The organism is Pseudomonas sp. Pseusp11 (assembly GCF_047304405.1).
GTDB lineage: Bacteria > Pseudomonadota > Gammaproteobacteria > Pseudomonadales > Pseudomonadaceae > Aquipseudomonas.
Map to the genome: position 1 here is coordinate 114,864 of NZ_JBGLZF010000014.1, position 43,937 is coordinate 158,800.

General features: G+C 60.2%; 37 protein-coding genes (1 of these 37 only partly in view). 12 read left to right on the forward strand and 25 right to left on the reverse strand.

Going from position 1 to position 43,937, the window contains the following annotated elements:
• On the reverse strand, positions 1-339 hold the beginning of the coding sequence (locus ACCC96_RS13935; protein ID WP_413696120.1) for a LysR substrate-binding domain-containing protein. 546 nt of this gene lie to the left of the window's left edge; the window shows 339 of its 885 coding nt (coding positions 1-339); its start codon is at positions 337-339; the stop codon falls past the left edge of the window.
• Between the two features lie 104 nt (positions 340-443).
• Here ACCC96_RS13935 and ACCC96_RS13940 point away from each other — a divergent pair, with 104 nt between their 5' ends.
• The 9 genes from ACCC96_RS13940 (at position 444) to ACCC96_RS13980 (ending at position 10,478) form a co-directional block, all read left to right on the forward strand.
• Positions 444-1,688, forward strand: coding sequence for an MFS transporter (locus tag ACCC96_RS13940; protein WP_413696121.1), 1,245 nt, complete (start codon positions 444-446; stop codon positions 1,686-1,688).
• Positions 1,689-1,827: 139 nt separating this feature from the next.
• Positions 1,828-2,829, forward strand: a complete 1,002-nt coding sequence (locus tag ACCC96_RS13945; protein ID WP_413696122.1) for a taurine catabolism dioxygenase TauD — start codon at positions 1,828-1,830, stop codon at positions 2,827-2,829.
• A 69-nt stretch (positions 2,830-2,898) separates the two neighbouring features.
• Positions 2,899-4,074: a pyridoxal phosphate-dependent aminotransferase gene (locus tag ACCC96_RS13950; RefSeq protein ID WP_413696123.1), complete on the forward strand. Its 1,176-nt coding sequence runs from the start codon at positions 2,899-2,901 to the stop codon at positions 4,072-4,074.
• 47 nt (positions 4,075-4,121) lie between these two features.
• A complete protein-coding gene (locus ACCC96_RS13955) occupies positions 4,122-6,026 on the forward strand; it encodes an FAD/NAD(P)-binding protein (protein ID WP_413696124.1) in 1,905 nt (634 codons plus the stop codon).
• A gap of 27 nt (positions 6,027-6,053) precedes the next feature.
• Positions 6,054-6,644 (forward strand): cysteine hydrolase family protein, encoded by a 591-nt coding sequence (locus ACCC96_RS13960; RefSeq protein WP_413696125.1) that lies wholly within the window; start codon positions 6,054-6,056, stop codon positions 6,642-6,644.
• A gap of 11 nt (positions 6,645-6,655) precedes the next feature.
• Positions 6,656-7,081 (forward strand): cupin domain-containing protein, encoded by a 426-nt coding sequence (locus ACCC96_RS13965; RefSeq protein WP_413696126.1) that lies wholly within the window; start codon positions 6,656-6,658, stop codon positions 7,079-7,081.
• 28 nt (positions 7,082-7,109) lie between these two features.
• Entirely contained in the window at positions 7,110-9,092 is a 1,983-nt protein-coding gene (locus tag ACCC96_RS13970; RefSeq protein WP_413696127.1) for an aconitase family protein, read from the forward strand.
• 228 nt (positions 9,093-9,320) lie between these two features.
• The gene (locus ACCC96_RS13975) at positions 9,321-10,316 is read left to right on the forward strand and encodes a restriction endonuclease (RefSeq protein ID WP_413696128.1); all 996 of its coding nucleotides are present in this window, start codon (positions 9,321-9,323) and stop codon (positions 10,314-10,316) included.
• 36 nt (positions 10,317-10,352) lie between these two features.
• Positions 10,353-10,478 carry a DUF3077 domain-containing protein gene (locus tag ACCC96_RS13980; RefSeq protein WP_413696147.1) on the forward strand — a complete coding sequence of 42 codons (126 nt, stop codon included), beginning with the start codon at positions 10,353-10,355 and terminating at the stop codon, positions 10,476-10,478.
• A 64-nt stretch (positions 10,479-10,542) separates the two neighbouring features.
• On the opposite strand, the gene ACCC96_RS13985 is transcribed toward ACCC96_RS13980, so the two are convergent.
• The 6 genes from ACCC96_RS13985 to ACCC96_RS14010 all read right to left on the reverse strand — a co-directional run bounded on the left by ACCC96_RS13985 (position 10,543) and on the right by ACCC96_RS14010 (position 14,624).
• Positions 10,543-10,749 carry a hypothetical protein gene (locus tag ACCC96_RS13985; RefSeq protein WP_413696129.1) on the reverse strand — a complete coding sequence of 69 codons (207 nt, stop codon included), beginning with the start codon at positions 10,747-10,749 and terminating at the stop codon, positions 10,543-10,545.
• On the reverse strand, positions 10,746-11,015 hold the full coding sequence (locus ACCC96_RS13990; protein ID WP_413696130.1) for a hypothetical protein: 270 nt from the start codon (positions 11,013-11,015) through the stop codon (positions 10,746-10,748). Before ACCC96_RS13990 ends, ACCC96_RS13985 begins: the two co-directional genes overlap by 4 nt.
• Before the next feature lie 20 nt (positions 11,016-11,035).
• Positions 11,036-11,656 (reverse strand): hypothetical protein, encoded by a 621-nt coding sequence (locus ACCC96_RS13995; RefSeq protein ID WP_413696131.1) that lies wholly within the window; start codon positions 11,654-11,656, stop codon positions 11,036-11,038.
• Positions 11,653-12,234, reverse strand: coding sequence for an RNA polymerase sigma factor (locus ACCC96_RS14000; RefSeq protein WP_413696132.1), 582 nt, complete (start codon positions 12,232-12,234; stop codon positions 11,653-11,655). The genes ACCC96_RS13995 and ACCC96_RS14000 overlap by 4 nt, the downstream gene beginning before the upstream one ends.
• An 8-nt stretch (positions 12,235-12,242) precedes the next feature.
• Positions 12,243-13,976, reverse strand: a complete 1,734-nt coding sequence (locus tag ACCC96_RS14005) for a YfbK domain-containing protein (RefSeq protein ID WP_413696133.1) — start codon at positions 13,974-13,976, stop codon at positions 12,243-12,245.
• Between the two features lie 87 nt (positions 13,977-14,063).
• On the reverse strand, positions 14,064-14,624 hold the full coding sequence (locus tag ACCC96_RS14010; protein WP_413696134.1) for a YbhB/YbcL family Raf kinase inhibitor-like protein: 561 nt from the start codon (positions 14,622-14,624) through the stop codon (positions 14,064-14,066).
• A 140-nt stretch (positions 14,625-14,764) separates the two neighbouring features.
• On the opposite strand from ACCC96_RS14010, the gene ACCC96_RS14015 reads away from it, so the two are divergent.
• Positions 14,765-16,294 carry an FAD-dependent oxidoreductase gene (locus ACCC96_RS14015; protein WP_413696135.1) on the forward strand — a complete coding sequence of 510 codons (1,530 nt, stop codon included), beginning with the start codon at positions 14,765-14,767 and terminating at the stop codon, positions 16,292-16,294.
• A gap of 155 nt (positions 16,295-16,449) precedes the next feature.
• Here ACCC96_RS14015 and pgaD read toward each other — a convergent pair whose 3' ends face one another.
• The 13 genes from pgaD to ACCC96_RS14080 form a co-directional block, all read right to left on the reverse strand.
• Entirely contained in the window at positions 16,450-16,977 is a 528-nt protein-coding gene (gene pgaD / locus ACCC96_RS14020) for a poly-beta-1,6-N-acetyl-D-glucosamine biosynthesis protein PgaD (RefSeq protein ID WP_413696136.1), read from the reverse strand.
• Positions 16,974-18,329 carry a poly-beta-1,6-N-acetyl-D-glucosamine synthase gene (gene pgaC, locus ACCC96_RS14025; RefSeq protein ID WP_019651559.1) on the reverse strand — a complete coding sequence of 452 codons (1,356 nt, stop codon included), beginning with the start codon at positions 18,327-18,329 and terminating at the stop codon, positions 16,974-16,976. Before pgaC ends, pgaD begins: the two co-directional genes overlap by 4 nt.
• Position 18,330: 1 nt before the next feature.
• Positions 18,331-20,328: a poly-beta-1,6-N-acetyl-D-glucosamine N-deacetylase PgaB gene (gene pgaB, locus ACCC96_RS14030; protein ID WP_413696137.1), complete on the reverse strand. Its 1,998-nt coding sequence runs from the start codon at positions 20,326-20,328 to the stop codon at positions 18,331-18,333.
• 12 nt (positions 20,329-20,340) lie between these two features.
• Entirely contained in the window at positions 20,341-22,821 is a 2,481-nt protein-coding gene (pgaA, locus tag ACCC96_RS14035) for a poly-beta-1,6 N-acetyl-D-glucosamine export porin PgaA (protein WP_413696138.1), read from the reverse strand.
• A 366-nt stretch (positions 22,822-23,187) separates the two neighbouring features.
• Positions 23,188-24,699, reverse strand: coding sequence for a YdgA family protein (locus tag ACCC96_RS14040; protein WP_026331889.1), 1,512 nt, complete (start codon positions 24,697-24,699; stop codon positions 23,188-23,190).
• Between the two features lie 235 nt (positions 24,700-24,934).
• On the reverse strand, positions 24,935-25,570 hold the full coding sequence (locus ACCC96_RS14045; RefSeq protein ID WP_019651562.1) for a hypothetical protein: 636 nt from the start codon (positions 25,568-25,570) through the stop codon (positions 24,935-24,937).
• 81 nt (positions 25,571-25,651) lie between these two features.
• The gene (locus ACCC96_RS14050; protein WP_413696139.1) at positions 25,652-27,100 is read right to left on the reverse strand and encodes an efflux transporter outer membrane subunit; all 1,449 of its coding nucleotides are present in this window, start codon (positions 27,098-27,100) and stop codon (positions 25,652-25,654) included.
• A complete protein-coding gene (locus ACCC96_RS14055) occupies positions 27,097-27,984 on the reverse strand; it encodes an efflux RND transporter periplasmic adaptor subunit (RefSeq protein ID WP_413696140.1) in 888 nt (295 codons plus the stop codon). Before ACCC96_RS14055 ends, ACCC96_RS14050 begins: the two co-directional genes overlap by 4 nt.
• A complete protein-coding gene (locus ACCC96_RS14060; protein ID WP_018929385.1) occupies positions 27,981-28,190 on the reverse strand; it encodes a DUF1656 domain-containing protein in 210 nt (69 codons plus the stop codon). The genes ACCC96_RS14055 and ACCC96_RS14060 overlap by 4 nt, the downstream gene beginning before the upstream one ends.
• On the reverse strand, positions 28,187-30,259 hold the full coding sequence (locus ACCC96_RS14065) for an FUSC family protein (protein WP_413696141.1): 2,073 nt from the start codon (positions 30,257-30,259) through the stop codon (positions 28,187-28,189). Before ACCC96_RS14065 ends, ACCC96_RS14060 begins: the two co-directional genes overlap by 4 nt.
• On the reverse strand, positions 30,256-30,681 hold the full coding sequence (locus ACCC96_RS14070) for a MarR family winged helix-turn-helix transcriptional regulator (protein WP_258671877.1): 426 nt from the start codon (positions 30,679-30,681) through the stop codon (positions 30,256-30,258). The genes ACCC96_RS14065 and ACCC96_RS14070 overlap by 4 nt, the downstream gene beginning before the upstream one ends.
• Positions 30,682-30,896: 215 nt before the next feature.
• Positions 30,897-31,142 carry a DUF2789 domain-containing protein gene (locus ACCC96_RS14075; RefSeq protein ID WP_007940999.1) on the reverse strand — a complete coding sequence of 82 codons (246 nt, stop codon included), beginning with the start codon at positions 31,140-31,142 and terminating at the stop codon, positions 30,897-30,899.
• A 120-nt stretch (positions 31,143-31,262) separates the two neighbouring features.
• Positions 31,263-31,730 (reverse strand): aminoacyl-tRNA deacylase, encoded by a 468-nt coding sequence (locus ACCC96_RS14080; RefSeq protein ID WP_007940998.1) that lies wholly within the window; start codon positions 31,728-31,730, stop codon positions 31,263-31,265.
• Between the two features lie 214 nt (positions 31,731-31,944).
• Between ACCC96_RS14080 and ACCC96_RS14085 the strand changes: the two genes are divergently transcribed.
• Positions 31,945-32,478 (forward strand): NfeD family protein, encoded by a 534-nt coding sequence (locus ACCC96_RS14085; protein ID WP_413696142.1) that lies wholly within the window; start codon positions 31,945-31,947, stop codon positions 32,476-32,478.
• Positions 32,479-32,480: 2 nt separating this feature from the next.
• Complete coding sequence (locus ACCC96_RS14090; protein ID WP_019651568.1) at positions 32,481-33,239, forward strand: slipin family protein; 759 nt, start codon at positions 32,481-32,483, stop codon at positions 33,237-33,239.
• Positions 33,240-33,351: 112 nt separating this feature from the next.
• On the opposite strand, the gene ACCC96_RS14095 is transcribed toward ACCC96_RS14090, so the two are convergent.
• The 5 genes from ACCC96_RS14095 to ACCC96_RS14115 all read right to left on the reverse strand — a co-directional run.
• The gene (locus ACCC96_RS14095; protein WP_413696143.1) at positions 33,352-34,296 is read right to left on the reverse strand and encodes a sulfotransferase family protein; all 945 of its coding nucleotides are present in this window, start codon (positions 34,294-34,296) and stop codon (positions 33,352-33,354) included.
• Positions 34,284-35,069 (reverse strand): aspartyl/asparaginyl beta-hydroxylase domain-containing protein, encoded by a 786-nt coding sequence (locus tag ACCC96_RS14100; protein WP_413696144.1) that lies wholly within the window; start codon positions 35,067-35,069, stop codon positions 34,284-34,286. Before ACCC96_RS14100 ends, ACCC96_RS14095 begins: the two co-directional genes overlap by 13 nt.
• Positions 35,066-35,671 (reverse strand): adenylyl-sulfate kinase, encoded by a 606-nt coding sequence (gene cysC / locus ACCC96_RS14105; RefSeq protein ID WP_413696145.1) that lies wholly within the window; start codon positions 35,669-35,671, stop codon positions 35,066-35,068. The genes ACCC96_RS14100 and cysC overlap by 4 nt, the downstream gene beginning before the upstream one ends.
• Positions 35,655-37,172, reverse strand: a complete 1,518-nt coding sequence (locus tag ACCC96_RS14110) for a TolC family protein (RefSeq protein ID WP_028939527.1) — start codon at positions 37,170-37,172, stop codon at positions 35,655-35,657. Before ACCC96_RS14110 ends, cysC begins: the two co-directional genes overlap by 17 nt.
• A 41-nt stretch (positions 37,173-37,213) precedes the next feature.
• Positions 37,214-43,937 (reverse strand): Ig-like domain-containing protein (locus ACCC96_RS14115; RefSeq protein ID WP_413696146.1); only part of this gene is annotated, 6,724 nt, incomplete at its 5' end.

Sequence of the window (43,937 nt, forward strand, 5' to 3'; positions counted from 1 at the left end):
GCCGAGTACCGTTGGCAAGAAGCTACTCAGGTCCTCCTGCAGCCCGAGACGAATCCATCCCTTTAGCTTGAGCTCGGAAACGGCCGTGATCGTCTCATCGTTGAGGCTTAAAAGCCGTCGCGAATAATTGAGCAGCACCTCTCCGGTGTCCGTCAGAGCCAGTCTGCGACCTGCCTTTTTGAACAACGGCGAGCCCGCCTGGGCTTCCAGTTTCTTCAATTGGGCGCTGATGGCTGACGTCGAACGAGCGAGCTTTTGTGCCGCCTTGGCAAAGCTGCCCAGTTCGACCCCGGTGACGAAACTGCGCATGACATCTAAATCGAAGTTTACCGGCCTCATGACAATCCTGTTTTTCGGGACGAACACGCAAAATAATTTGATATTCGAGACGATACTCTCATGAGAGTCTTTTGACCCACAACTATTGAACTGGTGGGATTCTTATGCCTGTAGATAACGGTCACCGCTGGAAAGTGCTTGGCGTCGGCGTTGCGGCCAATGCAAGTTTTTCCAGTGTGGTGGGGGGACTACCCGCGACAGCTGTCTATATGAGAGCGACGTATCAACTCGATAACACCGAGTTGGGACTTGTATTGGGGGTTCTAGGCCTGGGCATCGCCGTCAGCGAGATCCCATGGGGGCTACTGACTGATCGTTGGGGGGATCGTCCTGTGTTGCTGACGGGGCTTCTCACCTCCGGGATCGCCTTGCTGGTACTGGCGATGCTTGCCTTGTCTGCACCCACGATGGTCTTGCTGGCGGTAGGCCTGTTCGTGGTGGGCTTGCTCGGAAGCAGTGTCAACGGCGCCAGTGGTCGAGCCATCATGGCCTGGTTCAAAGAGGGCGAGCGAGGGTTGGCCATGAGCATTCGGCAAACGGCTGTGCCGGGGGGGTATGCCTTGGGCGCGGTGGTGCTGCCTTATCTCGCTCATACGTACGGATTTGTCGAAGTATTCACAGCCTCAGCCCTGTTCTGCCTCGTCGCAGGCCTGTTTGCGTGGTTCTGGTTGTATGAGCCCGACTTCTCCAGCAATGCAGCGAAAAAGCAGAGCCTGGAGGCAAGTACCAGCCCGTTGAAAGACTCGAGAGTCTGGCGAATCGTTTTGGCCATTGGCCTGCTCTGCGCCCCGCAATTTGCCATTCTCACTTATGCCGCCGTATTTTTTCATGACTTCGGCAACATCAATATCACGCTGGTCTCCGCTACATTGGCGGTCATACAAATTGGCGCGATTGTCAGCAGAATCTGGAGCGGGCGCTGGACCGATAAAAACAAAAACCGGCGTAGTTACCTTAAAGCCTGTGCCTGGTTGAGTGCCCTGACCTTTCTGGTGCTGGGTGGGACGGTTTCGGCAGCCAGCTTCTACGGCATGAGCGAAACCCCGCTGGCCAGCGCCCTGATCATCGGTGTGATGGTCATCGCCGGGATCAGCGTGTCTGCCTGGCACGGCGTTGCCTACACAGAACTCGCCACACTGGCTGGGGCCAGCCGGGCAGGCACGGCCCTGGCCATGGGCAACACCTGCGTCTTTGTCGTGCTGTTCGCGACCCCCATCGCGGCGTCCGCCCTCATGACTCATTTCTCCTGGGGTGTGGTGTGGCTGGCCGCTGCCTTTTGTGCATTGCTGACCGTGCCGCTATTTCCTCGCGTTGAAAAAAACTATGCATTGGAACTTGGCTCGGCTTGAAATTGTTTATCACTAAAGCAAAACAACTACACCGCGTGCTGCACAGCTTTTAGTAGCACGCGTCGAGCGCTGACTCATACACGTTAACTACCTGAACTTTCGTTTAACTGGACTGAATTCTTTCCATTGGAGGAAACCCATGATCCCGCTATTTACCTTTGAAGCCGGTGAGAAGGCGCAATTGCTAAGTCTTCTTGAACAAACCCGTCTATCACCTTATAAAAATTACGCTGACTTCTCAGAAGAAATACGACAGTTACACCCCCTCGTTCCCTCTCGTTTTGTAAAGGTGTGCAAAGACATCAGTAATGAACGAGCCCGCCATCAACAAAAAATTCATGTCATCCGCAACTGCCCCATGGACAGTGCTATCCCCGAGCTGGATCCCGACGATCCAGTTCGCGATAAATACCTGAAAAAAACCAGATTTATCAGCGAAGGGTTTCTTGAGCTGTTTGCCCAACTTACCGGCACGCCGCTACTGTCCTATGAAACAAGAAACCAGGGTGATTTCTTTACTGATGTCATTGCGATAAAAAAATACAGTGGGCAACTGACGGGGTTCAGTGACAGTGAACTCGTCTTTCATAATGACCGGACGGCGCATAAAGTCAGGGCTGACTACATCACCTTGCTGGGTATGCGTTGCCCGGATGACGACCTGATCTATACCGGCTATATCGACGGCGCCGACATCGTAAAAAACCTTGAGCCGAAACACATCGCCTGGTTGCGTGAGCCCCACTTCTATACGATTTTTGATGTGTTCTCGCGCGACATGAACAAACAACTCAGCACCTCTGAGAAACACGCGATCCTGAGTAACGTTCATTCCATTCGCTTCCTTGACACAATGACCTGTGTCGCTGAAGAAGCTCCGATCGAAGCGCGAGATGCCTTCATTGCTTTCAAAAGTGCAATGACCCGATCCCAGTGCAAGCGTCACCGTATTCTTACCGGCGACTTGCTGACTTTCGCCAATCAGGACGGTCTGCATAATCGGGAAAAGATCGACATCCTGAATCCTGACAATGCCGCGTCCCGCTGGCTCTTGAAGACATACGCCTTTAAAGACACCAGCACAGCCAAAAGTTTCGAGTCTTATTGGGCCGATAACAGGGCCGGATGTGTGATCGACTGACTTCACCGTTCAAGCAACAACTTCAGTACCAGCATGACCATGTCAATACTTGATGTCAGGGTGATTCAAATGCGTCTACACGCACTCTCAAAACGGGTTGAAAACCTGGAACTTTCTGAAACTTACGCGATTCTGGATATGGTGCGTAGCCTGCGCGAGCAGGGGGAAGATGTCGTCGATCTCGGCGGCGGTGAACCTGACTTCAGGACACCCGATCATGTCGTACATGCTGCCGTCGAGGCTCTATCAGACGGCGATACACATTACACGCCCAGCCGAGGCACAAAGGCGTTGCTGGAAGCCGTCGCGCAAAAATATAAAAACGAACACGATCTCAACCTCGTCGCCGATAAAAACATCATCATCACGCCATCGGCAAAACATGCGTTGTTCATCACGCTGATGACATTGCTGGATGAGGGCGATGAAATCATCATCCCGACGCCAAGCTGGGTGAGTTACAAGGCAATGGCCGCCATGGCCGGCGCGACTGTCAAGGCTGTGCCGCTGGATGGCAAGAAAGGCTTCATTCTTGACCCTGGCGCCTTGGAACAAGCGATTACTGCGCGCACCAAAGCAATCCTGATCAACAACCCCAACAACCCTACCGGCCGCGTGCTGACACGCGAAGAAGTCACCGGGGTGGTTCAGGTTGCGTTGAAACACGGGCTGTACATTATTTCCGATGAAATCTATGAAAAGGTCATCTACGACCAAGCCCGCCATATCAGCATTGCCAGCATCGAAGGTGCCGAGAACATCACCGTTACCATCAGCGGCTTTTCCAAAGCCTACGCAATGACCGGTTGGCGCCTGGGTTATGTCGTCAGTGCCGAACGCATTTCGAATGAAATGCTTAAAGTGCATCAGCATACGGTTGGCTGTGCGGGCTCTTTTATTCAGCGTGGGGGCGTTGCCGCACTTAACGGTTGCCAACATCGAATAGCCGACATGGTGACGTCCTATAAAAAACGCCGCGACAAGCTGATTGATGGCCTTGAACAGATTGCCGGCATCAAGTGCATAGCCCCCGAGGGCGCGCTTTATATATTTGCCTCCATTGCTGACCTGGGTTTTGAAAACTCCCTGTCATTTACTCGCTGGCTGCTCAGTACCGCGAAAGTTGCCGTCACACCCGGCACCGCTTTTGGTGAAGGGGGCGAAGGTTATATCCGACTGTCTTTTGCCGGTAGTGATGAAGCCATAGACGAGGCTGTCAGGCGCTTTCATCAAGCCTTCAATTAATTGCCAGCGCTGTTCAATAGCGTCACCCCATACAAACAGGAGTTAGTATGCCCCTCCGACATGCCGCGCCTTCGTCGCCAGCACACCGTATCGCTATCATTGGCAGCGGCCCCCGTGGTCTGTCTGTGCTGGAGCGTCTCGCCGCACTCATGCTCATGGACGCTCCCGTCAGGCAAGTCACTGTTTATCTGATCGACAGCGCCCAAATGGGTACCGGCCGGGTATGGCGAACCGATCAGCCTCGCCACTATGTGATGAACACCGTCGCCGAGGAGGTCTCTTCCTTCTCCGGGCCACTGGATGACGGCCCTATCAGGCCTGGCGCCGGGCCTTCGCTGGCGCAGTGGTGGAGCGCCGTAGATCCGGCCTATCCCGGCCCGAATGCTTACGCACCTCGCGCAGTACATGGCGAGTACATGCAGTTCGTATTGTCGACCATTGAAGCCAGCTTCACGCCGAACATCTCGCTGCAGCGGGTATCTGCCGTGGTCGTCGACCTGGTCAACGATGAAAACATGCGCACGTTGAAGCTGGACAACGGGTCCCACCTGCACGTCGACAAAGTGGTCATTGCGACCGGGCATCCCACCCCCGAATTAATCGGCTGGGAAAGGGATCTCCAGCAGTTCGCCCAACAGACTCCAGGGCTGGAGTTCCTCCGTGGCGACTCCGCTGCGGACATGCCATTGTCCCTTATCAAGCCTCACCACTCTGTGGGTATCGTCGGGTTGGGGCTGGCGTTTCATGACATCGTCGCCGCGCTGACAGTTGGTCGCGGCGGCACCTTCAGCGTCGTGAATGGTGTCACCTCCTATACGCCGTCAAACCTTGAACCCAAGCTGTTCGCCGGCTCCCGCAGCGGCATGCTGATCCCCGCCAGGGGGCGAAACCAAAAAGGCCCGAACTTTCAATACCAACCAGTCTGCATCACCCGAGAAAAAATCGATGCGTTGCAAAAACGCGGTCATATCGAATTTGCCGCCGAAGTGCTCCCGCTGCTGCTGGTTGAGATCAACATCGTCTACTTCGCGACTGCCATACGGGCACATGCAGGTTCGGCGTCCGAGTTGCAGTTCAAGAGTCGCGTCGTTCAGCAGCAGCTGTTCTCTTTAGAAGCCCTGGTAGCCGAGGCCGCTGATTTCGGAGTGACCGATCTCCCCGTCCTGGACCTGGACCGCCTGGCCAGGCCCTTCCAGTCGAAAGCGTTCAGCAGCCCCACAGAGTTTGCCCAAACCCTCGACCGGGTCCTGGAAGAAGATTTGCGCAGCGCCCGCGAGGGCAACGTGGACAATCCGATGAAAGCTGCGCTGGATACGATTCGCGATACCCGTGCGTTGATCAGGAGTGTGGTGGATTTCGCAAGGCTGACACCCCGCTCTCATCAAGAGGATTTCTTGCGGTACTACGCCCCCACCAGCCTGTTCCTCACGGCCGGGCCTCCACTTTACCGGACCGAACAAATCCGGGCGCTGATCGCTGCGGGTGTACTGACCCTCGTCGGGCCTGAAACGGTCTATGGCATCGATATCGAGCAGAAGAAGTTCACCATCGAATCGCCCAGGGTAAGTCAGTCCCGGCAGCTGATTGATGTGGTCATCGATGGGCGAATCCCTTCGCCGGACTTGCTGAGGGATCCGTCGACGCTGACCAGAAACCTGGTGCGGCGCGGGTACTGGACCAACTACGTCAATCAGGGCAAGCACGACCGTTTTGTCACTGGCGGCGTTGCCGTTACTCCCGGGCCTTATCACCCGATCGACAACGCCGGTCAGCCCATCAAGGGGCTCTATGTACTTGGCCTTCCTTCCGAGCATACCCGCTGGTTCATGCAGGCCGGCAGCAGCCGACCAGGCTTTTGGACAGACTTTGCTCAGGATGCTCATTACGTGGCGTCTGATGCATTGAAACTGGCCTACGCCCACGCGCCTGTCGAAATCACTGAAGTTGCGTAACCGCACCCTCATTTAAAGGAATGAATGATGTCTGGAAAGAAAGCCCTGTTGGTGATGGACTTCATCAATGAAATTGTCCATCCCGAGGGCGTTTATGCTCGTGAAGGCTATTACCAACAGACTCAAGAACGCCGAGTCGTGGAAAAAGCCGCATCGGCCCTGAACTACGCACGCAATAATCACCTGCCGATTATCTTTATTGTTGTCGGCTTCAATACCCACTACGAAGGTTTTCCTCAGCACTCCAGAGTGTTTGCACCGGCGAAAGAGCATGGGGTTTTGAAACTGAACACCTGGTCCACCCAAGTGCATGAAGACCTGCGTCCACGCGAAGACGAAATCGTTATCGCCAAGAGCCGGGTCAGTCCGTTCTATCAAACCAACCTTGAATTGATACTCAGAACCCAAGGTATTGAAGAGTTGGTATTGACGGGAGTTTCGACCGAACACGTGATCCTCTCCACCACGCTCGACGGGCATGACCGGGACTTCAACATTACCGTGCTGGAAGATGCCTGCGCGGCGGTGACGCAAGCGCGGCACGTGGCGGCGATAGAAAGAATATCGCGCACGGCGAACATCAGTTCGACCCTTAACTTCATCACTTCTTCCCTATGAGGCGTGCCTCCATGAACCCGACAGTTTTCAATTTGCTGACCGTCTCCAGCGAGCCTGATTTGATCCAATGGTCGGCGCACCAGCAATTAGGTCGCAGTGGCGCGAGCATTCACACGCTTTTCGAGTGCAAGGAGAGCGCTCAGCGTATTGCGTTGATCCGTTGCGAAGCGGGTGCCAGTGCCCAATCTCATCATCACCTCGGTCATGAAACTTTTCTTATCCTTGATGGCGATTTTGAAGATGAAAACGGCATCTACCTCAAGGGCGATCTGGTGATTTATCCACCGGGCAGCACCCACGCCTGGAAGTCCTCCAACGGCGCGTTGATCTACGCAACATGGGGAGGTGCCGTGACGTCAGTAAAAGCGGCACCCGCCCTGGCAGCCAATAACGCTGCGTATGACAACAGCGTCTACGACGGTCGGCACTTGATCTGAAACCGTCGTCCATTTTTTGGGGTGAATCATGCGTTTCAAGCGTAACGGAAAACTGCTCTTTCTGAGCAGCGACCCTTTGAAGATGTCACAGCAGTTGGGTGGGCAAGCACTAACGCTCGATAAAGCGATGCCCCTGCGGGATGACATTTCAACGGACGAGATAACACCCATTCCGGTGTTGGCTTTTTTTGACGACCGACTGGGTTCATACCCTTACGTCGGTCTCAAAACGGGTCCGGTGCTGCCTATCGGCAAGGATGATGTGGCCTCCAGGGGTTTTGAAGTGACAGTGGCGGGCAAACGCTATGGGAAAGGTTCTTCCCGTGAGCACAGCCCGCTGGCCGAGAAAAAAGCGGGAATCCGCCTGGTCATTGCCGAAAGCTTCGAGCGCATCTACCGACAAAATGCCGATAACATCGGCCTGCTGACGTCTACCGACCTGTCATTGGTCCCGCGTTTGCTGGCGGGTGAGGACCTTTCGATGGAGGAACTGATTGGCAACAGGGACTCGCTATCAACGGCGATTCTAAACAGCGGCGGGCTGCTGAACTATGGTCGTGACCACTTGAGTCACGATCCTGTCCTGCCCGAGGATCAATCGCTCCTCCCGGCAACAGAACCACTGACGTTTGCCGAAAAGATCATTCATCGTCATTTGATCAAGGCCCCGGGGGCAGAGCGTGTCGACCACGGAGCAGGGATTTTATTGAAAGCAGACTGGCGCTTCATTCACGAATACTACACAGGGCTTTGCGCCCATTTGCTGCACGATGCGTTCGGCGAAACCTTCCATCTGTACCAACCGGAATCGATCCTGGCCTTTGAGGACCACCTGTCCTATAAACGCCGAAGCCCCGCGCACTTGCAACAAGGTCTTGTCGGCGAACTTGATGGCTTGTCACACGCCCATCGAGACTTCGTCGAGAAACATCAACTCCGCGCACACGGCTATCTGCCAACAGAAGGTAGCGAGGGTATCTCCCACGCCATGATGGCCGAGAAGTATGCCCTGCCCGGGCAAGTAGTCGTCGGCACTGATTCGCATACCCCCCACAGCGGTGCACTCGGTTGCCTGGCGTTTGGCGTTGGCACCACCGACATGGCCAATGCATTCATGACCGGTTCGGTAAGGGCGGTGTATCCACAGGTCCTGCGCATTTCGCTGGTCGGTCGATTATCGGCTGGCGTAACCGCCAAAGACCTGGTGCTCGCTCTTTTAGCCGATAGCCGTATCAAAGCGGGTCATGGCGTCGGCAAAATCTTCGAGTTCGGCGGCCCGGCCATGGCGTTTCTGTCGACCGATGAACGTACAACGCTCACCAATATGACTGCGGAACTGGGTGGTTTCACCGGTATCGTAGTGCCCGACCACGAGACCGTCCGCTTTCTCAAGGAGCGACGTAATATCGACTTCGTTCTTGAATCGTGGATGACCAGCGATCCGCAGGCGACCTACGCCGATACGATCGTGCTCGATTGCGATCAAATCCTTCCGATGATTGCCTCTCCGGGCGACCCTGGCAACGGACAGCGTCTCACCGACCTGACAGACAAAGTCAGTGTCGACATCGCCTATGGAGGCTCTTGCACCGCTGGCAAGAGGGATGACTTCGATCACTATTTCGAGGTGATCAACTGGGCGCTCGAAAACGGGCGGATGCTGCATCCTGAAGTGAAGCTCTACTTGCAGTTCGGTACAGCGGATGTCCGTGATTACTGTGAGCAGAAGGGCTACTTGCCCGTGTTCGAAACCTTTGGTGCAGAACTGCTTCAGCCGGCATGCGGAGCCTGTGCGAATTGCGGCCCCGGATCATCAACGAGCCAGGACCAGGTCACCGTCAGCGCAATCAACCGCAACTTCCCGGGACGCTCCGGTCCGGGTCAGGTTTGGCTGGCCAGTCCACCAACAGTGGTCGCCAGTGCCATTGCGGGCTACATCACCTCGTTCGCCGCATTGCAGGCCCAGCATTCCCCTCACTACCTCGGTGCTCCCGAAGCCTGCCAGGTTTGACGGTTCGCAAAGAAACCCCGTGTGCGCTCACTGAAGCAAAACGCCCGATGCGATGCATCGGGCGTTAGGGTGAGACAGGTGCAAATCTATTTCAGGACTGGATCCGGCAATTGCTGCCGGCGCCTGAAACACCTACCTTATCCTGCATTTTCCTCAATGCGCTCAATATGGCAATCAACGCCAGATAGCGTATGCACCCGTGCGACCTACAAAATCTAAGGAAGTGATATGGCCAAAATGTGGATGATCCGTGGCGAGTCTGGCCGGCTATACGACGATTTCCGTGAGCGCGGTGTCGCCGCAATTGGATGGTCAAAACTCGCGCCGCTGGCCAAACCTGGTATGACGCGCAAGGAAGTCACTCGCCTCTACCAAGACATTGAACCCAATATTAAACCCGGTACTGCAATTTCAGGCGCCTCGCAGGTCTGGCGCTTCATCAATGAAATTCAGCCCGGTGATTGGGTGGTGACCTACTCACCCGCTAACCGCACCTATTTGGTGGGCAAAATCACTGGCGACTTCAAACACAATCCTGATCTGGCCGACCTCGGAATGTCATTGACCCGCCCGGTTCAATGGCAAGCTCAGGAAGTCGACCGCGACAGTCTGAGTGCAGCGAGCAAGAACAGTCTCGGCTCCACACTCACGGTCTTTGTCGTACCGGACTTTGCGCTCCAAGAGCTGAAAGCCATGGCTGCCGGAGATAAGCCACCCGCGTTACCGCCGGTTGAGGAGGAATATCCCGACAGCGATCCTCTGGCGGGCATGGAGAGTTTGGCTCTCGAACGCATCAAGGACCTGATAAACGCCTTGCCTTGGGATGATATGCAGGATTTGGTCGCAGGCATCTTGCGTGCGATGGGCTACAAAACTCGGGTTTCCCCGGCCGGCCCTGATCGTGGGAAAGACATCATCGCGTCGCCGGATGGATTCGGTTTTGAGAATCCGCGGATCATCGTTGAGGTCAAACACCGCAAAGACCAGATGGGCAGTCAACAAATCCGTAGTTTTCTTGGAGGCCGGCATAAGGATGATCGGGGGCTCTATGTCAGCACGGGCGGATTCAGTAAGGATGCCTACTACGAAGCAGAACGGGCCAGTGTGCCGCTGACGCTTTGGACGCTGGACAACCTCGTGCGTGCATTGATTGAGCACTATGGTCAGACAGATTCAGAGACCAAGAGATTGATTCCACTGAAGCTGACTTACTTGCCACTCTAGTCGAGAGGGCCCATGACAGCGGAATGAGCTGATGTCATTCCCTCTGATCCTGACTGGCGGGCCGCGCACTATTTGACGGCAATGGGTAAGGCAGTGATTGATGATGTGGTGAAAGTTCTGACGCAACCACCGCAGACGGCGACGCAACAACCCGCTGAATAGCGGGCAACTCACCCTTGAAATGCGCCCCGATTTTTCGGGGCCTGCAATTTTTGGGTGAGTGTTTTCATCGGCGGTTACGCTCCGCTTCAACCTCATCAATGAGCGCATCAAGTTCGGCAAAAACTATTTCGGCAGGAATAGCCGGACGTGGGTCATTACGGCTAACGCCAATAGACTCACGTATTTGCTGATAGGCGGTGCCCGGCAAAGAGTGAGCTGCTGGATGGTTATGGTTGAGAACGGCAACGGGCCGCCAAAGCGGTTTTTTCATTCTGTCGTCCAATCAAACTCGTCGTACTCATCATCGTCTTCTTCGTCCTCGATCAACTCATCATCAAGAACGTCTTCCTCAAGTTCATCTTCTGCCTGCTTTGCCAGAAGAAACTCCTTACGACTCTCAGTCACCGCTCGCCGCAGTTCCTCACCCTTCACCGGGCAGTTGAGCATTTGGGCGATGCGGTCGATTTTTTGGGCCACGGCATCCTCCAACGCATCGGCTATAGGCTGATAGTGCGCGCTTTCGGGGGTTGTTGCCAAATCGTCGACCGCTGTTCAGCTCATTTTTTCTGCAAATTCTTGAGTTTGGCCGCAAGGTTTTCCTTGGGAAAGCGCTTGTGCAATGTCGTCATCAGCGCCTCGGCGGCTTGGGTTTGTCCGGCGTCTTGCAGGCGTATCACTTCACGTAATTGATCATCCAGTGACTTGACCGGCGCGGCGGCGCGTTTGCTGAGTTTTGCTTCGTCGGCCATTTCGCTGTTGATCGATTCGCGCTGCATCGGTGCAGAAAACTCCGCCATCGGCGCAGCCGGTGCGGGAGCGGACAAAGCCTCGGCCGGTGCGGCCTGGGAGCGCGCTGCGGCTTCCGGTTTGGCGAGCGGTGCGGAGGCTTTGGGCGCAGGTGCGAAGTCGTAACTCGGCAGTTGCTCAGGCGTGCGTTGCACCAGTGCCAGCATCAGCGCGACGCCGACGAGGCTGGCGAATGCCACTTGCCAGCGGGGTTGTTGGCAGGCGCTGAGCCAGCGTTGCCACAGGTTTGGCTTCGGCGCGGGGGCTTCGCGGTGGGCGGTGGCGAGGATGAAGGCGTCGAGATGCGCCGGTGGTTCGCCGCTGCTGTGATCGCGAAAATGCTTGAGCATTTCATCGTCGGGCGATGACGGTGTTTGTTTGGCGTCAGTCATGTCAGTACCTCCTCGGCCAGCAGCCGACGCAGTTTTTGCTGGGCGTAGCGTAAGCGGCTTTTAACGGTTTCCAGCGGTGTTTCGGTGAGGGTAGCGATCTGTGGCAGGTCGAGGTCGCCGTGGGCGCGCAGCAGGAACACTTCGCGCTGGTCGGCGGGCAGGGTTTGCAGGGCGGTTTCGAGGCGTTGGCTGTCGCGGCTCAGGCTCAGCAGTTGTTCGGGGTCGGCGGCGTTATCGATCAGGGCGTGAGCCTGTTCGTCGTAGCTGTCGTGCAAGGGGTTGTGGATGCCATGTTTGCGCCAGTGATCGATCAGTCGGTTGCGGGCAATCTGGTAGAGCCAGGTACGAAAGTTCGCCCGGCCTTGTGGCTGACTGGTGCTGCGGATCAGGCTCAGCCAGGTTTCCTGGTACACCTCTTCGGCCAGTTCGGGTTTACCGCTGAGGCCGAGAAGGAATCGATACAGGCCCTGGCGGTGGCGGGCGTACAAAACTTCGAACGCCGGCCCGTCGCCAGAGCGGTAGCGCGCCAGCAGCGATTCATCGCTGCTGGCGGTTGAGCTGATTTCAGGATCGGACATGTCAGCCTTCACTCTATCCGGTTGTCGTTGGGCGGTTGATTGGAGGCGGTCGAGGTTCGCAGGCTCTGCGCCAACTCCACCAATTGCACGAACTCACCACGCAGGCCAAACGGGTCATCACCCCGTGCGCCACGGGCCAGGGCTTCGGTGTCTTTCAGGCTGAAATTACCGGTGTAACGCCCGTCCTTGAGCTGCTGGGAAAAAGCAGCGACGGCAGCGGCAAAGCGCAGGTCATCGCTGGCGGCCGAGAGTTTGCCGGCCTCACCCTTCAGTATTGGCCGTTCGATCAAGCGACTATTCCCACCTTCCGGCAACTGATATCGCACCCGCAGCATTGCCAATTCCCCGTTTTTTGGCGAAACATCGGCCGCTTGATTGCCATAGCGCAACGGTTCCAGCCAGCCCTTCTCGCCCTTTGGCACAATTTCGTACAGCGCCGTCACCGTGTGCCCTGCGCCGATTTCTCCGGCGTCGACTTTGTCGTTGCTGAAATCCTCACGCTTCAGGGCACGGTTCTCATAGCCCAACAGCCGATATTCGCTGACCTGAGCCGGGTTGAACTCCACCTGCAGCTTCACGTTTTTCGCCACCACCGCCAGGGTTGAGCCGAGTTGATCCACCAGCACTTTGCGCGCTTCGCGCAGGTTGTCGATGTAGGCGTAGTTACCGTCGCCGGCGTCGGCCAGTTGTTCCATCAGGTGTTCATTGTAGTTATCCACACCAAAACCCAGGGTGGTCAGGGAGACGCCAGTCTTGCGTTTATCCACAGCCATTTGCTTGAGGCTGTCGAAGTCGCTGATGCCGACGTTGAAGTCACCGTCAGTGGCCAGCAGGATGCGGTTGATGCCTTTGGGGATAAACGCCTGTTGCGCCATTTGGTAAGCCAGTTCGATACCCGACGCGCCGGCGGTCGAGCCGCCCGCCGTCAATTGATCGATGGCGGTACGAATTTTCGCTTTTTCCCGTCCGGAAGTCGGCTCCAGCACCACACGGGATTCTCCGGCATATACCACCAGCGAAACCCGGTCTTGCTCACGCAATTGATCGACCAGCAATTTCAGGGTGCTTTTGACCAGAGGCAGGCCTTCGCGACGGTCCATGGAGCCGGACACGTCCACCAGAAACACCAGGTTCGCCGGGGCCAGTTCCGCCACCGCGCGATCAGACGCCTTGATGCCGATGCGCAGCAATCGGGTATGCGGGTTCCAGGGCGACGGCGCCAGCTCGGTGGTCACGCCGAATGGCGAGCCGTCGGTGGGCAAGGCGTAATCGTAGGGGAAGTAATTGACCATCTCTTCCAGCCGCACCGCCCCTTCCGGAGGCAAACGCCCCTGATTGAGCAAGCGCCGGACATTGGCGTACGCGCCGGTATCGACGTCGGCGCTGAAAGTCGAGACCGGCGCTTCGGCCACGCTGTGAATCGGGTTATCGGCCAGCGCCTGATATTGCTCGCGCTGCTCATCCCGATAGCCCTGTGGATAAGTTTCACCAGCGGGCACTGGCGCGAAAGCGACCAACGGGCCAGGTCGTGCGCTGCGCTTGGCCATCGCGGAGTCCGCCATGGCCGCTTCGCGCACCAATGCTTCGGTTTTCGGCGCATTTTGAGCCGGGGGCGCAACCGCTGCCGGGTTGCCCGTCTCAGAGGCTGGTGTGGATGAACCGCCGCAACCGGCAACGGCCAGCAGTAACCCGGCGGCGAAACCCTGGGCGGCCGGGCGGAGGACATGCAGAGGAAGTGACATGGGGGCTGACCTCAGGAGGAAATTGACTCATTCATCCTCTGAGACGGACAGCCCGCCGGGTTCGGGTTAAGCCGAAGTGAAAAATCTTCAGCGGTGATAACGCCGCACCACGCTGCTGTTTTTCAGCACATGGCCTTTGATCTGATCCAGCAACTGCGCGCGGGTCAGGCCGGCGGGCAAGGCTTCTGGCGCCAGGTCCAGGGCGTAGATCTGGATGATGTAGTGATGGATGCTGTCACCGATGGGCGGGCACGGGCCAACATAGTTAGTGGTGCCTTTGATGTTGGTGCCACCCACACCTTCAAGGGTAGCTTTGGCGCCGACGCCGGCCGGGATCTGCCGCGTCGTGGCCTTGATGCCGTAACGAATCCAGTGATCGACGCCCAGGCCTTTCTGGCCGTCCGGGTCGTGCATGACGATGGCATAGCTGAGGGTGCCCTGGGGGCCGGCGTTCCAGCTCAGGGCCGGGGACTGATTCTTGCCGCCGCAACCGCTGGCATCGCTGGCTTCCGCCGACGTGAACAGCCGATTGTCCGAAACACCGGGGATGCTGAGGGTGAAACGCTCCTGGGCCTGCGCCGGCAACTGCACGCAAAGGGCGACTGCAACGGCCGCCAGCCAAGGGTTCAAAGAGGTCAATCGGGTCATACCGGAGCACCTTGTGCGGGGTGGGGCCGTCGTCGGCACGCAAACTATAGCCGGACCGTTCGTGCGGTGGCAGTGGGAATTGGCTGAACCTGGGAATAAGCGCCAAACTCCTAAGTGAAACACCTGCCTGGAGATCGATCATGGCACTGCACCGCGTCGCCCGTTTCGCCGATGTGCCCCTCGACCGTGGCCTTGAAGTCCGGATCGACAAGATGAAAATCGTCTTGCTGCGGGTCGGCGATCAATTGCGCGCCTATCAGGGCAGATGCCCCCACGCCGGGGCTCCCTTGGCCAAAGGTGCGCTGTGTGAGGGCCGGCTGATCTGCCCGTGGCACAAGGCGGCTTATCGGCTCGAAGACGGCGCGTTGTGCGAGCCACCTTCCCTGGACAGTCTGCGGCGCTATCCGCTGGAGTTGCGCGACGATGAGGTCTGGGTCGACGACCAGCCGATGCCCGGCCCCAGCACACCGCCGGAGGATGATAAGCGGACCTTTGCGATCATCGGCGCCGGTGCAGCGGGGACGGCCTGCGCAGCGGCGTTGCGGGAGAAGGGCTTCGGCGGTCGAGTGCTACTGATCGACCGTGAGCCCGAAGCCGGATACGACCGTACGGCATTGAGCAAATTCGTGATTGCCGGGGAAATGCCACCGGACGAAGTTCCGCCGCTGCGCGATGAAGACTTTTATCGTGAACAGCGCATTGAACGGATAAACAGCGATGTGATGGGCCTGGATGCACCGAACCGGACCCTGCGCCTGGCCGATGGCCAATCGTTGAGCTATGACGCTGCGGTGATTGCCACCGGTGGCATACCAAAATCCCTGTCGCTGCCAGGCGCCGATCTGCCGCAGGTGTTCGTGTTGCGCTCGAAGGCGCAGGCGCAGCAGATTCTGACCACCGCAAAACCGGGTCAAAGGGCAGTGATTGTCGGCGGCAGCTTCATTGGTCTGGAATCCGCTTCATCCCTGCGTCAGTACGGCCTGGATGTCACCGTCCTGACCCGCCATGCCATCCCTTTCGAGGCGCAATTCGGCGAGGCCGTCGGCAAAGCGATTCGTGCCCTGCACGAGGCCAATGGTGTGGTGTTTCATACCGATGGCGAAGCGGCGAAGATCGAAGGCACAGGCAAAGTCGAAGCGGTGCTGCTGGACAACGGCCAGCGCTTGCCGGCGGATCTGGTGCTGGTCGGCATTGGCGTCACCCCGGCGACCACCCCGTTTACCGATCTGCCGAAGGAAAAAGATCAGTCATTGAAGGTCGACGGCGGCATGCGCGTGACCGACGGGCTCTGGGCCGTCGGCGATATCGCGACCTTCCCGCTCAATGGCCAGCCCCAACGGATCGAACACTGGCGCCTGGCCCAGCAACAGGCGCGGATTGCAGCGGCGAATATGCTCGGCGGTGACGAACGCTACCTCGACGTGCCGTATTTCTGGACCTGGCACTTCGGTAAAAACTACGACTACCTCGGACACGCCGAGGCCTGGGACGAGGTTGAATTCAAAGGCGACCCAGAGCATCCACCGTTTATTGGCCTGTTCGGCAAAAACGGCGTGGTAGCGGCGGCCGTTGCCTGCGATCAGGAACGGGCCATGGCGATGCTCGCCGAACGGATGAAACAACCGCTGTCGATGGACGAGGCGTGGCGCCTGGTTCGGGATCTGAGCTGACGGCGACTTAGTGGCGAGGGAGCTTGCTCCCGTTCGTCTGCGAAGCAGACGCAAAATCGGTGACCGCGCTCTATCAACTACAGCGCGGTTAATGGCATCGGGAGACCTTCGGCCTCCAGCGGGAGCAAGCTCCCTCGCCACAGATGAACATATACCTAGAGATGGCTCATCGGCTCGCGGTTGTCATCATCTTCGGCCGGCAGGCGGATCACCAGCGGATGCTCCAATGGCGCCAAAGGCGGCGGCAGTTGGGACGGGTCGACCGGGGTGAAGTGCGTAACGACGTGACTGACATCGCCTTCCTGATCGTTATGAATGGTCATCGAGCCCGGCGTGCGCAGTTTCGCCAGCCGGTCGCCGGTCAGCTTGAAGCTTTTGCTCAGCCCCTGATCGTCCACCACCGGTGCCGGCAAACGGCGCTGGGCGAAGCTCTTGCTTTTGCGCTGTTGATAACGCGCCCAGCCAATCAGGATCACCGCGTTGAACAGCGCCACCCACAGGTAAATCTGCAACGTGCCGAGGGCGTCGAAAAGCGATGCATCGATGTGCGTGCCGTTATGGGGATCGATCAGCGGCCACAATCCCTGCGCCAGTAAATACAGCAGCCCGATCCAGGCCAGCACGGTGAAGAAAACGTCGATCACGACCAGAAAGGGCCGCTGCCGGGTTCTGATGATTTTCATTTGATGACCTCCTCTTCATCATCATCCAGCGGCTTGATGCCCCGGTCTGGACTGACCCAGCGCGCGCGCTTCTGATGTTGGCCGAACAGCACTTTGGGAAAACTGACCAAGGTGGTGAGCAGGCTGATGAACCAGAACACCAACGGATACCAGACCACCCAGAACATGGTCCTGCCGAGCCCTTTTTCGTAACGGCGATCGATCACGATGCTGACCGCGAATTGCACCAGGCAAACCACCGCCAATAGCAGCCCGGTAAAGGCCGGTGGCATCAGGTGATGGACGGCAATGGCTGGCGGCATTTCGACGAAGTTGCCGATAGCCCAGAAGATCACCGACAACAGGAAGGTGAAGGCCCAACCGGTGGACAGGCAGTATTCGAACAGCAGCGGCCAGAGGTAACGATGGCGGTATTGCCAGATGCCCCGGATGTTCTTGAACAACACCTCGGCGCCGCCCTGGGCCCAGCGCAGGCGCTGTTTCCACAGGCCGCCGAGGGTTTCCGGCATGAGGATCCAGCACAACGCGCGGGGCTCGTAGAATATGCTCCAGTGATCCAGTTGCAGCTTCCAACTGATGTCGATGTCTTCGGTGATCATGTCCGGGCTCCAGTAGCCGACCCGGTTCAGGGCCGTACGACGGAAGGCGACGATCACCCCGGAGACGGTAAAGATCCGCCCGAACACCCGCTGGGTACGCTTGATCAGGCCGATGATCGAGGAGAACTCGCCGACCTGTACCCGGCCGATCAGGGTCGAACGGGTGCGGATCCGCGGGTTGCCGGTCACAGCGCCCAGTCGCGCGTTGTCGAGCATCGGCGCCACCAGATAGGCCGCGGTATTCGGCGCCAGCAGCGCGTCACCGTCGATGCACACCAGGTACTCGCTGCGCGCCGCGATGGCGCCCATGCGCAGGGCAACCGCCTTGCCCTGGTTCTCCGCCAGGTGCAGCACCCGCAAACGCGGATCCTGCGCCGCCAGTGCGTCGAGCACTGCGGCGGTGTTGTCCTTGGAGCCGTCGTTGATCGCGATCACTTCGATGTTCGGGTAATGCTGGGCCAGCGCCGCGTGGATGGTATCGGCGGCGTTGTCGCCTTCGTTGTAGCAAGGGATCAGGATCGAGATCAGCGGTTCGCCGGCCAATGGTGGCGGCAAGGTGTCGTCCTGCCACGGCCAGTGCCGCTCCCAGTGCAACCAGAAATACAGGCCGCCGGCGATCCACAGCCCCGACATGAACAGTGGGTAGAAGAACACGAAGTCCATCAGGAATTGCCCGGTGACCAGAAAGATCAGCCCGAGGGGAACCCCCAGGACGATCGCCAGAACCAATAGGGCCAGAAGTCTGTCCAGCATGTTATGGATTCCACTTGTTGGAGAGCGCCGGCCGCACGGCTTTCAGGTCCGGCTGGTTCTCGAGGAAGTTGTCTGGGTAGTAGCCGAAACTGGTGGCGCCCTGACGCTTGAGGCGGCCCATCCAGTCGGCCAGCTGCCCGCCGTCGATGTCGGCGTGTTTATTTTTCGTCCAGTCGCGAGCCTGCAATTCGAACACCGTGCGGTCGAGGGCGCCGGGGCGCGATTTGACCGTCGCCACCAGTGCTTCAAGCCAGGGGCCGGATTGCTGATGGCTCTGTTTTTCCATCAGTGGCATGGCCATCGGTGCCGTCCAGTCGTAGGCGCCCAGGAAGTCGTCGAGATTCTGCGCGAACCAGGCTTCGCTCTCGGGGTTGAGCATCGGCTCGGCGAAAATATTGCGCGCCGTTTTCACTTGCGGGCCGCGAATGGCGCGAACCTTGGCGGTCAGCTCATGGGTGAAATCGATCAGGTAGCGGCTCTTGAAACGCGTCCAGCGTTGCAGGGTGGCCGGATCCTCGCGCAGGGCGGCAATCGAACCGGGCAGACCGTTGGCGGCATAGATTTTCAGGGCTTCGGGGCCGGCGTCTTCGAAGTCCGACAGCACCGCGTCATCGTGATAGAGGATGCCGTCGACCGAGGTCAGGCGTGCCACGTCTTCGTAGATTTCACCGATGATGCGCCGCACGTTCGGGTCGAATGGCGACAAGCGCTTGTACTGGTCCGGATCAATCGACGTGGTGCCGGTTTTCGGGTCCCAGCGAGTGACTCGCGGCAGCTTCGAATCCAGGGCAAAACTCAGCACCGGCATCCACGCGAAAACTTTGACGTGAGCCCGGGTGCGCAGCTGCCAGGCCACACGGTCAAAGATATCGGCACGCATCGGCAGGTGGCGGTTGGGGAAGTACAGCGAATGCACCAGGCCATCGCCCGCGGGGTCGGCGAAGGCTTGCAGGAACACCGTGTTGGCGCCCATGTCGGCCATGCGCTGGATCAGCTTGCCGAGGTTGATTTCCTGTTGGGCCGGGTCCGGGTCGTAGACGTTGTCCAGGTCCACATGCACCACGCGCATCGGCGATTCGGCCTGCACCGCGACGACGCTGTTGGCGAAGTGTTCGCCATCCGGGTCCGAGGCCACCAGAAAGCGCGGGCTGCTCATCAGGTTGTCGAGGGCATCGAGGCCGTCGTCCAGGGTCAGGGCCATCTGATAACCCTGGTCGTTGATCACTTGCAGCGAGGTGCCATCCGCCACGCCGTACGGCCAGACCCAGACTCGCGGTTTGTAGCCGGTGACCTTGCGGATCTTCTCCGAGATGGCCGCTACGTCGGCGCGCATCCGGGCCTGGAATTGGGCTTCGGTTTCATAGCGACCGGTGGCGGCGTCATAGCGCCGGGTCGCGGCCGCCGGCTGCAGGTTGCCTTGCGGGTTGGCCAACACGCCTTTGTGGCTGGCGTCGGTGTGGGCGGCGATTTCCACCAGGCCGGACCGGGAAATCTCGCGGATCTGCTCCCAGGTCAGGAAATCCGAACGCTTGCGCGGTGTGCCGGCGAAGTCGACTGGCTGGTTCGGCGGCGTGTCGATCCACACCCCGACCGGCGCCAGCAAGGCGTGCCAGTTATAGGCACGCAGCACCGGCAACACGCGGGTGTAGAAGCTCGAATAACCGTCGTCGAAACTCAGCAGGATCGCCCGTGGCGGCAATTCAGGGCCGCCATTGCGAGCGGCGATGATCTGGTCAACGGTGACCGGTTGGTAGTTGTTCTCCCGCAACCATGCCAGTTGCTCGATCATGCGCTCGGTGCGCACGGCCACCACCGCCTGATCGGGGTCGCGGTCTTCGACATCGTGGTACGCGATCCCCAATACATGGTTTTTCGGCCACGGCTTTTCATTGGCCGACACCGGGCGTTCGGACGGCGGTGCGAAGGCTGGGGCTTGCTGGGCACAGGCGCTGATCAACAGCACTCCCAGCAGGAGGATGAAACGCGAAATAAAAGGCATCTTCAAACTCTTCTAGAAGCGGTAAGTAAGGTCGACGAGCAGGCGCAGATCGGTTTCCCGGTCACCGTCAAATGGCCGGTTGATCACGCTCAGCAGGCCGCCCACCTCGAACACGTCGTTCCAGCTGTAGCGCTGGCCGTAACCCAGCAGGGCGATACCGCCGGTGCCGTGATCGCGCTGGCTGTAGGTGCCCGCACCGGCCTGGAACTGCTGGCTCCAGGAGGTTTCGTAGCGGTGGTAGAGCACGTGATTGACGTTCACCGTCGGCAGCACGCTGAAGTCGGCTTTGGGGTTGAAGTACGGCACGTCGTCGGACTTGGAGTTATGGCTGCTGCCGACTTCCAGACCGAGGTCGACTTGCAACCCCGGCGCACGGTAAAGGCCCTCGCGACCGGTGAGCACGGCTTCGACACGGTTGTTGCCGTCGCTGAAGTGCGAGGGGCTGACCGCCAGTCTCCACTCACGGCTTTCATTGGCGCGCCAGCGGATAAAACCGCTGCCGCCGTTGGCCGTGATGTCGCTGTTCAATGCTCGCAACGGCGTTTGTGCCGACAGGTATTCGAGGCTGCCGCCGTACTGCCAGTGATCGTCGATGTCTCGGGCAATCGCCAGGCGCGCGCCCTGTTTATCGCCGAAACCGTAGGAATGGTTGGAGACTTCCGCCTCCAGGGACATGTCGCGGGTCCGCCGTTCGAGCCCGACGCGCTGGAAGCGATGGTGGCCGGTGCCTTCCTGGAAATCGCCGGTGGCGTAACCGGCGCCGGCGAACAGGCGCCAGTCTTCATCTATGGGCGGGCTGTACAGCGTGGTTTCGATGCCGAAATCACGGCTGCCGTTGACCGCCCCGACGTCGCCGTTGCCGCCGCCATAACTCTTGCCGCCGTAGGCCTGCACTCGCAGCTCGGCCATGTCATGGACCGCACGCTGACGCTGCAAACGCTGCACCTGACGGTTGTCCGGAAAACGTGCGACCACATCGTCGGTCAGCGCATCCATCTGCCGCCATTCCTGCAGATCCATGGCAGTGTGGCCCTGAGCGACTTCCAGCCCGATATCCCGCGGGGCCATGCTCTCGGTTTCCTTGAGCTGATTCTCGGCGCGTCGTGGCCAGTCCCGGGCCAGGTACAGATCGGCCTGGGCCAGGCGCAGGCCGATGTTGCCCGGCGCCTGATCCACCAACGTCTGTAAACGCTGCTCGCCCGACGGCAGATCGGCGCCGTAGGTGCCGGCCTGGGCGGCGAGTTGCTGCGCGTCCATCCATTCATCGTTGGGGTTGCCCACCGGCAAGCCCTTGAGCTCGATTCGCGGTTTCTGGGTCTTGGCCACGTCTTCGGCGACCTTGCGCGCGTCATCGGCCTTGTCGCTTTCGAGCAGGGCGTAATAGAGCGCGGTGCTGTCTTCCAGGCGGTCGCCGACATCGGCATCCGGCGCTACCAGCACCTGGCGATACAAATCGGTGGCGATTTCCGGCTGACGCTGATCCAGATAGGACGACGCCACCCAACGCAGGGCATAGGTCGGAATCTTCACGACTTCGGCGAGCAGCTTCTGGTATTCGGTGATCACATCAGCGGTGCGCGCTCGGGCCTTGAGGGCGCCCATGCGGTCGATTCGCCAGCGGATGACGTCATCGTGGGCCGCAGGGTCCGGCGTCCAGGTCGCCAGTAACTGGTCGTAATCGGCCAGGGCCCGATCGGCGATCACATAACGTTCTTTTTCGCTGCGGGTGGCGAGTTCGGCCAGGCGCACGCGTTCGGCGGCCAGGTCACCTTCGAGACGGCGTTGCGTGACCGGATCAATCAACCCCGGCCGCTGACGCGCCAGGCGCAAGGCCGGCTCCGGCAAACGAGCGCGTTGCAGGGCAATCACGTATTCCCGAGCGACTTCGGGTTTGCTGCCGGCGCGGGTGAAGGCCTGGTCGTATTCAAACAACGCATCGTAAGTGGCACCGGCGCGAGTCAAGGCGTAGGCCAAAGCCAGACGGCGGCCAGGATCATCCGGTTTCGCCGCCACCAGCGCCCTGGCGCGGGCAACCGCCTCGTCAGGTTTACCGGCGTCGGCCTGGGTCATCGCCAGGCCCAGCTGCAGGTCGGCATTTTGCGGTTCAAGGGCCAGGGCCTTGTTGTACACCTGGGTCGCCGAGTCCCAACGCTTGAGGTTGCGATAGGCCCGCGCGGTGGCAGTCAGGGCCTGGACCGGCAACGCCCGATCTCGTCCCTGGGTTTCATAGACCTGTACCACTTCGGCATCCAGACCGGCCCAACTGGCGATCTGCAAGTGATCGCTGATCTGGCCAGTGGAGGCCTGGCTTACCGGCACCTGGCGCAACACCGTCAGCGCAGGCGTGTAGTTGCCGGCCCGCGCATCGCGAACCATTTGATCGTAAGGGGTATCGGCGAGCGCCAGCACCGGCCACAACAATTGGCCGCACAGCGCAACGCGAAACAAGGGGCGCAGCCCACGGTGAATAAAGGGACCAGCAATACGCGGCATTCGTCAGCATCCTTACATGGCCAGCCGGGTCGCAATGCCCCTTGCCCACTCGTAACGGAAAGCCGGATCGAAAGACCCGGCCAAGCTTTATCGAAGCAGTCTTGCATGCAAGCGTAGTCAATAATTCAAGACACAATATTTCTTCAGATTCGTGAGAGTGCGAAACCTGTGGCGAGGGGGCTTGTCGGAACGCCGCACCGCCCCGTTTGAATGCGTAGCACTCACAAAATTTTTGGTGCATCAGAGATTTTGGGGCTGCTTCGCGGCCCAACGGGGGCAAGCCCCCTCGCCACAGAAACCCCAGACAGCAAAACGCCCGGCGTCTGCGTGTTGCAGAGGCCGGGCGTTGCGCTGAAGCCTGCGGTTTTACTGGATGGTGACGTCGCCAGTGCCGCCGAGCTTACTCATCACAAAACCGACAAACTCTTCGAGGGTCATTTTCTGGCCGTTGAAGTCCACCTGATTGTTGGCGTAATGCAACTTGGTGACGACGTTATTACCGTCCAGTTTTGCCAGTTGCGTACCGACCGCCATGCTGCTGAACATGTCGGCGGTTGCGCTCGCCTGATCGGCGATGAGCTTGGCATCGGTCTGACCGTCGATTTGCGACTGCACGGTGAGCAAATCAATGAGCATTGGCTTGGACACCAGTACGTTGAGTTCCAGCAACGCGATCAACTGCTTGACCAATTGGTCCGGCGGCAGGTCCATGGATTGCGGTTTGGTCAGGTCCAGCACCAGGTTGGCGCGGCTTTCGCCGTTGCTGGTGTTGAACGACAGGTTTTCCAGGGCCACCTGGGGACCTGCGGCCAGCAGTTTCTCCAGACCGGTCTTGACCTGTGCCTCTTCGGCCGGGGTCAGGTTCAGCTGCGGCGCCGGCAGACCGGCGGCAGTGGCTTCGGCGGCGGCCCGCTCGTACGGTTGCAGTTTGGTCTGGTAGATCTGCATCAGCGACATCGTCGACGGGATGTCGAGGTTTTTCAGGCTCATGGCCATCTGCGCAGAGCCGATAACCTTGCCGTTCAAGGACACTTCACCGACCTTGTAATCGGCACGCCCCGAAGCGTTGGTGCCTGATTCCCCGGTCTGGTTCTTCATTTCAAAGTTCTTGAAACCGAGTACCGATTGCTTGGGGCCAAAGGTGGTTTTGCTGTTTGTCAGCTCGAGGGTGTTGTCACCGACGTAATAGCCGTAGGTGCTTTTGTTCAGGTTGCTGGCCAGGGTCAAGCCGTTGAGCTCGACCTGCACCGGCGTCTGGTCTTCAGCCACAGTGGTCAGCTTCAGGCTGTCCATGTAACCGTCGGCCTTGACCTTTTGCGCCTGGGCGCTGGCGGCCACGTCGAGTTTCAACCCGGAGAACGTCAGGTTGGACTTGTCATCCAGTGCCGCTTCCAGCGGCAGGAATTCGAGCGAGCCCTTGGTGGAGTTGTCGTAGCCGATGTTGACCACACCCTTGACCGGGGATTTGTCCTTGGCAGCGGCGAACCACTTTTCGGTCAGCGGGGTTTTTTCCAGCTCGTAGTGACTGGTGGCCAGGACTGGCAACCACTTGAACGATACCAGGCGCGAGAACGGCAGCGGGCCGTGTTCGATGCGGTCGACGAACAGCATCTCCATCGGCGCTTCACCAAACATCTCGCCCTCGCCCTTGAGGCGGTAGTGCGCGGTGCTGCTGAACACATGACGTTCCAGCGACACCAGTTCCAGCGACGCCGTTCCGTTGGAGCCTGCCAGCGCGGCTTGCAGTTCTTTGTTGGCGTCGGCGATCGAGCTGTTCAGCACCCCATCGAGTTTGCTGCCGGTGTACCAGGCGCCGCCCGCGCTGATTGCACCGATGGCCACGACAATTCCTAGAAGCACGCCTGCTGATTTATTCATGAAGTACCCGATCAATGTCCATTGTTGAAAGTCTGGTCGTCTTCCCTGAACCCATAACGGGTCGCGGTCACGACTGCGCTGAAAGTGGCGAGGAGATTAGCATTTGCGCCGCAGGGCGGCCCAATGATTAAAGGTGAAAGAGTGTCCATGGGCTGCGGCTGCCTGTGGACAACTGGCAGGGGAGAGTTTCGGCGATCGTTCAATCGCCTTCGCGAGCAGCCCTGCCAATACAACCTTACGAATACTGAACCTCGATCTCATCAAGCTGATGATCAAAACTTTTTAGCCGCGCGGTCCACGTATACACCAGCACTTCAAAATCCCGATTGATCACCGCCCCGCCAGTCACTTCCGCGCGTGGGTCACAGAAATCCAGTTGATAGCGTTCGCGGGCCATGGCGTTGGCGACATCGGACAGTTCTCGGGCATTGTTGAGCCAGTGCCAGCCCTCGTCGGCCACTTGCTTGTCCAGCGCCTGGCATTGCTTCTTCAAGGTTTCGAGGCTTTTTTCCAGCGGCGTGCCGGTAAGTTCGCCCATGACTTCCTGAAACGTGCGCCCCGGTTGCCAGTAACTGCCCCAGAAATATCGGTCGAACACCGTTTCTACCCGACGCAACGCCACCTTGGTGTCCCAGATCAGTACCAGGGTTTTGCCTTGTTCGAGTTGTCGTTTCTTGATGCGCTGGTTCTGGAGCGAAGCCCAGGCGACCACCACGATGGCCATCACGGCGATCAGTGCCGCCGCGCTGTCGAGGAAGATCAGCGCCTTGTCGATCTGGTGGGCCAGCATGACGCCATAGAAATAGGTGGCCGACAGCAAAACCAATGCCGCAATGGCGCACCAGAAGCCGGGAGCGTAAGGGTTTTTCATTATTAGATCCCCATGACCAACGCAAGCCTTGATCGACGGGTTCGCCGCGCGACCCCATCAAATCAAAGCATAGCAACGGCCTCAGGGTTTGCCGGGTTGTGAGCCTTGCGTTCGTCCGCTTTCCCAGCCGCCGCCCAAGGCGAGGAACAAATCGATCTGGCTCATGGCGACCTGGGTGTTGGCCGAGGCCAGTTGCGCCCGTGCATCGGTGTAGGTGCGGGTGGCTTGCAAGTCCGCCAGGAACGACGCGCGACCGGCCTGGAAGAAGCGGTGGGTCTGGTCTGCCGCCAATTGCGCCGACTGTTCGGCGTCCGCCAACGCATCGCGACGCTGAAGTTGCGCGGAATATTGCGCCAGGCCGGTCTGAGTCTCGCGGATGGCGTTGAGCACCACGCCATCGAAATGCGCCAGCGCGCCTTGGGTTGCGAACTCGGCCTCACGGATGCGCGCGCGGGAGCCGTTGGACGGTACGGTCCAGGTCAGCAACGGACCAAACCCCCAGCGATTGGTCGACGGTTTGCCGAGGTTTTCCAGAATCCCGACCGTACCAACGGTCGCACCGATGCTGATGTCCGGGTACAACTCACCGGTGGCAATGCCGATGCCGGCGGTTGCCGCCGCCAACTTGCGCTCTGCCTGGCGCACGTCTGGCCGGCGTTTGAGCAGCGCGGCGCCGTCACCCACCGGCAACAATTGGACAATTTTCGGCAGCTCCGCACAGGTGGCGGTTCCGGCCGGCAATTGCTCGACTGGTTTGGCCAGCAGCATCGACAAACGGAACAACCCGGCCTGACGTGCGGCTTCATAACGCGGTAATTCGGCGCGCAAGGATTTGAATTGGGTTTGCGAGCGAGTGACCTGGGTTTCATCGCCGCGTCCGGCATCGCGCAAGCGCTGGGTCAGGGTGGTGCTCTGGGCTTGCAGGTCGAGGGAATGCTGCGCGATCTCCCGCTCTTCGTTGGCCGCGCAAACCTGGGTGTAAGCCCGCACCACATCGGCCACCAGGGTAATGCGCGCTGTATCCGCTGCCGCCTGGGTCGCATCGGCATTGGCCTTGGCCGCTTCGATGCCGCGCTGCAAGGTGCCGAACAAGTCGAACTGATACGAGGTCGTGATGCCGATATCGCCAACGTTGGCCACGGGCACTTTTTCCGGTATCAAGAACGCTTCGCCGGACTCCTGCAAACGCTGGGCGCCGACCTTCACGCCGCCGCTCCAACCACCCGCCGCCTGCGCTTCGTCGACCTGAGCGCGAGCCCGCGAAAGATTCGCCGCCGCCACCCGCAAATCGGTGTTGGAGGCCATGGCCTGCTGCACCAATTGGTCCAGACGCGGATCCTGATACAACCGCCACCAATCGGCGGGCACCGGTGCCGAGACGACATGTTTGCCGTTTACCGCCAGGTCGCCCTGAAAGTCTTCACGGTGTACGGCGGCCTCGTCCGGCAAGTGATAATCCGGCCCCACTACCTGACAGGCCGACAGCAACAAGCCCAATCCGGCAACCGCCAAACCCGAGGCCCTGCTCATTTCGCCGGCCCCCCGATTTGATCGTCGATGATCGACACGGTGGCCGTACGCCCGGCAATCATGCGGAAATCTTCCGGCACCTCATCGAAAGCGATTCGCACCGGAATCCGCTGGGCCAGCCGCACCCAACTGAACGCCGGGTTGACGTTGGGCAACAGGTTGCTGCCGCTGCTGCGGTCACGGTCTTCGATGCCGGCGACGATGCTTTCGACATGCCCGCGCAGGCGCGCACGGTCGCCGATCACCCGAATATCAACGCTCTGGCCGACATGAATGCCGTCCAGTTTGGTTTCTTCGAAATAACCGTCGATATGGAAGGAGTTACTGTCCACCACCGACAACACTGGCCGCCCGGCGCTGACGAACTCCTGGGAGCGTGGCGCCCGGTCGTTGACGTAGCCATCCACCGGGCTGCGGATCACTGAGCGGTCGAGGTTGAGCTGGGCGCTGTCCACCGTTACTTGCGCTTCCATCAACGCCACTTCGGCGCGCGCCACCCGGGACTGGCTTTCTTCCAGTTGCTCGGCCGGGACCAGATTGCCCAAGCCACGGTTACGCTTGGCCTCGCGCTGGGCCTGGGCCAAGGTTTCCTGACGGTCGGTGACGGTCGCTTTGGCTTGGCGCAAGGCCAGCTTGAAGCGGTCCTGATCGATGCTGAACAGCACCTGGCCGCGTTTCACCCACTGGTTGTCGCGCACCTCCACTTGCTGGATCAGCCCGGAGACGTCCGGAGCGATCTGCACAATGTCGGCACGGATATGCCCGTCCCGGGTCCAGGGCGCGAACATGTAATACATGACCATGCGCCAGACCACGACAATCGCGAAGGTCACGATCAACAACGTCAGGACCACACGGCCGAGGGTCAATAAAGGTTTTTTCATGTCATCAGGTATCGACTGAGTGAATCCACAGCGCCGAGCAGCACAGCGTAGAGAGCCACGTTGAACAATGCCCGGTGCCAGACCAGACGGTAAAAGTGCAGGCGCGTCAGCACCCCGTGCACCAACAGGAACAACACGTAGGTAATGCCCATCAGCACCAGCAGCGTAGGCAGGAACACCCCGCTGATATCCAGATCACCGATCATAAAGGCGCTCCATCGATGCCATGGGGAAGCGGTTCCTCGAGTTCGCCCGTGCCGACAAACTCGACGCCCGGCAACAGCGCCAGACGCAGGCCGCTCAAGGCGTGCAGCAAATGCAGACGGGTTTCGTCATCACCTTGGCCGCCGAGGGCGCGGCGGGTGCGATCGAGGGTCATCAGCAACGGACTCGGCGCCGGCAGGCGTTCGCCCGCCTTGAGGCAGGCCTTGAAGTACTCGCCGACTTCAGCCACCACCTGGCGCAGCAGCGCTTGCGGCGCACCCGGCACTCGCGGCGAATAGGCGAGCAGGTCCAGCAGATTCAGGGCCACGCGCACTTCGCGCAGGGCGATGCCGGTGTCCTGGCCGGTCATGGCCAGTCGCGGCAAATGCTGCATCAGGCGATCGAGCATCTGCACGCCCATGTGCCGGTGTTCGGCCAGCGTGGCCGGTTCGGTCAGGCCGACGATGTCGCGCCAGCTGAAACGGGTCAGGCGCTTGGCCGCCAGTTCCGCACCGAATGGCCGGGCGATCAGGGTCCAGATGAACGCGAACAGCAAACCCATGGGCCCGGCCAGGTTGGAGTTGGTGAAACTGAGAAAATCCGCGTCGTAGGCGCCCTGAATGCTGATGAAGGACGAGGTGTTGACGATGGTCAGCAACATCCCCAGATAAAAACGCGGCTGCACCGTCAAGGTGCCGACGCAGATGAACGGGATGGCGAACGCCAGCACCAGCATCGGGAAGTCATGCAGGTTCGGCAGGATCAGAAACAGATAAAGGCCGGCGAACAGCACCGACATCGCGGTCCAGAAAAAGAACCGGTAGATCTGCGGCGCCGGGTCGTCCATCGACGCAAAGAAACTGCACGCCACCGCCGCCAGGATCACCGCGCTGCCGCCGTCGGTCCAGCCGAGCAGAATCCACAGCACCGAGGCGACGATGATCGCGGTGACCGTAGAAGCCGCCGAATAGAGCATCAAGCCACGGTCGAGAAATGGTGACAGTCGCCCCAGCCGCCAGTGCCGATACACCGCGCGCCAGTTGTCCTGACTCTCGCACTGAATGGCGTATTGCAGACTGCGACAGTCTTGCCACAGGTCGACCCACTCGCCGAGGCGATACAGCGCGTTGGAAAACAGCAACTGCTTGCGATCGTCCAGCGCCTCGGCACTTGGTTGCAGCGCTTCGAGCCGGTTTTTCAGGGCCTGCCAACGGTCGAGATCAGCGTCTTTGTGGTCAAGCCATTCGCTGGTGGCGGTCAGCAGTGGCGCGAACTTATCCACAAGCTCCGGCGTGCGCCGCTCGAGGGCATAAAGCGCATCGTCGAGGGCGTCGACCACCGGCAACAGATGAATCATCCGACCGCGCAGTTCCTTGGTGTTGCGCACCGTTTGCGCCCGCGCGCCCTCGTGGGGCAATTGACCGATCATCAATTCCAGGCTGTTGAAGTTCGCCACCATCGATGAACGCAAGGCGCTGACTTCGTCCGGCTGCACGTTGCGGCTGAGGAAGCGCAGGCTGTAGGTCGAAGCATCGGCAAACCATTTGTTCACCGAGTCGTTGAACACCGGCGCCAGCCGCCGTGGCCAGAACATGGCGCCAACCACCGCCGCAACAGCGATGCCGAGGAAGATTTCTTCGGTCCGCGCCTCGGCCACGTCCCACACCGTCAACGGATTATTCACTACCGGCAAGGCGATCAGCGGCAAGGTGTAACCGGCGAGCATCAAGGCGTAGTTGTTGGCAGTGCGCAGATGCAGGGACAGGAACAGCAAAATCCCGGTCCACAGCGCGATGACCACCACCAGCACATAAGGGCTCTGGACGAACATCGGCACGAAAAAAACCGCCGCTGCTGCACCGAGCAAAGTGCCGGCCGCGCGGTACAACGCCTTGGAACTGGTAGGGCCGAGGAACGGACTGGAAACGATGTACACCGTAGCCATCGCCCAATACGGACGAGGCATTTGCATGAGCATGGCGATGTACAGCGCAATCATCGAGGCCGCGAACGTGCGCACACCGTAGAACCAGTCCCGCGCCGGGGGCACGCCGGTGAAAAATCCGCTCAAGGCTGGGCCACCGAATGATTGGCCGCTTCGAAGGCTTTGAGTACCCGTAGCGCCGCTTCCAGATCACTCTGGTCGATGCCTTCGAGCACCTCCTGGCGCAAACGCACCAACTCGGCTTCGACCGCCTGCACCAACTCGCGACCGGTGGCGGTCAGGCTCAGGCATTTGGCGCGCCGGTCATGAGCGTCTTCGGTACGGCAGACGTAACCGGCATGACACAGCTGATCCAGCAGCCGCACCAGAGACGGGCTCTCCATCCCCGCCGCCTGCGCAACCGTCACCTGCCGCACACCCTCGCCCAAGCGCCCGATCATCAATAGCGGGGCGGCGCAGGCTTCGGAGATCCCATAGTTGACCAGCGTGGTCTGGCAGATCTTCCGCCAATGCCTGGCGGCCACCACCATGGAGCTGCTGATGTTCATCTGGAGAGCGGCGAGGTTCTTTGGCACGAGGGAATGCACACACTGTTAGTTTGCTAACTATCAATATGGCATTCGAGGGGAAAGTTGGTCAAGTTTTGAAACAAATTGGCGAGCAACGGCCAGACGCGGAAAAAGCTAACAAACTCAGTTTCTGCCCAGTTTTTTTTACCACTCACCAGTTTTTTTTACATTTCGCCATTTTTCTCCAGATTTTTTTACACCCCCCGCCCCTTCCTCAGCATTACATCCAACTGATCCACCACCTCCGCCCAATCCGCGTCATCCAGAATTTCCTCACGCAGTAACTCTGCCTGGCTCTCGCTCCAGAAGAACGCGTCCGCCAGGTGCAGTTCGGGTTTGAGCGGTGAATGGGTGGCGATGAATTTATCAATGCTTTCGGCGTCGTCAGGCAGGCCGAGTTGTTTGAACAGGGCCGGGAGGCTGTGGGTGGGGGATTCCATGTCGGGCTCCTTCGTGATGGCTGAATGAGGGTGACCGCGACGCGGCCATTCGCGGGCACGCCCGCTCCCACAGGTTTTTTGCAATTCCTGTGGAGGTGGGCTTGCCCGCGATGACGGCGGTTACGCCGACAGACTCAACTCGCAGACCTCGGCATGCGGCACCATTTTCAGATATTCCGGTACGCTCATGTGTACCAGGTTGTTGTGGTTGCCGGCTTCGAGGTAGATGTCTTTCTGCCGGGTCAGCATCGGGTCAATGACCATGTCCATTCCATAGGATTCGCCCAATGCAGGCACGGCGCCACGTTCGCAATCGTCGAACAGGTGCGGCAGGTTGCTTTCCCGGGTGACTTGCCATTCGCTGCTGCCACGGACTTTGCTCAGGTCCAGGTGACGGCTGGCGGGCAGTACGGCCATCAAGTAATGCCCGTGGCGATCGTCGAGGATCACCGATTTGGCCACCCGTTCGGCAGGAATGCCTGCAAGCCGCGCCGTTTCAAGGCTGCTGGCCGAGTGCGGATGGGAAACGATGTCATATTCGCAGTGCGCCTTGTCCAGGCTGGTCTGCACGGTTTTTGCCATACGCATGATGCACCTCGGTGTCCGCAACAACGAATGGCGGACGATGGTTAGAATTTTTTCTCTCCATTAAAAGTCTAGGCCCGCTGGTGGGATCCGGCGGGAAATCCGCCCGTCGGAGGCGGTCAACAACTGGTCAAAATTCATACAACCACAGGCTCAACTAGACTTGTACACAGAGCCACGAACGGCTCGCGGACGGATGACTCTCCCGGAGGGTCAAGTGAACATTCGTTGCTGTGTAATTGCGCTGCTGCTGGCCCTGAGCGGACCGGTTTTCGCAGCGGACACCGTTGTAGTGCTGGTTCCCGACCCCATCGGGATCTGGCTGATCACCTTTGGCATCGCGTTTATGATCGCCGAGGCGGCATTGCCCAATTTCGGCGTGGTCGGTTTTGGCGGCATTGTGATATTCGTGATCGGCGCACTGATTCTGACCGATGCCGAAGTGCCTGTTCCCTTGATCATCGTCCTGGGGCTGATCAGCGCACTGCTGCTGATTTTCCTGCTGATTCGCGCCTTGAAAACCCGACCGCGCCGCAACTTCAGCGGCGACGCCGAATTACTGGGCAGCGTGACGCCGATAACGTCGTTGCAGGCTGGCAATGCTTATGTCGGCTGGGTGCACCTGCAAGGCGAACAATGGCAAGTCATGAGTGCCACACCGCTGAAACCGGGACAACAGGTCCGGGTGGTGGCACGCAAGGGTCTACTGCTGCAAGTGGCCGCGACTGACGCGGCACCGGGTGGAGAATAGTCATGGGTCTGCAATTGGGTTTTGCCGCGCTGCTGTTATTGCTGATTGCACTGGCGGGGTCGACTTTCCGCATTCTGCGCGAATATGAACGCGGCGTGGTGTTCCAGCTCGGACGCTTCTGGCAGGTCAAGGGCCCGGGTCTGATCCTGCTGATTCCGGCGGTTCAACAAATGGTCCGTGTCGACCTGCGGACCGTGGTGCTCGACATACCGCCGCAAGACGTGATCACCCGCGACAACGTCTCGGTCAAGGTCAATGCGGTGCTGTATTTCCGCGTGCTCGACCCGCAACGGGCGATCATTCAGGTCGAGGACTTTCTCATGGCCACCAGCCAACTGGCCCAGACCACGTTGCGGGCGGTGCTCGGTAAACATGAACTCGATGAATTGCTGGCCGAACGGGAACGGCTGAACGTCGACATCCAGCAAGTGCTCGATGCCCAGACCGATGCCTGGGGCATCAAGGTGGCCACCGTCGAGATCAAGCACGTGGACCTCAACGAATCGATGATTCGCGCCATCGCCAAACAGGCCGAAGCCGAACGGGAACGCCGGGCCAAGGTAATCCATGCCGAAGGCGAATTGCAGGCCTCGGAAAAACTCATGCAGGCTGCCGAAATGCTCGGGCGTCAGCCGGGGGCCATGCAGTTGCGCTACATGCAGACGCTGAGTTCGATTGCCGGTGACAAGAGTTCGACCATCGTCTTCCCGCTGCCGATCGAATTGCTCAAGGGGATGGCGGATTTGTCATCAAAATCCTGATACACCGATAACCTGTGGCGAGGGAGCTTGCTCCCGCTGGGTCGCGAAGCGGCCCCAACATCTGCGACTTCTACGCAGCCGAGTGGGAGCAAGCTCTCTCGCCACAAAAAGATTATATTTTGCGCAATTGTTCCAACCCCTCATACGGTTCCCGCGCCCAGCGTCCCACCCGTTCACGAAGCAACGCCGAGGCTTCGCGACGCTTGTCATCGCCGTCGCCGACAAACACCTGCGACGGCTGCTTGGCATGTTGCCCCACTGCCGCAAACACCTGCCGGCGCTGCTCGATGTCCAACGCAAAGAACGCCGCCAACCGCCCCGCCATCGCCTGCGGCAGTTCGCTGTAATTCACCGCCCAGCCGCCAAATGCCTGGCATTGCGCCAACCCCGACGCCAGCAACCGCCCCAACCGCCGAGCGATGTAATCCTCACGGCCGCTGAATGGAAATTCGTCATCCAGCACACTGGTACCGATCATCCCCGGCACCATGTGCACGCCCGGACGACGCAGATGCGAGACAGCAATTTCCAGCGGATCGCGATAAAGAAACAGCCACGGTGTTTCAGGGAAGCACTCGCGCAGTAACGGCAGTTCACCGATGTTCCAGGCGTCGAGTTTGATCACCAACCGTTGCTCCACGCCACGTCGACATTGCCCGTAGGCCGACAGTAACCCTTTGATCGCCGCACGGCGCTCGACAGCAGGCAAATCGCTGCGTAGCAACGCGTCCAGTGGCGGGGGTTCGCTGATGACAATGTGGTTGTCGAGTCGCGCCAGCATCTGGCTGACCAGGGTCGAGCCACAGCGGGAGGCGTGAAAGATAAAGGCGCTCGGCGTCAGACCGGGGCTGCAAACCTGCCAGTCCGTGAGGGTCGACAATGCCGTTTTTCGACGAAACGCCTGATTGAACGGCAACCGCAGCGCATCCTCCACGGCGTCACGAAAAAACGGCTGATGCAGCCGCGTGTCACCGAACCAGCACCAATCGACTTGCCATTGCCCAGCCTCTTGCCACACGCGAATCGGCAACCAGCCTTCGAGGTTCAGGCGCTCCATTGTTCAGTCCACTGGCGGCGACCATCGCGCATCGCCGCACGCAATTCTTCGCGGGTGAACACAAGGCCATGCTCGGCGGCCAGCTCCAGAGTGCGGGCGACAAAGGCTTCATTGTCCCGCAATCCCTGCAAGGTCTTGCACAGCTGCGGATCGCTGGCCAGCAGTGCCTTGAATTGCTCTAAAGCTTGATCACCGATTAGCGGCGAGGGCGTGGTTGCCACCCCATCGATAATCGCCTGCTCCAGCCAGGCACCGGGCCGGCAATCGAGCACCAGATGAATTCGTGTCTGGGTATCGCGATTGTCCACGCGATGAGGTCGCGCCAGGTCGAGGTACCAGCACTCGCCGGCGGCCATCGGCATGCGCTGGCCGTCCAGCATGAAGTCCACTTGAGGTGGGCTGAGCAGCGGGATGTGCAGACGCAAGTCCGCATCCGGTTCGCCCAGGTCATAGTCGCGATGCTCGTGGATACGCCCGCCCGGGCCGAGTCGCAACAGGCGCGCGCAGACAATCTCCAGCGGCAGATCCCGCAGCCCTTGCTGCCATCGACCATCCTGTCGCCAGGGTTCGCGCAATCGAGGTTCACCGCGACCGGGTGCCAGCTCGGTCAAGGCATCGGCCGCGGATATCAGCGCCACGCCGCTCCAGTCGCCAGTGTAATAAGCGCTGTTGAAATGACCGTGCCAGTCGTCCTCGTCAATCGCCGCCAGCGCCTGCAACAGCAACGGCAAATCCACCGTCACCGGCAATCGGGAGAATGCCGGCCGGCTCATCGTTTCGGCAGCACCGCGCATTCGCCGAGCCAGGTCAGCAAACGGTCAAGACAGGCCTCGACCGATTGCGCGCCCGTATCGAGCACCAGCGACGCACACGGCGGTGGCTCGTAAGGCGCGGAGACACCAGTGAACCCCGCCAACTCACCCCGTCGAGCCCGGGCGTAGTGACCTTTGGGATCACGCTGTTCACACACCGTCAAAGAGGCGCTGCACCAGACTTCGCGGTAATCCTCGCCCAGCCGTCGGGCAAACAGTTCGCGCAACTCCACCAAGGGCGCGATCATCGCGAGGATGACAATCTGCCCATTCTCGACCAACAGCGCCGCCACTTCGCTGGCGCGGCGGATGTTTTCCAGGCGATCACTGTCGGTGAACCCCAGATCGCGATTGAGCCCGACCCGCAGTCCATCGCCATCGAGCACCACACTCTGCACGCCATGTTCGAACAGCTCGGCGTGCAGTGCCTGGGCCAATGTCGACTTGCCCGCGGCCGGTAAACCGGTCAGCAGAATCGCCGTGCCGCGATGGCCGTTGCGGGCCTCCCGTTGGGCGCGGCTGATGCTCGCCGTCGGCGCCAGCAGGTTAGTGGACCGGGGCATGGGCCACCGGCGGTACTGAGATGTTGCCCGCCGCCCACGCCTCTTCGCGATTGGCCAGTGCAGTGGCGATGGACTGGACTTCGGTAGATTGCACCTCGTCCGGCAGCGGATCGAGACCGGCGCTGGCGAAAATTTGCCCGTAAGCGTTGCGCAGGTCAGCGTAGGACAGGTCGCGACGCAGATCGGCCTGCAACGTGTTCAGCTCGCCCTGGATCAGATCCAGTTCACCCAGCCCGGCCGCCTGATAGCGGTTGCGCAGCTGGCCGATGATTTGCCCGTCGATGTTCGACAACTGCTGATTGGTCTGGAACTGCCGCAGTGCTTCGCGGTAGTTGGCGTTGGCCACGTAGAGCTGGGCCAACACTGCGATGGACATCGCCTGACGACGTGCCGTGGCGACTTCTTCGCCGGCCTTGGCGACGTCGATCGCGGCGGGTGCGGAAATCACATTGAACAGGTTCCAGGTGACTTTCACCCCGTAATCCGCCCAGCTCTGTTCCACCAAAAACGAGTTGCTGTCGTAATGCCCGCCAGCGGAGAACTCCAGCCCTGGTAACAGGCGCAGCATGGCTTTGCGGGTTTCGGCTGCGCTAATGCGGGTCTGGTAATCCTGCTCGCGCAACTCCGGCCGACTGGTCAGGGCTTCCTGCTCCAGGCTGGCGAGGTCGACCTTGAGCTCCGGAATGACGTAATCGTCCTGGGTCGCCAGCGTCAGCTCGGTATTCAGTGGCAGGTTGATCAGGGTTGCCAACTCGGTTTTTGCCAGCGACAGCGCGCGGCGTTGCTCTTCCAGTTGCCGGGTGGCTTCGATCAGCGAGCGCTGATAAGCCAACGACTGGATCGGATCGCCGATACGCTGTTGGCTCATGCTCTGGCTATTCTCACGGGCGGTATCGACCCGGGCCATCAGGCTGTCGATTTGCTTGAGCAAACGCTCGGCGGCCACGGCTCGCCAATAGGCCGAGCGCACGTCCTGGACGATGGTGTTGATCACCTTGCGCCGACGTTCCTGCACGATCAGCCGCTGATCACCCTGCTGCTTGGCGCTGATGTAGCTGACGCCGAAGTCGAGCACGTTCCAGACCATGGTCAGGTCCGCCACGTCACGGTCGCGGTCCTGGGAGGTCGACGGTTCCAGAGACTGGGTGCCGGTGCGCACGCTCTGGCTGCTGGAGGCGTTGACGTTGTTGCGCCCCACGTAACCGGCATCCAGCGCCATGCGCGGCAGCATGTCGAAACTGGCGAGGTCAAGTTGGCGCTTGGCCAGGGCTTCTTCCATGATCTTGAGCCGGCCTTCGAGGTTGTATTTCACCGCTCGGGCCATGGCCTGGTGCAGGGTCAGCGGGCCGCTGAGGGGCTCCTGCCCCTTGTACATGTTTTGCAGATCGCTTTTGGCGCGCTGTTGGCTGACGCTGCGTTCGATCGGTTGACTGGTGACTGCACATCCGCTGATCGCCAGCGCCAGCAGGCTGGCGCCGAACAACTTATGACTTCTTTTCATCCTTGTATTGCCCCCAGTGCCGTACTGCTTTAATGGTTTTTTCAGGCCTGCATTTCACTGATACCGACCTGTTGCAAAGCCGCGGCCAGGCTGTCGACCTGCCGTTGCTCGGTGTCTTTGAGCTGTTGTAATTGCTGGCCAAGAGTCGGTGCGCCAAACACGCCGCGCAGCCCTTGGGAAGCATCCCCCGACCTGATTGACTGATTACCAAAGGTGTTCAGCGAATCCCCCTCGCTACTGGTGGCCTGATTGAACAGGCTCGACAGCGTGCTGCTGCCGAAGACCCCCCCATCGCCCCCGCCAAAGCCGAGGAAGCCGTGGCCTGAGCCATCGCCACCGTTGTCGCTGCTGGTGAATACCTGGGCAATAAAACTCGGCGTCAGCGCCCCGTGGTTTATGAAAATGTCGCCCAGAGGCCGAATGCCATTGCCCATCACCCGTTGTTCAAACAACGGGGCAAAGGTCAGCGGCGAGCCGAGATCGCCAGTGGGTGGGGTGAAGATGATCGGTTGCAATGGCACGTTCGGCGGATCGGCGACGACCACCGGTGTCAACACCAAGGGCGGGGGCGTCGGTACGGTGTTGATCGTGTAGTTATTGGATACCGCGACGCTGGCGCCCAGGTTGCCTGCCAGGTCCGTCACATTGCTGGTGTCCAGCGCAATGAAGTTACTCGGGTCGGTAATGTTCGCGGCGGGCGTGAAGGTGCCGGTCCAGGTCTTGCCGCCGTCGCTGCTGGCCAGATTGGTCAGTTCACCGTTGGTCACGCTCAAGTCCGACAAATCGAAGTTGCTGACCGCTTCGCTGAACGTGAAGGTCACCAGCGTCGTCTGACCAATCCCCAGCACCGGGTTGGCAACCACGATGCTGACGGTCGGGCGGGTCGCATCCAGCGCATAGTTGTTGGAGATGGCGATGCTGGCGCCGGCATTGCCCGCGGCGTCGAGCACATTGCCGGTGTCGAGCAGGATCAGGTTGGTCGCATCATTGATGCTTGCGGTCGGTGTGAGTGTGGCGGTCCAGGTCACTCCGCCGTCGCTGCTGGCCAGGTTGGACAACACGCCATTGGCCACGCTGAGGTCGGACAGGTCGAAACCGGACACCGCTTCGCTGAAGGTAAAGGTCACCGTGGTGGTCTCGCCGATCCCCAGTTTATTGTCCGCGACCACAATGGTCGCGGTCGGGCGCACGGTGTCGATGGCGTAGTTGTTGGAATCGGTCACGCCGACGCCGCTGTTGCCCGACCCGTTTGTCACTCCGCTGTTGTCCAGACTGATCAGGTTAGTGGTGTCCGTCACACTGGCCGCAGGCGTAAAGGTCGCGGTCCAGGTCACACCGCCATCGCTGGACGAAACATTGCTGAGGGTGCCGTTGGCAACCGTCAGGTCAGCGTTGGTGAAACCGCTCACCGCTTCGCTGAAGGTAATAGTCACCAGCGATGTTTCACCCACCTTGAGGGCATTGTCGGCGACTACGATAGTGGCGGTCGGTATCTGGGTTTCCACCACATAGTTGGCCGAGTTGGTGGTGCCCGCCCCGGTGTTGCCGGCCAGGTCCAAGACGCCGCTGTTGCTCAGGGTAATGAGGTTGCTGGCATCGGTAACCCCGGCAGTCGGGGTGAAGGTCGCGGTCCAGGTGATGCCGCCGTCGCTGCTGCTGACCGCGCTCAAGGTACCGTTGGCGACGCTCAAGTCACTGTTGTCGAACCCCGTCACCGCTTCGCTGAAGGTGATGGTCACCACGGCGGTTTCCCCCGGTTTCAGGGTCGAATCACTTAACACGATGGTGGCCGTCGGACGCTGGCTGTCGATGGCGTAGTTGTTGGAGTCGGTGGTGCCGCTGCCGGTGTTGCCAGCCACATCGGCCACCCCGGTGTTGTCCAGGGTGATCACGTTGGTCGTATCGGTGATGCTCGCCGCCGGCGTCAGGGTGGCGGTCCAGGTGATGTTATCGCTGGTGCTCAGACTGCTCAGGGTACCGTTGCTCACCGTCAGGTCGGCGATGCTGAAGCCGGTCACCGCCTCGGAGAAGGTGATCGTCACCACTGATGTCTGACCCACCGCCAGCGCCGAGTCCGCGACCACTATGGTGGCCGTCGGGCGCACGGTATCGATGGCGTAGTTGTTGGAGTCGGTGGTGCCGCTGCCAGCGTTGCCCGAGGCGTTGGTCACACCGCTGTTATCCAGGGTGATGACGTTGCTGGTGTCGGTGATGGCACTGGTCGGGGTGAAGGTCGCGATCCAGGTGATACCGCCGTCGCTGCTGCTCACCGCAGTGAGCGTACCGTTGGCAATCGTCAGGTCGGCGTTGGTAAAACCGCTCACCGCTTCGCTGAAGGTGATCGTCACCAGCGACGTTTCACCGATTTTCAGCGCGTTGTCGGCCACCACGATGGTGGCCGTCGGCAGCACCGTATCGATGGTGTAGTTGCCGGAGTTGGTGGTGCCGCTGCCGGTGTTGCCCGCCAGATCGCTGACTCCGGTATTGTTCAGGGTGATGACGTTGCTCGAGTCATTCACGCCGACGGTCGGGGTGAAGGTCGCGGTCCAGGTGATGCCGCCGTCACTGCTGCTCACCGCCGTGAGCGTACCGTTGGCGATGCTCAGGTCCGCGTTGGTGAAGCCGCTGACCGCTTCGCTGAAGGTAATGGTCACCAGCGAGGTTTCGCCGGCAGTCAGCGTCGTATCGGCCAGCACAATCGTGGCGGTCGGACGAACCGTGTCGATGGCGTAGTTGTTGGAATCGGTGGTGCCGCTGCCAGCATTGCCCGCCAGGTCACTGATCCCGGTGTTGTCCAGGGTGATCAGGTTAGTGGTGTCGTTGATGCTCGCCGAAGGCGTGAAGGTTGCCGTCCAGGTGATGCCGCCGTCGCTGCTGCTCACCGCCGTGAGCGTACCGTTGGCGATGGTCAGGTCGGCGTTGGTGAAACCGCTCACCGCTTCGCTGAAGGTGATGGTCACCAGCGAGGTTTCGCCGATTCTCAGCGCCGAGTCCGCGACCACGATGGTGGCCGTCGGGCGCACGGTATCGATGGCGTAGTTGTTCGAATCGGTGGTGCCGCTGCCCACGTTACCGGAGGCGGCCGCCTGCACGCCGGTGTTGTCCAGGGTGATCAGGTTAGTCGCGTCGGTGATGCTGGTGGTCGGGGTGAAGGTCGCCGTCCAGGTAATGCCGCCGTCGCTGCTGCTGACGGAGGTCAAGGTGCCGTTGGCGATGGTCAAGTCGGCATTGCTGAAACCACTCACCGCTTCGCTGAAGGTAATGGTCACCAGCGACGTTTCACCGATTTTCAGCGCATTGTCGGCCACCACGATGGTGGCCGTTGGCAGCACCGTATCGATGGTGTAGTTGCCTGAGTTGGTGGTGCCGCTGCCGGTGTTGCCCGCCAGATCGCTGACCCCGGTATTGTTCAGGGTGATGACGTTGCTCGAATCATTCACGCCGACGGTCGGGGTGAAGGTCGCGGTCCAGGTGATACCGCCGTCGCTGCTGCTCACCGCCGTGAGCGTACCGTTGGCGATGCTCAGGTCCGCGTTGGTGAAGCCGCTGACCGCTTCGCTGAAGGTAATGGTCACCAGCGAGGTTTCGCCGGCAGTCAGCGTCGTATCGGCCAGCACAATCGTGGCGGTCGGACGAACCGTGTCGATGGCGTAGTTGTTGGAATCGGTGGTGCCGCTGCCAGCATTGCCCGCCAGGTCACTGATCCCGGTGTTGTCCAGGGTGATCAGGTTAGTGGTGTCGTTGATGCTGGCGCTCGGGGTGAAGGTCGCGGTCCAGGTGATGCCGCCGTCGCTGCTGCTCACCGCGCTCAACGTGCCGTTGGCGATGGTCAGGTCAGCGTTGGTGAAACCGCTCACCGCTTCGCTGAAGGTGATGGTCACCAGCGAGGTTTCGCCGATTTTCAGTGCCGAGTCCGCGACCACGATGGTAGCCGTCGGGCGCACGGTGTCGATGGCGTAGTTGTTGGAGTCGGTCGTGCCAGTGCCCACGTTACCGCTGGCGGCCGCCTGCACGCCAGAGTTGTCCAGGGTGATCAGGTTGGTCGCGTCGGTGATGCTGGCGGTCGGGGTGAAGGTCGCCGTCCAGGTAATGCCGCCGTCGCTGCTGCTCACCGCCGTGAGCGTACCGTTGGCGATCGTCAGGTCGGCGTTGGTGAAACCGGCTACGGCCTGATCGAAGGTGATGGTCACCAGTGAGGTTTCGCCGATTTTCAGTGCGTTGTCGGCTACCACGATCGTCGCGGTCGGCGGGGCGGTGTCGATCACGTAGTTGTTCGAGTTGGTGGTGCCGCTGCCGGTGTTGCCCGCCAGATCACTGACCCCGGTGTTGTTCAGGGTGATCAGGTTGGTGGTGTCGTTGATGCCCGCCGAAGGCGTGAAGGTCGCCGTCCAGGTGATGCCGCCATCGCTGCTGCTCACCGCCGTGAGCGTACCGTTGGCGATGCTCAGGTCCGCGTTGGTGAAGCCGCTCACCGCTTCGCTGAAGGTAATGGTCACCAGCGAGGTTTCGCCTGCGGTCAGGGTTGTATCGGCCAGCACAATCGTGGCGGTCGGGCGCACGGTGTCGATGGCGTAGTTATTCGAATCGGTGGTGCCGCTGCCGGCATTGCCCGCCAGGTCGCTGATCCCGGTATTGTCCAGGGTGATCAGGTTGGTGGTGTCGTTGATGCTCGCCGAAGGCGTGAAGGTTGCGGTCCAGGTGATGCCGCCGTCGCTGCTGCTCACCGCAGTGAGCGTACCGTTGGCGATGGTCAGGTCCGCATTGGTGAAACCGCTCACCGCTTCGCTGAACGTAATGGTCACCAGCGAGGTTTCGCCGATTTTCAGTGCTGTGTCCGCGACCACGATAGTGGCCGTCGGGCGCACGGTGTCGATCGCATAGTTGTTGGAATCGGTGGTGCCGCTGCCGGCATTGCCGACAGCATCGATGACCCCGGTGTTGTCCAGGGTGATCAGGTTGGTCGTGTCGCTGATGCTGGCGGTCGGGGTGAAGGTCGCCGTCCAGGTGATGCCGCCGTCACTGCTGCTCACCGCAGTAAGTGTGCCGTTGGCGATGGTCAGGTCGGCATTGGTGAACCCGGTTACCGCTTCGCTGAAGGTGATCGTCACCAGTGAGGTTTCGCCGATTTTCAGCGCATTGTCCGCCACCACGATGGTCGCCGTCGGGCGGAGCGTATCAATGGCATAGTTGTTCGAATCGGTGGTGCCGCTCCCGGTGTTGCCCGCCAGATCGCTGACCCCAGTGTTGTTCAGGGTGATCAGGTTGGTGGTGTCATTGACGCTGGCCGAAGGCGTGAAGGTCGCGGTCCAGGTGATGCCGCCATCGCTGCTGCTCACTGCCGTAAGCGTACCGTTGGCAATCGTCAGGTCCGCGTTGGTGAAACCGCTGACTGCCTCACTGAACGTTATGGTCACTAGCGAGGTTTCACCAATGCTCAGGCTGGTATCGGCCACCACCAGGGTCGCGGTCGGGCGCACGGTATCGATGGCGTAGTTGTTCGAATCGGTGGTGCCGCTCCCGGCATTGCCCGCCAGGTCGCTGACTCCGGTGTTGTCCAGAGTGATCAGGTTGGTCGTATCGGTGATGCTGGCGGTTGGGGTGAAGGTTCCCGTCCAGGTGATGCCGCCATCGCTGCTGCTCACCGCCGTGAGCGTACCGTTGGCAATCGTCAGGTCGGCGTTGGTGAGGCCGGTGACCGCTTCATTGAAGGTGATGGTCACCAGCGAGGTTTCGCCGACTTTCAGCGCATTGTCCGCCACCACGATGGTCGCGGTCGGGCGTACGGTGTCGACCGTGTAGTTATTGGAGTTGGTGGTGCCGACGCCGGCGGTGCCCAGGCCGTTTATCACGCCGGTGTTGTCCAGGGTGATGACGTTGGTCGTATCGGAAATACTGGCGGACGGGGTGAACGTTGCCGTCCAGGTGATGCCGCCATCGCTGCTGCTGACGGAGCTCAGGGTGCCGTTGGGGATAGTCAGGTCCGCGTTGGTGAAACCGGTCACGGCCTCGGAAAAGGTGATCGTCACCAAGGACGTTTCGCCGATGCTCAGTGTGGTGTCGGCGACCACAATGGTCGCGGTCGGCGGTGGCGAATACGCGGTGTTGAGTACGCCACCGTCGTTATAGATAGTCGCGAAGGAGGTCGGCGAGGTGCCGGTTGAACCTCCGCCCTGCGCGGTACCGCCTGCACCACTGGCCGCGGCATTACCGGCCAGGGCCGCGAAGTTGGCAGCCGTGATCAGTAGCGTGCCTTTGTTCCAGATCGCACCGACGCCCCGGCCGCCAATGCCGCCATTACTGGCATTGCTGCCTTGGCCACCACCACCGCCACCGCCGCCACCGGCGCCGATGTTGTTGCTGATGGTCGACGTGCCGATGACGGTTATGGTGCCGCTGCTGGCGTTGTAGATCCCGCCCACCGCATTGCCGCCAGCGCCACCTACCTTGTCCCAACCGGCCCCGCCGCCGCCACCGCCAATGGAAATCGTGCCATTGGTGGCCGTCGAACCGTTACCGCCGTTGCTGTAATAGGAAACGCCCACCCCGCCAGCACCGCCAGTGGTGGTACCGCCGCGACCGCCCATATGGGTGGCGTCATAACCGCCGCCATAACCACCGACACCGGCGCTGCCCGCCTGGCCGCCCAATGTGCCGGTGCCCGGCCCTGCCGAACCACCGTGCCCGCCGCCCTGGCCACCTGGACCGCCACCAACAACGCCAACACGGGCGTCGGCTCGTTGCGTGCCGCCCTCGCCTCGGCGCAGA

What these genes read in the sequence shown, in the direction of transcription:
- ACCC96_RS14005 (WP_413696133.1), bottom strand. Translation starts at nt 13,976, where the DNA reads ATGTCACTTCCTCTGCATGTCCTCCGCCCGGCCGCCCAGGGTTTCGCC.
- pgaA (WP_413696138.1), bottom strand. Translation starts at nt 22,821, where the DNA reads ATGCCGCGTATTGCTGGTCCCTTTATTCACCGTGGGCTGCGCCCCTTG.
- pgaD (WP_413696136.1), bottom strand. Translation starts at nt 16,977, where the DNA reads ATGAAAATCATCAGAACCCGGCAGCGGCCCTTTCTGGTCGTGATCGAC.
- cysC (WP_413696145.1), bottom strand. Translation starts at nt 35,671, where the DNA reads ATGCCCCGGTCCACTAACCTGCTGGCGCCGACGGCGAGCATCAGCCGC.
- ACCC96_RS14040 (WP_026331889.1), bottom strand. Translation starts at nt 24,699, where the DNA reads ATGAATAAATCAGCAGGCGTGCTTCTAGGAATTGTCGTGGCCATCGGT.
- ACCC96_RS13955 (WP_413696124.1), top strand. Translation starts at nt 4,122, where the DNA reads ATGCCCCTCCGACATGCCGCGCCTTCGTCGCCAGCACACCGTATCGCT.
- ACCC96_RS13960 (WP_413696125.1), top strand. Translation starts at nt 6,054, where the DNA reads ATGTCTGGAAAGAAAGCCCTGTTGGTGATGGACTTCATCAATGAAATT.
- ACCC96_RS14100 (WP_413696144.1), bottom strand. Translation starts at nt 35,069, where the DNA reads ATGAGCCGGCCGGCATTCTCCCGATTGCCGGTGACGGTGGATTTGCCG.
- ACCC96_RS14050 (WP_413696139.1), bottom strand. Translation starts at nt 27,100, where the DNA reads ATGAGCAGGGCCTCGGGTTTGGCGGTTGCCGGATTGGGCTTGTTGCTG.
- ACCC96_RS14015 (WP_413696135.1), top strand. Translation starts at nt 14,765, where the DNA reads ATGGCACTGCACCGCGTCGCCCGTTTCGCCGATGTGCCCCTCGACCGT.
- pgaC (WP_019651559.1), bottom strand. Translation starts at nt 18,329, where the DNA reads ATGCTGGACAGACTTCTGGCCCTATTGGTTCTGGCGATCGTCCTGGGG.
- ACCC96_RS13965 (WP_413696126.1), top strand. Translation starts at nt 6,656, where the DNA reads ATGAACCCGACAGTTTTCAATTTGCTGACCGTCTCCAGCGAGCCTGAT.
- ACCC96_RS14110 (WP_028939527.1), bottom strand. Translation starts at nt 37,172, where the DNA reads ATGAAAAGAAGTCATAAGTTGTTCGGCGCCAGCCTGCTGGCGCTGGCG.
- ACCC96_RS13985 (WP_413696129.1), bottom strand. Translation starts at nt 10,749, where the DNA reads ATGAAAAAACCGCTTTGGCGGCCCGTTGCCGTTCTCAACCATAACCAT.
- ACCC96_RS13945 (WP_413696122.1), top strand. Translation starts at nt 1,828, where the DNA reads ATGATCCCGCTATTTACCTTTGAAGCCGGTGAGAAGGCGCAATTGCTA.
- ACCC96_RS14055 (WP_413696140.1), bottom strand. Translation starts at nt 27,984, where the DNA reads ATGAAAAAACCTTTATTGACCCTCGGCCGTGTGGTCCTGACGTTGTTG.
- ACCC96_RS14010 (WP_413696134.1), bottom strand. Translation starts at nt 14,624, where the DNA reads ATGACCCGATTGACCTCTTTGAACCCTTGGCTGGCGGCCGTTGCAGTC.
- ACCC96_RS14045 (WP_019651562.1), bottom strand. Translation starts at nt 25,570, where the DNA reads ATGAAAAACCCTTACGCTCCCGGCTTCTGGTGCGCCATTGCGGCATTG.
- ACCC96_RS13940 (WP_413696121.1), top strand. Translation starts at nt 444, where the DNA reads ATGCCTGTAGATAACGGTCACCGCTGGAAAGTGCTTGGCGTCGGCGTT.
- ACCC96_RS14000 (WP_413696132.1), bottom strand. Translation starts at nt 12,234, where the DNA reads ATGTCCGATCCTGAAATCAGCTCAACCGCCAGCAGCGATGAATCGCTG.
- ACCC96_RS13995 (WP_413696131.1), bottom strand. Translation starts at nt 11,656, where the DNA reads ATGACTGACGCCAAACAAACACCGTCATCGCCCGACGATGAAATGCTC.
- pgaB (WP_413696137.1), bottom strand. Translation starts at nt 20,328, where the DNA reads ATGCCTTTTATTTCGCGTTTCATCCTCCTGCTGGGAGTGCTGTTGATC.
- ACCC96_RS14075 (WP_007940999.1), bottom strand. Translation starts at nt 31,142, where the DNA reads ATGGAATCCCCCACCCACAGCCTCCCGGCCCTGTTCAAACAACTCGGC.
- ACCC96_RS14095 (WP_413696143.1), bottom strand. Translation starts at nt 34,296, where the DNA reads ATGGAGCGCCTGAACCTCGAAGGCTGGTTGCCGATTCGCGTGTGGCAA.
- ACCC96_RS13970 (WP_413696127.1), top strand. Translation starts at nt 7,110, where the DNA reads ATGCGTTTCAAGCGTAACGGAAAACTGCTCTTTCTGAGCAGCGACCCT.
- ACCC96_RS13950 (WP_413696123.1), top strand. Translation starts at nt 2,899, where the DNA reads ATGCGTCTACACGCACTCTCAAAACGGGTTGAAAACCTGGAACTTTCT.
- ACCC96_RS14060 (WP_018929385.1), bottom strand. Translation starts at nt 28,190, where the DNA reads ATGATCGGTGATCTGGATATCAGCGGGGTGTTCCTGCCTACGCTGCTG.
- ACCC96_RS13975 (WP_413696128.1), top strand. Translation starts at nt 9,321, where the DNA reads ATGGCCAAAATGTGGATGATCCGTGGCGAGTCTGGCCGGCTATACGAC.
- ACCC96_RS14080 (WP_007940998.1), bottom strand. Translation starts at nt 31,730, where the DNA reads ATGCGTATGGCAAAAACCGTGCAGACCAGCCTGGACAAGGCGCACTGC.
- ACCC96_RS14090 (WP_019651568.1), top strand. Translation starts at nt 32,481, where the DNA reads ATGGGTCTGCAATTGGGTTTTGCCGCGCTGCTGTTATTGCTGATTGCA.
- ACCC96_RS14070 (WP_258671877.1), bottom strand. Translation starts at nt 30,681, where the DNA reads ATGAACATCAGCAGCTCCATGGTGGTGGCCGCCAGGCATTGGCGGAAG.